General features: G+C 57.9%; 50 protein-coding genes (2 of these 50 running past the window's edge). 21 read left to right on the forward strand and 29 right to left on the reverse strand.

The window, feature by feature from the left end; genetic code table 11:
- Positions 1–208: the 3' end of an NAD(P)/FAD-dependent oxidoreductase gene (locus tag F0M18_RS10505; protein ID WP_149611383.1), read on the forward strand. 1,013 nt of this gene lie to the left of the window's left edge; only the last 208 of its 1,221 coding nucleotides appear in the window; its start codon lies off the left edge, out of view; its stop codon occupies positions 206–208.
- A gap of 109 nt (positions 209–317) precedes the next feature.
- Here F0M18_RS10505 and F0M18_RS10510 read toward each other — a convergent pair whose 3' ends face one another.
- From F0M18_RS10510 to amrS, 4 genes are all read right to left on the reverse strand, one after another.
- A complete protein-coding gene (locus F0M18_RS10510; protein WP_149611384.1) occupies positions 318–752 on the reverse strand; it encodes a CoA-binding protein in 435 nt (144 codons plus the stop codon).
- Positions 753–758: 6 nt separating this feature from the next.
- Entirely contained in the window at positions 759–1,574 is an 816-nt protein-coding gene (locus tag F0M18_RS10515; RefSeq protein ID WP_149611385.1) for an enoyl-CoA hydratase, read from the reverse strand.
- Positions 1,575–1,720: 146 nt separating this feature from the next.
- Complete coding sequence (locus F0M18_RS10520; protein ID WP_149611386.1) at positions 1,721–3,295, reverse strand: arylsulfatase; 1,575 nt, start codon at positions 3,293–3,295, stop codon at positions 1,721–1,723.
- Positions 3,296–3,430: 135 nt separating this feature from the next.
- The gene (gene amrS / locus F0M18_RS10525; RefSeq protein WP_149611387.1) at positions 3,431–4,504 is read right to left on the reverse strand and encodes an AmmeMemoRadiSam system radical SAM enzyme; all 1,074 of its coding nucleotides are present in this window, start codon (positions 4,502–4,504) and stop codon (positions 3,431–3,433) included.
- A gap of 79 nt (positions 4,505–4,583) precedes the next feature.
- Here amrS and amrB point away from each other — a divergent pair, with 79 nt between their 5' ends.
- The 3 genes from amrB to F0M18_RS10540 all read left to right on the forward strand — a co-directional run bounded on the left by amrB (position 4,584) and on the right by F0M18_RS10540 (position 7,268).
- Entirely contained in the window at positions 4,584–5,366 is a 783-nt protein-coding gene (amrB, locus tag F0M18_RS10530) for an AmmeMemoRadiSam system protein B (RefSeq protein WP_149611388.1), read from the forward strand.
- Positions 5,344–5,943: an AmmeMemoRadiSam system protein A gene (gene amrA / locus F0M18_RS10535; RefSeq protein WP_149611389.1), complete on the forward strand. Its 600-nt coding sequence runs from the start codon at positions 5,344–5,346 to the stop codon at positions 5,941–5,943. Before amrB ends, amrA begins: the two co-directional genes overlap by 23 nt.
- Before the next feature lie 188 nt (positions 5,944–6,131).
- The gene (locus F0M18_RS10540) at positions 6,132–7,268 is read left to right on the forward strand and encodes a PQQ-dependent sugar dehydrogenase (RefSeq protein WP_149611390.1); all 1,137 of its coding nucleotides are present in this window, start codon (positions 6,132–6,134) and stop codon (positions 7,266–7,268) included.
- A 146-nt stretch (positions 7,269–7,414) separates the two neighbouring features.
- On the opposite strand, the gene F0M18_RS10545 is transcribed toward F0M18_RS10540, so the two are convergent.
- Positions 7,415–8,299, reverse strand: coding sequence for a LysR substrate-binding domain-containing protein (locus F0M18_RS10545; RefSeq protein ID WP_149611391.1), 885 nt, complete (start codon positions 8,297–8,299; stop codon positions 7,415–7,417).
- A 122-nt stretch (positions 8,300–8,421) separates the two neighbouring features.
- Here F0M18_RS10545 and F0M18_RS10550 point away from each other — a divergent pair, with 122 nt between their 5' ends.
- The 6 genes from F0M18_RS10550 to dbpA all read left to right on the forward strand — a co-directional run bounded on the left by F0M18_RS10550 (position 8,422) and on the right by dbpA (position 14,592).
- Positions 8,422–8,874 carry a DoxX family protein gene (locus F0M18_RS10550; RefSeq protein ID WP_149611392.1) on the forward strand — a complete coding sequence of 151 codons (453 nt, stop codon included), beginning with the start codon at positions 8,422–8,424 and terminating at the stop codon, positions 8,872–8,874.
- A 147-nt stretch (positions 8,875–9,021) separates the two neighbouring features.
- The gene (locus F0M18_RS10555) at positions 9,022–9,924 is read left to right on the forward strand and encodes a pirin family protein (RefSeq protein ID WP_149611393.1); all 903 of its coding nucleotides are present in this window, start codon (positions 9,022–9,024) and stop codon (positions 9,922–9,924) included.
- Positions 9,925–9,934: 10 nt separating this feature from the next.
- Positions 9,935–10,519, forward strand: a complete 585-nt coding sequence (locus tag F0M18_RS10560) for a nitroreductase family protein (protein ID WP_149611394.1) — start codon at positions 9,935–9,937, stop codon at positions 10,517–10,519.
- 228 nt (positions 10,520–10,747) lie between these two features.
- On the forward strand, positions 10,748–12,154 hold the full coding sequence (locus tag F0M18_RS10565; protein WP_223177959.1) for a hypothetical protein: 1,407 nt from the start codon (positions 10,748–10,750) through the stop codon (positions 12,152–12,154).
- A gap of 207 nt (positions 12,155–12,361) precedes the next feature.
- Complete coding sequence (locus tag F0M18_RS10570; RefSeq protein ID WP_149611395.1) at positions 12,362–13,216, forward strand: PA4780 family RIO1-like protein kinase; 855 nt, start codon at positions 12,362–12,364, stop codon at positions 13,214–13,216.
- Complete coding sequence (gene dbpA / locus F0M18_RS10575; RefSeq protein WP_149611396.1) at positions 13,213–14,592, forward strand: ATP-dependent RNA helicase DbpA; 1,380 nt, start codon at positions 13,213–13,215, stop codon at positions 14,590–14,592. The genes F0M18_RS10570 and dbpA overlap by 4 nt, the downstream gene beginning before the upstream one ends.
- A gap of 80 nt (positions 14,593–14,672) precedes the next feature.
- Here dbpA and F0M18_RS10580 read toward each other — a convergent pair whose 3' ends face one another.
- Positions 14,673–15,506 carry a hypothetical protein gene (locus F0M18_RS10580; protein ID WP_149611397.1) on the reverse strand — a complete coding sequence of 278 codons (834 nt, stop codon included), beginning with the start codon at positions 15,504–15,506 and terminating at the stop codon, positions 14,673–14,675.
- A 206-nt stretch (positions 15,507–15,712) separates the two neighbouring features.
- On the opposite strand from F0M18_RS10580, the gene F0M18_RS10585 reads away from it, so the two are divergent.
- The 4 genes from F0M18_RS10585 (at position 15,713) to F0M18_RS10600 (ending at position 22,040) form a co-directional block, all read left to right on the forward strand.
- The gene (locus F0M18_RS10585; protein WP_149611398.1) at positions 15,713–16,264 is read left to right on the forward strand and encodes an HdeD family acid-resistance protein; all 552 of its coding nucleotides are present in this window, start codon (positions 15,713–15,715) and stop codon (positions 16,262–16,264) included.
- 200 nt (positions 16,265–16,464) lie between these two features.
- A complete protein-coding gene (locus F0M18_RS10590) occupies positions 16,465–18,909 on the forward strand; it encodes a TonB-dependent receptor (RefSeq protein WP_188109684.1) in 2,445 nt (814 codons plus the stop codon).
- Positions 18,910–19,599: 690 nt separating this feature from the next.
- Positions 19,600–20,751, forward strand: a complete 1,152-nt coding sequence (locus F0M18_RS10595; RefSeq protein WP_188109685.1) for a pectin acetylesterase-family hydrolase — start codon at positions 19,600–19,602, stop codon at positions 20,749–20,751.
- Between the two features lie 617 nt (positions 20,752–21,368).
- A complete protein-coding gene (locus tag F0M18_RS10600) occupies positions 21,369–22,040 on the forward strand; it encodes a glutathione S-transferase family protein (protein WP_149611401.1) in 672 nt (223 codons plus the stop codon).
- A gap of 167 nt (positions 22,041–22,207) precedes the next feature.
- Here F0M18_RS10600 and cls read toward each other — a convergent pair whose 3' ends face one another.
- The 4 genes from cls to F0M18_RS10620 all read right to left on the reverse strand — a co-directional run bounded on the left by cls (position 22,208) and on the right by F0M18_RS10620 (position 26,439).
- Entirely contained in the window at positions 22,208–23,635 is a 1,428-nt protein-coding gene (cls, locus tag F0M18_RS10605) for a cardiolipin synthase (protein ID WP_149611402.1), read from the reverse strand.
- 148 nt (positions 23,636–23,783) lie between these two features.
- Entirely contained in the window at positions 23,784–24,884 is a 1,101-nt protein-coding gene (locus F0M18_RS10610; protein ID WP_223177960.1) for an NAD(P)-dependent alcohol dehydrogenase, read from the reverse strand.
- 134 nt (positions 24,885–25,018) lie between these two features.
- Positions 25,019–25,783, reverse strand: coding sequence for an exodeoxyribonuclease III (locus F0M18_RS10615; RefSeq protein ID WP_149611403.1), 765 nt, complete (start codon positions 25,781–25,783; stop codon positions 25,019–25,021).
- A gap of 173 nt (positions 25,784–25,956) precedes the next feature.
- Positions 25,957–26,439: a pyridoxamine 5'-phosphate oxidase family protein gene (locus F0M18_RS10620; RefSeq protein ID WP_149611404.1), complete on the reverse strand. Its 483-nt coding sequence runs from the start codon at positions 26,437–26,439 to the stop codon at positions 25,957–25,959.
- Between the two features lie 263 nt (positions 26,440–26,702).
- On the opposite strand from F0M18_RS10620, the gene F0M18_RS10625 reads away from it, so the two are divergent.
- The 4 genes from F0M18_RS10625 to F0M18_RS10640 all read left to right on the forward strand — a co-directional run bounded on the left by F0M18_RS10625 (position 26,703) and on the right by F0M18_RS10640 (position 31,259).
- Positions 26,703–27,653: an SDR family oxidoreductase gene (locus tag F0M18_RS10625; protein WP_188109686.1), complete on the forward strand. Its 951-nt coding sequence runs from the start codon at positions 26,703–26,705 to the stop codon at positions 27,651–27,653.
- Positions 27,654–28,246: 593 nt separating this feature from the next.
- Positions 28,247–28,645: a hypothetical protein gene (locus tag F0M18_RS10630; RefSeq protein ID WP_149611406.1), complete on the forward strand. Its 399-nt coding sequence runs from the start codon at positions 28,247–28,249 to the stop codon at positions 28,643–28,645.
- A 384-nt stretch (positions 28,646–29,029) separates the two neighbouring features.
- Positions 29,030–29,992 carry a hypothetical protein gene (locus F0M18_RS10635; RefSeq protein ID WP_149611407.1) on the forward strand — a complete coding sequence of 321 codons (963 nt, stop codon included), beginning with the start codon at positions 29,030–29,032 and terminating at the stop codon, positions 29,990–29,992.
- A gap of 721 nt (positions 29,993–30,713) precedes the next feature.
- The gene (locus F0M18_RS10640; RefSeq protein ID WP_223177961.1) at positions 30,714–31,259 is read left to right on the forward strand and encodes an HD domain-containing protein; all 546 of its coding nucleotides are present in this window, start codon (positions 30,714–30,716) and stop codon (positions 31,257–31,259) included.
- 574 nt (positions 31,260–31,833) lie between these two features.
- Here the strand turns inward: F0M18_RS10640 and F0M18_RS10645 are convergent.
- The 5 genes from F0M18_RS10645 to F0M18_RS10665 all read right to left on the reverse strand — a co-directional run bounded on the left by F0M18_RS10645 (position 31,834) and on the right by F0M18_RS10665 (position 38,384).
- A complete protein-coding gene (locus tag F0M18_RS10645) occupies positions 31,834–33,468 on the reverse strand; it encodes an OprO/OprP family phosphate-selective porin (protein WP_149611408.1) in 1,635 nt (544 codons plus the stop codon).
- 65 nt (positions 33,469–33,533) lie between these two features.
- Positions 33,534–34,811: a carbohydrate porin gene (locus tag F0M18_RS10650; protein ID WP_149611409.1), complete on the reverse strand. Its 1,278-nt coding sequence runs from the start codon at positions 34,809–34,811 to the stop codon at positions 33,534–33,536.
- A gap of 128 nt (positions 34,812–34,939) precedes the next feature.
- Positions 34,940–36,031 carry a transporter gene (locus F0M18_RS10655; RefSeq protein WP_149611410.1) on the reverse strand — a complete coding sequence of 364 codons (1,092 nt, stop codon included), beginning with the start codon at positions 36,029–36,031 and terminating at the stop codon, positions 34,940–34,942.
- Between the two features lie 185 nt (positions 36,032–36,216).
- A complete protein-coding gene (locus tag F0M18_RS10660) occupies positions 36,217–36,831 on the reverse strand; it encodes a DUF3299 domain-containing protein (RefSeq protein ID WP_188109687.1) in 615 nt (204 codons plus the stop codon).
- Between the two features lie 173 nt (positions 36,832–37,004).
- Complete coding sequence (locus F0M18_RS10665) at positions 37,005–38,384, reverse strand: metal-dependent hydrolase family protein (RefSeq protein ID WP_223177962.1); 1,380 nt, start codon at positions 38,382–38,384, stop codon at positions 37,005–37,007.
- Between the two features lie 216 nt (positions 38,385–38,600).
- On the opposite strand from F0M18_RS10665, the gene F0M18_RS10670 reads away from it, so the two are divergent.
- The gene (locus F0M18_RS10670) at positions 38,601–39,623 is read left to right on the forward strand and encodes a helix-turn-helix transcriptional regulator (protein WP_149611412.1); all 1,023 of its coding nucleotides are present in this window, start codon (positions 38,601–38,603) and stop codon (positions 39,621–39,623) included.
- Positions 39,624–39,998: 375 nt separating this feature from the next.
- Here F0M18_RS10670 and F0M18_RS10675 read toward each other — a convergent pair whose 3' ends face one another.
- Together F0M18_RS10675 and F0M18_RS10680 are read right to left on the reverse strand one after the other, a co-directional pair.
- The gene (locus F0M18_RS10675; protein ID WP_149611413.1) at positions 39,999–40,319 is read right to left on the reverse strand and encodes a 2Fe-2S iron-sulfur cluster-binding protein; all 321 of its coding nucleotides are present in this window, start codon (positions 40,317–40,319) and stop codon (positions 39,999–40,001) included.
- Positions 40,316–41,620 carry a cytochrome P450 gene (locus F0M18_RS10680; RefSeq protein WP_149611414.1) on the reverse strand — a complete coding sequence of 435 codons (1,305 nt, stop codon included), beginning with the start codon at positions 41,618–41,620 and terminating at the stop codon, positions 40,316–40,318. Before F0M18_RS10680 ends, F0M18_RS10675 begins: the two co-directional genes overlap by 4 nt.
- A gap of 245 nt (positions 41,621–41,865) precedes the next feature.
- On the opposite strand from F0M18_RS10680, the gene F0M18_RS10685 reads away from it, so the two are divergent.
- Positions 41,866–43,410 carry an arylsulfatase gene (locus F0M18_RS10685; protein WP_394349400.1) on the forward strand — a complete coding sequence of 515 codons (1,545 nt, stop codon included), beginning with the start codon at positions 41,866–41,868 and terminating at the stop codon, positions 43,408–43,410.
- 118 nt (positions 43,411–43,528) lie between these two features.
- Here the strand turns inward: F0M18_RS10685 and F0M18_RS19965 are convergent, their stop codons facing one another.
- From F0M18_RS19965 to F0M18_RS10740, 12 genes are all read right to left on the reverse strand, one after another.
- Entirely contained in the window at positions 43,529–43,687 is a 159-nt protein-coding gene (locus F0M18_RS19965) for a hypothetical protein (RefSeq protein ID WP_188109688.1), read from the reverse strand.
- Positions 43,688–43,778: 91 nt separating this feature from the next.
- Complete coding sequence (locus tag F0M18_RS10690; RefSeq protein WP_149611415.1) at positions 43,779–44,315, reverse strand: DUF4252 domain-containing protein; 537 nt, start codon at positions 44,313–44,315, stop codon at positions 43,779–43,781.
- Between the two features lie 168 nt (positions 44,316–44,483).
- Entirely contained in the window at positions 44,484–45,734 is a 1,251-nt protein-coding gene (locus F0M18_RS10695) for a sulfotransferase family protein (protein ID WP_149611416.1), read from the reverse strand.
- 103 nt (positions 45,735–45,837) lie between these two features.
- Positions 45,838–46,635, reverse strand: coding sequence for a glucose 1-dehydrogenase (locus tag F0M18_RS10700; RefSeq protein WP_149611417.1), 798 nt, complete (start codon positions 46,633–46,635; stop codon positions 45,838–45,840).
- A 255-nt stretch (positions 46,636–46,890) separates the two neighbouring features.
- The gene (locus tag F0M18_RS10705) at positions 46,891–47,685 is read right to left on the reverse strand and encodes an SDR family oxidoreductase (protein ID WP_149611418.1); all 795 of its coding nucleotides are present in this window, start codon (positions 47,683–47,685) and stop codon (positions 46,891–46,893) included.
- Positions 47,686–47,713: 28 nt separating this feature from the next.
- Entirely contained in the window at positions 47,714–48,358 is a 645-nt protein-coding gene (locus tag F0M18_RS10710) for a 2-hydroxychromene-2-carboxylate isomerase (RefSeq protein ID WP_149611419.1), read from the reverse strand.
- Positions 48,359–48,476: 118 nt separating this feature from the next.
- The gene (locus tag F0M18_RS10715) at positions 48,477–49,499 is read right to left on the reverse strand and encodes an AraC family transcriptional regulator (protein ID WP_149611420.1); all 1,023 of its coding nucleotides are present in this window, start codon (positions 49,497–49,499) and stop codon (positions 48,477–48,479) included.
- Positions 49,500–50,181: 682 nt separating this feature from the next.
- A complete protein-coding gene (locus F0M18_RS10720) occupies positions 50,182–50,406 on the reverse strand; it encodes a hypothetical protein (protein WP_149611421.1) in 225 nt (74 codons plus the stop codon).
- A 204-nt stretch (positions 50,407–50,610) separates the two neighbouring features.
- Entirely contained in the window at positions 50,611–52,002 is a 1,392-nt protein-coding gene (locus F0M18_RS10725; RefSeq protein WP_149611422.1) for a nuclear transport factor 2 family protein, read from the reverse strand.
- Between the two features lie 55 nt (positions 52,003–52,057).
- Entirely contained in the window at positions 52,058–52,597 is a 540-nt protein-coding gene (locus F0M18_RS10730) for a hypothetical protein (protein WP_149611423.1), read from the reverse strand.
- Positions 52,598–52,943: 346 nt separating this feature from the next.
- Positions 52,944–54,644 carry a M14 family metallopeptidase gene (locus F0M18_RS10735; RefSeq protein ID WP_149611424.1) on the reverse strand — a complete coding sequence of 567 codons (1,701 nt, stop codon included), beginning with the start codon at positions 54,642–54,644 and terminating at the stop codon, positions 52,944–52,946.
- A gap of 978 nt (positions 54,645–55,622) precedes the next feature.
- A complete protein-coding gene (locus tag F0M18_RS10740; RefSeq protein ID WP_149611425.1) occupies positions 55,623–56,795 on the reverse strand; it encodes a DUF1570 domain-containing protein in 1,173 nt (390 codons plus the stop codon).
- A gap of 594 nt (positions 56,796–57,389) precedes the next feature.
- On the opposite strand from F0M18_RS10740, the gene F0M18_RS10745 reads away from it, so the two are divergent.
- On the forward strand, positions 57,390–57,671 hold the start of the coding sequence (locus F0M18_RS10745) for a hypothetical protein (RefSeq protein WP_149611426.1). Its footprint extends 342 nt past the window's final position; only the first 282 of its 624 coding nucleotides appear in the window; it begins with the start codon at positions 57,390–57,392; its stop codon lies beyond the right edge, outside the window.

Genomic DNA, 57,671 nt, shown 5'->3' on the forward strand with positions numbered 1-57,671 from the left:
TAAGCGAGTCATCGCCGGGCGCGCGCTGGCGCCGGCGAAGGAGCTGATTTTTCAGGCCAACATGGCCAGGCTGGACCCACCGCTGCGACTCGCCCCGGCATGGGATCTCCAGGCGCGTTACTGGCGCAGCATCCACGAGCTGGCAATTCCCACCCTGTGGCCACCATCCAGGCTGACGCGACTGGCTGATCTGCGCAAACTGGCCTGATCCGCAACGGGGGAGGCGTTCACTGATCCCCGGTGTCTGGCGCCATGCAATTGCCGGGTCCAGTGCCAGTGGAGGTATTCGCCAATGACCTGCCCCCCGCAACCCGGGATCACCGGCAGCACAGGCCCAGCTTCTCGAGGCGCGGCAGTTCGATGGCCGGGCAGCGATCCGCCACCACGCTCATGCCGGCGGTTTCAGCGGCCGCGATAGCCTCGGCGTGCATCACGCCCAGCTGCGTCCAGATCACGCCAATGCCTGCATTCACCGCCTCGCTGACGATCTGTGGCAGGAACTTTGACTGCCGGAAGACATCCACCATATCTATTTTGACGGGGATGGCCGCGAGGTCCGGGTACACTCTGCAGCCCAGCAGTTCCTGTCCTGCCAGGCCCGGGTTGACCGGGTACACCTGGTAACCCTGCGCCAGCAGGAATCGCATCACCCGGTGGCTCGGCCGCTGCGGCTTATGGCTGGCGCCCAGCAGGGCAATGGTTCGCGTGGTGGCGAGAATCCGCGCGATGTCGCGATCTTCTGTCAGCGGCATTGCGGTTCAGGCGTCTGCCCATACCGGCGCCCGCTTTTCGAAGAAGGCCCGGCTACCCTCTTCGGCATCACCGCACATCATCCCATCGAGCATGGCCTCATTGGCGTAGGCGAAGGCCTCTTCGATGGGCATTTCGACTTGACGGTAGAAAGCTTCCTTGCCCGAGCGAATACCCAGGGCGGATTTGGAGGCAATTTTCTGCGCCAGTTCCTCTGTCGCGGCGCGCACATCCGCTTCCGGCACGGCGCGGTTTACCAGGCCCATGCGCACGGCCTCCTCGGCGCTGAACATGTCGCCGGTGAGCGCGAGTTCCATGGCGTGCTTGCGCTGCAGGTTGCGGCCGATACCCACCAGCGGCGTGGTGCAGAAGGTGCCAATATTGACGCCCGGTGTGCAGAACTGTGCCCGCTCCGAGGCAATGGCCAGGTCACAGGCCGACACCAGCTGGCAACCGGCGGCTGTGGCAGTCGCCTGCACACAGGCGACAAGGGCCTTGGGGGAGTGAACGATGCCCAGCATCATTCGCGCGCAGGCCTCCAGTATCTGCCGCACCCGGGCCTCGCGCGCCGCGGCCTCCTCACCTTCCTGCGGCGCCATCTCCCGCAGGTCGTGGCCGGCGGAAAACACCGGGCCACTGCCGGTGATAACGATAACGCGCACGTCTGCGGACTTGTTGGCACGGTCTATCGCGTCAGTCAGCGCAGCGAGCATGCCACTCGACAGCGGGTTGCGCTGCTTCGGCCGGTTCAGGGTGAGCCAGAGCACATGCCCCGACATGTCTTCCAGCAGGTAGGGATCGCTATTGGGTTCAGCTGTAGTCATTCTGTTCTCCCACGGGTCAGGGTTGAGGTCCGATCGGCGCTATGCGGAAACCGGCTGGCATCCTCAAGACTAGCAGATGGTCAGACACTGGAAAATTACTGCGCCGTCGCGGGCAGACAACCGGTGAAGCGTCGGCCCGCCCGAACTCACTGGCCACCACCCTGGGCGCGACCGGGTGCGCCTGTGCCACGCCGGCCGGCCTGCAGCATTTGCTGCATCTGCTGCATCATTCTGTCGATAGTAAAGCTTGCCGTTGCCTGCCGGGGTGGGTAGTCGCGAAACGTCATCAGCCATTTGCCCACTTCCTGCTGTACCGGCACGAACAGCCACAGCTGGTCGGCAAAGAAACGGCTGTAGAGGCCGGAATCGATGGAGGTCTCGTAGGGGTCGCTGCGCAGATTGATGATCCGCGGGAAATTGAGCGCTTCCCGCGGACCTGACCAGCCGTCCATCTGGAAGGCGAAGTGAATCTTCCAATCGTTCCAGCGCAGGGCGTTGAACTGGGCATTGTCATCGAAATAAAAGATATTCTCGCGTTTTCCGGGACCCTTGCCGGCGAGCAATTCGGTCTGGTCGTAACCGTCGAGGTGCACCTTGTAAACCTGCTTGCCGGCGCGATGGCCGGCTAGCAGTTTCTGCTTGATATCCGGCTCTCCGGCAGCACTGAGCAGGGTGGGCAGCCAGTCCTGGTGCGAAAAGATGTCGTTTATCACTGTGCCGGGTTCGACCACACCGGGCCAGCGGATCAGCGCCGGTACGCGGAAGCCGCCTTCCCAGGTGGAGCCTTTCTCCCCGCGGAACGGCTCGGCGCCGCCGTCGGGGTAGGTATTGGTTTGCGAGCCGTTATCGGTTGAATACACCACGATGGTGTTGTCGGTGATGCCAAGTTCATCCAGCTTGTCGAGCAGCTGGCCCACATGATGGTCGTGCTCCATCAGGCCATCTGCGTACAGTCCGTGACCGGACGCACCCTGCCATTTCGGTGCCAGCCGTGTCCACACGTGCATGCGTGTGGAGTTGAACCACACAAAGAAGGGCTTGTCGTCGCTGTGGGCCTTGTCGATGAACTTCAGCGCGGCATCGGTGAATTCCTGGTCCACGTTTTCCATGCGCTTGCGGGTCAGCGGCCCCGTGTCCTCGATCTTGCCATCTGCGAAAGAGCGAATCACGCCGCGTGGCGCAAAGCGCTGGTGAAACGCGGGATCTTTCGGATAGTAATAGGTTTCCGGTTCTTCCTCGGCGTTGAGGTGATAGAGATTGCCGAAGAACTCATCGAAGCCATGATTGCTGGGCAGGAACTCATCCTTGTCGCCGAGGTGGTTCTTGCCAAACTGCCCCGTGGCATAGCCGTGGGGTTTCAGAAGTCCGGCAATTGTCGGGTCCTTGTCGCTGAGGCCGATATCGGCTCCCGGCATCCCCACCTTGAGCAAACCCGTGCGCAGGGGGTGTTGTCCGGTAATGAAAGCCGAGCGACCGGCCGTGCAACTCTGTTCGCCGTAGTAGTCTGTGAACAGCGCGCCCTCGTTGGCAATGCGGTCGATGTTCGGTGTGCGCGCGCCGAGCATACCGCGGTGATAGGCACTGAGATTGGACCAGCCGATATCGTCACCCCAGATCACCAGAATATTGGGTTTTTCGGCCGCTGCTACAGGGCCTGTCAGTAGGGCTGCGATGGTGGCGAACAAGGCCAGCCAGTGAGTCCTGCGGGAAATCGGTGACATCTTTCTTATCTCTTTATGGTTCTGGATTGTCGATTATGAGACACATCAACGTGGGCGGAAATGACCGCAACGGCAAATTTCCGTTGCTACAACCGCTCACGGGCGCGCGGTTTAAAAATACGCTGGCAGGCCGCGTCAGCTGACGCGGATGCGCACCGGCGTCGAGGCGGCATGCTCCGCGGCGGCGCCAAAGTGGCCGGCCAGCCTCGTGCCGCAGTTGGCGCAGCACCCTTTTGTGTCGAGGCCCCAGCCGCCGATACGGTGCCAGTCACGCTCGATCAGCAGTTCACCGCACTGGTGGCAGTAGGTGCTGCCGCCTTCCGGGTCGCGCACGTTACCGGTGTAGGCATGGCGCACGCCAGTGTCGAGGGCGATGCGGCGCGCCCGGCCCAGGGTCGCGGCGGGGGTGCGCTGGTGATCCCGCATCTTCCAGTCGGGGTGGAAGGCGGTGAAGTGCATGGGCACGTCGGGGCCGAGGCGTTCAACCACCCAGCGGGTCATCTGTTCCAGTTCCGCGTCGGAATCGTTCTCCCCGGGTATGAGCAGCGTGGTCAGCTCCAGCCAGGTATCCGTCTCGTGGTGGATGTACTCCAGTGTCTCCAGCACCGGGTTGAGGTGGGCACCGCAAATCTTGTAGTAAAAGCGGTCCGTGAACGCCTTCAGGTCCACGTTGGCCGCATCGATGGCGCTGAAGAAATCCGCGCGGGGCTCCGGGTCGATGTAACCGGCGGTGACGGCCACGGTGCGGATATCCAGCTCGCGGCAGGCGGCGGCGACATCCACCGCGTACTCCATGAAGATGATCGGGTCGTTGTAGGTGAAGGCCACGCTGCGGCAGCCCGCGTCGCGGGCCGCTCGTGCCAGCTGTTCCGGGCTGGCCGCATCCGCGAGGATGTCCATTTCCCGGGACTTCGTCGTGTCCCAGTTCTGGCAGAACTTGCAGGCCAGGTTACAGCCGGCGGTACCGAAGGAGAGCACGCCGCTGCCCGGATAGAAATGGTTGAGGGGTTTTTTCTCGATGGGATCCACACAGAAGCCGGTGGAGCGCCCGTAGCTCACCAGCTTGACCTGGCCGTCCAGGCGCTGGCGCACGTAACACAGGCCGCGCTGGCCCTCCTGCAGGTGGCAGTGGCGCGGGCAGAGGTCGCACTGGACCTGGCCGTCGTCGAGCTGGTGCCAGTAGCGTGTGGCGACTATGGTTTGGGACATGGATGGTATTTCATGGCATTATACCCATATATAATGTATGGAATTAGTCTACAGTACTCCACCACAGGATAGTAGTTCAATGCATGTTCGAGCGCCGGCCGTGGCCGGCTTGTTCTATGACGCCGACCCCGGCCTGCTGCAGCACCACGTTGAGGAACTGGTGTCTGCCGTGAGCGCGGAAGCACAGCCCTGTCCGCGAGCACTGGTGGTGCCCCATGCCGGTTATGCCTACTCCGGCGCGATCGCCGCGGCGGCTTACGCCCGTCTGCGGCAGCGGGAGCGCCCCATCAGGCGCGTGGCCCTGTTCGGGCCCGCGCACCGGGTCTACCTGGAGGGCATGGCCGTTCCCGCCGCCGATGCCTTCGCCACCCCGTTGGGAAATATCCCGCTGGATACGGCAGGCATGGCCCGATTGGCTGGCTTACCCCAGGTCCGTGTCTCTGATGCGGCGCACCGTGAGGAGCACAGCCTGGAAGTGCAGCTGCCGTTTCTGCAGGCAGTACTTGGCGACTTCTCCCTGGTGCCGGTGGTGGTAGGCCGCTGCGACCCTGACAGCGTCGCTGCCGCCATGGACTGTGTGTGGCAGGAACCGGATACCCTGCTGGTGGTGAGCACTGACCTGTCGCATTTCCACCGTTACGGGGTGGCATGCCGGCAGGATGCCCGCACCTGCCAGCGTCTGCTGGACCGGGAGCATAGTCTTGTGAGTGAAGACGCATGCGGTGCGCAGGCGCTCAACGGCCTGATGTGCACTGCCCGGGGCCGTACGCTGGAGATGGAGTTGATCGCGATGTGCAACTCCGGCGATACCGCGGGGGACCGTGGTCGTGTAGTGGGCTATGGCGCCTTCAGCCTGCATTGACCTGCGCCCCGGAGAGCGGGTGCACCTGCTGGGCGTCGCCCGGGCATCGATCGAGTCCGGGCTGCACCAGGGCCGCGCGCTGAGCATCGACGACGCGGACATCACCGCGACGCTGGCCGCCCGCCTTGGCGTGTTTGTGACCCTCACCCGCCAGTGTGCCCTACGCGGCTGTATCGGCTCCCTGGAGTCCGCCGAGCCACTGCCCCGTAGCGTGGCTGACTCCGCCTACGGCGCGGCCTTTCGGGACCCGCGTTTCCCGCGCCTGGAGGCGGCGGAACTGGGTGAGATCCGCATCGAGATTTCCGTGCTCTCGGCAATGGTGCCTGTGCGCGCCGCCAGCCGGGAGGCGCTGCTGGCGCAGCTCGCGCCAGCTGCGGACGGGCTGCTGTTGAAGGACGGGGCGCATCGCTCGACCTTCCTGCCCAAGGTCTGGGAGCAGTTGCCGGAGCCCGCGCATTTCCTGGAGCAGTTGATGATCAAAGCGGGGCTGCCGGCAAACCACTGGTCCTCCGGCCTGCGCTTCTATCGCTACGGGGCGACCTGCTTCTCGGAGACGTTTGCAGACACCCCGGCGTAGCAGCGGTTTTCAGCCCCCTGCATGTGGCCACGCTACCCACCTCGGCATGATTGTGACTTATGCCGACCTGCAGTACGCAGGATCGAAGCTGATGCCAGCTCAGGACCTTTTCGGCTATCGCGATCTTTTTGCCGGCACTCTGCGTAGCAACAGGGATATAAGCAACCCTAAGAGATGGAGGTTCAGCAATGAGCATACGTAACCTGGCGTTGATTGCGCTGCTCGCCGTAACGATTAATGCGCGCGCGCAGGAGAGTTTGCCCTTCAATGTCGAGCCGATTGTCGACTTCGATGAGCCCTGGGCGATCACCTTCCTGCCCGATGGGCGCATGCTGGTAACCGAAAAGAAGGGGGTGCTGAATATCGTCACCCGTGAGGGTGAAAAGACGCGTGTCGAAGGCGTGCCGGATGTCGATTACGGTGGTCAGGGCGGTCTGGGTGATGTGGTGCTGCATCCCGACTTCGGCGACAACGGCAGTGTGTACCTCAGCTACGTGGAAGCCGGCATTGGCGACACACGCGGCGCAGCGGTTGCCCGCGGCACCCTCGACCTGTCCGGCGACCGCCCGACGCTAAGCGATGTGCAGGTGTTGTGGCGGCAATACCCCAAAATGCTCGGTTACGGCCACTATGGGCATCGCCTGGTGGTCGATGACGACGGCTATCTTTGGATCAGTTCCGGGGACCGGCAGAAGTTCACGCCCGCGCAGGACATGCAGTCCAATGTCGGCAAGGTACTGCGGCTGAAAGACGATGGCACAATTCCCGGCGATAACCCCTTTGCAGATTATTTTTCAAAGGACCCGCTGGTGGATGACGTCGGTGTCTACCCGGAGATCTGGTCGCTGGGGCACCGCAATCCCCTGGGTATGGATCTCGACCTCGACGGACAGCTCTGGGTGCTGGAAATGGGCCCGCTGCACGGCGATGAGTTGAACCTGATTCGCCGCGGCGGTAACTACGGGTATCCGGAAGTGTCCGACGGTGATCACTATGACCGCCGCGAGATCCCGGATCACAGTACGCGGCCTGAGTTCCTGGCCCCGGCCATCAGCTGGGTGCCGGCGATTTCACCGGGTGACCTGACCTTCCTGCAAGGCAAATTGTTTCGTGCCTGGCGCGGTAATGCATTGGCGGCGGCGCTGGGCGAACAGGCGATCGTGCGCATTGAAGTTGATGGCGAATCCGCCCGCGAAGTCGAGCGCTATGCGATGGGCGCGCGCATTCGCGCGATAGCCGAGGGCCCCGAAGGCGCCATCTGGGTGCTGGAAGATGAGCGTCGCAACAGCCAGGGCAGACTGCTGAAACTCACGCCCAAGCCCTGAGGCTGGCGCCCGCGGCCAACCACTGCGGCCAGTCTGTTCACAGCCTCTTGAGTCCAGCGGGATCGGTTCTGTGTGAGGCGGTAGTTCATGAGAACGACTTGCAGAGGTTCGTTTGAACCTCTCGAGGAATTAATTGCGAGTGCGTTTTATGTGTCTGCAAGGCAACGCTCAATAAACCAGTTGAGTGCTTTCCCATTGTTGGCAGTGCGCCAGGCAATGTGTAATTGGGTGGCCGGAAACGGAACTTCCGTCTCCACAGTCACTAGTGCCCCCTGATCCAGCAAGTGCTCAATGCGCTGCCTGGGAAGAAAACCGGCGCCGAGGCCAGCCTGTTGCGCGCTGATCTTGTGGCTCATGGTCGGTACGACAATGCGCTGTTGCCTGTCGAATACGCGCAGGGTGCGGGCAGGGTGCTCGCGTGAGGAGTCCCTGGCCACGATAGCGCGGTGCTGCATGCGTTCGGCCTCGGAGAGCGGTCCACGGTGATGCGCCAGGGGATGACCCGGGGCGACGGCGAAAACCCATTGCACCTCCATCAGGGGGCGCTTGGTGATGCCCTTCTTGTCCACGATGCCGTCGGGGGCGCCAATGGCCAGATCGACGCGTCCCAGTTGGATCGCCTCCCAGGTGCCGCCCAATACCTCCTGGGAAAGCTCTATCTCTGTGTCCGGACGCATGTCCGCAAAGGCGGCGAGGTGGGGTGACAGGTAGTCTTCCTGGAGCACGGAATCCACCGCAATACGCAGCCGGGATTCCCAGCCCCGGTCTCTTTGTCGAGTGGCCTCGACCAGCCGACTGGTTGCCTCCAGTATCTCCCGGCCCTGCTCCAGCAGCAGGCGGCCTGCGGGCGTCAGCACCGAGCGCCTGCCTTCGCGCCGAAACAGGGTCACGCCGAGGTCTTCTTCCATGCGATTCACCGTATAGGTGACCTTCGAAGGCACGCGGTAGAGGCTGGCAGCGGCGGCAGCGAAGCTGCCCTTGCGGTCGATGGCGTCCAGAACTTCCAGTCCTTCCAGGGTGATTTCACTCATCGTCTTTTAATTCAAAAATATTGAATATTAATGTCATTATATTTCGATTTTTTTATTCCGGGCAATGCATATCATGGTCTCAACATTCAGCAAATATGAAACAAAACGAAAGGAGATAGACCATGAATACACGTTACGAGAACCGAATCAAGGCGGTACTGACAACTGATGCCGGCATAGGCGGTCTGGTGTTGCGGGTACCACTGGGTGTGGTGCTGGCCGCCCACGGTGCGCAGAAACTTTTCGGCTGGTTTGGCGGATACGGCCTGGAAGGCACAGCCGGATGGATGGAGTCCGTCGGTTTCGCCCCCGGTTTGCTGATGGCCCTGCTGGCAGGCAGTGCCGAGTTCTTTGGCGGTATTTTCCTGGCCCTCGGGCTGTTAACGCGGCCGGCCGCGCTTGTAGCAGCGTTTACCATGCTGATGGCGTTGACCGTGCACATCGGTAACGGCCTGTTCATCAGCAACAACGGTTATGAGTTCGCGCTGACCTTACTGGCTGCGAGCCTGGCCCTGGTGTTCCTTGGCGGCGGCTCACTGTCCGCCGATCGGCAAGTTGCGGCCAGGCTGTCATAGCGTGGCGGTGACTGGCAGTCATTTTGGGCAAGGGGCGATGCGGCATGGCGGGCAGGTGGGTGGCAGTAGCGGGACAGCAACGCAATGTGGCAGTCTGGTTGACCTGCACGGCCACTGTCGGCCAGGCCTTCAGTTGAGGAGAATGTGATGAGTCGTTTTGAAGCCAGGGAAGCATCCTGCAGCACCCACACCGGCAGTATTGCACTGCGCGCGAAAACCCGTGCGGCCGACCTCGGTGAGTTTACGGTGCGCAGGGCGTTGCCGAATCGGGAGCAGCGCATGGTGGGGCCTTTCGTGTTCCTCGATCACATGGGCCCGGCGGAGTTCCCGCCGGGAAAGGGGATTGCCGTGCGGCCTCACCCCCACATCGGCATTGCCACCATCACCTACCTGTTTGAGGGCGAGATCATGCATCGCGACAGCCTCGGCGTGGAGCAGCCGATCACTGCTGGGGCGGTCAACCTCATGGTGGCGGGCAGTGGCATCGTGCACTCGGAACGCGCCGGGGCTGACCTGGACCAGACTTCTATCCTGCATGGCATCCAGAGCTGGATTGCCCTGCCCGCTGAACAGGAGGAAATCGACGCGGCCTTCACCCACTATCCCGCATCAGCGTTGCCGGATGTCGCCGGCGAGGGCACTCGAGTGCGGATCATTATGGGCGAGGCCTACGGGCAGCGCTCGCCCGTCGAGACCTTCTCTCGCACGCTCTATCTCGATGTGCAATTGGAGTCCGGCGCCCGATTGGCCCTGCCCGAGGGTGAAGCGGAACTCGCCTTCTACGTCGCCGTCGGCGCTGTCGAGGTCGACAGCGAGGTGTTTACGGCCGGGACGCTGGCGGTAGCCGGGGAGGGCAAAAAGGTGGCGCTCCAGGCCAGGGAATCCAGCCGGGTCATGGTCGTTGGCGGCGATAATATCGGCCCGCGCCACATGTTCTGGAACTTCGTTTCCAGCAGCCGCGAGCGTATCGAACTGGCCAAAAAGGACTGGGGTGAACAGCGCTTTGCCCCTGTGCCCGGCGACGCAGAATTCATTCCATTACCAGATTAGGGAGTTAATCATGAACAGAGCAGCCAACACCGATATTGATATTCATCCGCTGTTGCAACAGCGGCACAGCCCTTACGCGTTTGATCCGGGGCGCGACGTCGCAGAGAATGACGTACGTGCCTTATTCGAGGCCGCGCGCTGGACCATGTCTTCCTATAATGCGCAGCCCTGGCGTTATATCGTGGGCGTCAAGGCACGGGACCGGGAGACCTGGGATAAAATTCACGGGACGCTGGTAGAGGGTAACCAGCCCTGGGCCGCGAATGCGCCGGTGCTTGCCCTGGGATTGACCGAGCACCAGTTCGAGCACAACGGTAAGCCCAACTCTGCGGCCCACCACGACCTGGGCGCTGCCTCTGCCATGTTGACGCTGGAGGCGACGGCACGCGGGTTGGTGGTGCACCAGATGATTGGTATCGAGCCCGACAAGGCCCGCGAGGTCTTTGGCATTACCGGTTCACTGGAGCCGGTCACGGCGCTGGCTATCGGCTACCAGGGGACCCCGGGCGACGTCGACGCGAAATACGCGGAGCGCGACAACAAACCCAGAGAGCGTAAGTCGCTGGAGGAACTGCTCATCTCCGGCGGGTTCTGATGTTCTCGGTATTTGCGTCGCTGCTGTCTTTTGATGGCGGCTTCCGCTGACACGACGTGCCCGGTACAAAGTTGGCGGCGCGATCCCCAAAAAGGCGCACTCTCGAGCTTACCGTGCCGCGCCTGCACCACTTTGTGGCGCCGCTACAGGGTGATCTGCACGGATAGCGGCAAACCTGGGCGGCCCGGAACTTGCATTGGTCCAGGATCGCTTATGGAGGGCGCGCAGATGGATCACTCAAAAAACTCACAGTCCGTCGAACGGCCTGAAGACCCCTCCCTGGAGAGTAGTGGCTGGCGCACTCGGCCGGGTATCCTGGGGCATCATGCGGCGAGCCCCCAGTCCATTCACGCCCTGCTTGGCTATTTTCTCAAAGACAGGAACTCCCCGACCCCTTTTCCCGGACGCGATATGTTGCTCGATGGCAGCCTCTTCGAGTGGGGGGTCGCGCCGCCGCTGGAGAAGGTCATCGGCGGACCGGGTGAACTGGACTTGCTGCTGCGTTTACCCGAAATCTACCGCCACAGTGTGTCCGTGGTTGAACCCTGGGAGAACGTCGGCATCAACCTGCAGGGCGAGGCAGTAAGGGCCTCAAAAAATATCGCCTACATCCTGCAACAACTGGCGGATGCCGACTCCATACTGTATCCACTTTGGCAGAGCGGCTGCGTCAATCCGCAGCGTCTCGCCAACGTGTTGAGTGCGGGTATCGCCACGGTGGTGCAGGGCGGAAACCCCTCTGTCTACGACGCTGCTTCGTTCGACGGTTCGAAGTCCGGCGTTGAGGACATCCTGGCCCTGGTGGATGAGCTGCTGCTGCGGCGATCGAGCAACAGCGGTCCCAGTATCTTTATCTGCCTGGGTCACCAGTTGGCTGCGGCCTCGCAGGTTCGCCTGTTGAAACGCGCCTGTCGCGAGGTGGCGAACCTGCAGCACCTTCCCCTCGACCCGGAGGGCATTGCGTTGCGCACCCTGCGCCGCGTTTGCAGCAGGATCAGCGACGTGGGTGAGAATCTGTCGGTTATCAAGAATGGGCAGCGTATCGCCGAAGGTTGGCACGATACTCGGTTCTCAGTAGCCCCCAATGAGGCTTTCGAAGTGGGTACGCGCAGGCTGTTGCCGTACCGGCGCCGGGGGGCGTCGGACCATGTTCCGGGTGAGCTGCATGACGCTCACGCCCTGGTTGCTGACGAACTGGAGGGTGTGATCGATACCATGCTGGTGATGGAGCGTGAGCTGAACATCGAAATGTTCCATGGCGACGAGGTTAACGAGGAGGCAGCACTTTTTGCCAACTGGGCCTTCAAGTTATTGCATGACACGCTTGTCCCCCTGCGCTACGAAGTAGCAGTGTCGCCATTATCGTGGCTGCTCAGCCTGCCCTACGCGGTGGAAATCCTGTCGCAGACAGAGGTGGATAGTGCTCATCTCACCGAGGTCTCCACGACCTGTATTTACTATAAAGACTGGGAGACTCACACTATTCGTCGCTCGTTCACCAGCCAGTTCCACCCCGAGCTGATGGCGGATATCCGTGATATCGGCAAGCGCGACGGGCCGCGTTACGCAGAACTGAAAGATAACGACGGTGTGCGTTTGTTGATTCGGCTGCTCTATCATGGCATGCAGGAATAGTGGGTGCTGCCTGCGGCGAGGGTACTGCGATGAGGGGATACGCCCCCCGTATGAATCATCAGGCATAGCCCTGTTCGCTGCTGCCCCGGTGAACTAAAACCGCATCGTTAATACGATTAGAACGTTTCGGCTTCACAGGAACCGAACGCTGCATACACAGACCTGCCGTCGTTGGCCTTAACCCGCTGACTCCTGTATAAGGGCGCAATGAAAACCCCCAAGAGAATTCAGCCACTGGTTGATGACGGTCTGGTGGACGAGGTTTTAAGCCAGCTGATGAGTGGCAAGGAAGCCACCGTCTACGTGGTGCGCTGTGGCGAAGAGGTTCGCTGCGCCAAGGTTTATAAAGAGGTCGCGAAGCGCAGCTTCAAACAGGCGGTGGAATACACCGAGGGCCGCAAGGTGCGCAACAGCCGGCGTGGCCGGGCAATGGAGCGCCGCTCGAAGTACGGCCGCAAGCAACAGGAAGAAGCCTGGCAAAATGCTGAAGTAGACGCGCTTTACAAACTGGCTGCGGCTGATGTGCGTGTGCCTACCCCTTATGGCTGCTTTGACGGCGTGTTGCTGATGGAGCTGGTCACGGACGACGAGGGCAATGTGGCGCCGCGCCTGAGCGAGGTCGAGCTCAGCGAAGCACAGGCACTGGAAGATCACGCCCTGATGATGACCTATGTCGTGCGCATGCTCTGCGCCGGCCTGGTGCATGGCGACCTGTCTGAATTCAACGTCCTGGTGGATGACTACGGCCCGGTCGTCATTGACCTGCCCCAGGCGGTGAATGCCGCTGCCAATCAGCACGCCAGGTCCATGCTGGAGCGCGATGTCAACAACATGACCAGCTACTACGGCCAGTTCGCGCCGCAGTTGCTGGGGCGGCTGTATGCCGATGAACTGTGGGAGTTGTATGAAGAGGGCAGTTTGCACCCGGACACACAGCTCAGCGGGGGGTACGAGGCCAGCACCGAGCAGGCTGACGTGGATGCAGTCATGATGGAGATCAGGGCGGCATTGGCGGAAGAGGAAAAACGCCTTGAGCGAGCGCGCGAGGCCGATGAGTTGTGAGTGATGCCAGTTTTTCCCAGCTGCCACTGGCCGCGGCTCAACTGGAGAACCTGGAAAGCCTCGGCTATACGCGGATGACCGACATCCAGGCCGCGGCCCTGCCGCCGGCCCTCGCCGGTAAAGACCTGATCGCACAGGCCAAGACCGGCAGTGGCAAAACCGCAACGTTTACGCTGCCACTGTTGAGCAAGCTCAACCCGAGAGATTTTGGTGCGCAGGCACTTATTTTGTGTCCCACCCGGGAGCTGGCAACCCAGGTGGCGGCGGAAACGCGGCGCCTGGCCCGGCACCAGCCCAACGTCAAAGTGGTCACGCTCTGTGGCGGACAGCCCATTGGCCCGCAGATTGGCTCGCTGGAACACGGTGCCCACATTGTCGTGGGCACGCCCGGGCGCATCAAGGATCACCTGCGCAAGGCAACGCTGGATATCTCCCGAATCAATACTCTCGTGCTGGACGAAGCGGACCGCATGCTGGAGATGGGATTCCTGGACGACATCAGCAGCATCATCGAAGCCACCCCGGAGAGCCGCCAGACCCTGCTGTTTTCCGCCACCTATCCCAGTGACATTCGCAAGATGAGCTCGCGTTTCCAGCGTGCTGCCCTTGAGGTAACAGTGGTGGCCACGCACGATGAACAGCATATCAGCCAGAAGTTTTATATCTGCTCCAGGGAGAAAAAGCTGGAGTCACTGAACAGGATCATTGCATACCACGCGCCAGAAGCGGCGGTTATCTTCTGCAATACCAAGGCAACCGTTCGAGACGTCACTGCCCACCTCAAAGATCATGGCAATCGTGCCCTGGCATTGCACGGAGATCTGGAGCAGCGCGACCGGGACCAGGTACTGGTGCAGTTCACACAGCAGAGCTGCCGCCTTCTGGTTGCCACCGATGTGGCCGCGCGCGGGCTCGACATTGACGATCTGCCGGCGGTAATCAACTACGATCTGCCTCGTGACCCGGACCAGTACACCCACCGCATTGGCCGTACCGGTCGCGCGGGTAAAACCGGTCTGGCCCTGAGCCTGTTTGCCGACAACGAGCGTTACAAGCTGGAAGGCATCGCCGCAGATCACGATCGCGAAGTGGAATTCGAAGCGGTTGAAACGCTGCCCGCCTCCGGCGAAGCCCTGCCTGCTCCCGGTTTCGTCACACTGTGCATTGCCGGTGGCCGCAAACAGAAAGTGCGCCCCGGAGACATTCTTGGTGCGCTCACCGGCGCCGGCGGAATCGATGGCAAGGCCGTGGGTAAAATCAATGTGATGGAGCACGTGGCTTTTGTTGCGGTGCAAAGAAAACTGGCAAAGCCGGCGCTACAGCAGCTCCAGGCCGGCAAGATCAAGGGCCGTAAATTCAAGGTCCGCAGGCTTTAACGCGCCGGCTGTTCTCTAGCGCCTGCTGTTTTTCCACGGCGAGTTCACCTGATCTGGACTGCTAGCGTTAAAGCCCGCATCTAGTAGAAGTTTTTACCGATGTCGAAATAGAGCCCGCTTTCAATGATTTCAACACCGTCGTTGGTGAACTCATCCCGACGCCAGCCGAGAGAGGCGAACCAACTTTCCCTGAATGAAATGGTATTAGTGACTTGCCAGCGGATGGAGTCATCCTGACCCCAGGAAACGGATGCTGCCGCAGTGTTGTTATTATGCCATTGGTAGGTCGCAGATAAGCCGACAATAAACTCGGTCCAGCTGGTTTCTTCCTTGCTGCGAAACGGCTCCGGCTCGAAGCAACCAAACAATCCGCAATCGCCGTTCCATGCCGGTATGGTGCCGAAGACTTTTATAGTCTGGTCGTAGTAGCGAAAGCCCGCGATTGGCCCGAGGCTTAGACGGTGCCAGTCCTCCAGTAGAAACACACCCCACTCGCCCTGGGCGATTCGCTGCTGCATGTCGACATTGACATCGAGGTACTCCTTCAGGACAGGCGGTGGTGCAATACCCGTCTCCGCCGTGATGTCGTCCATGTCCATATCATAGCCGCCGTGCCAGCCATTCAGGTCAAACCACATGGGGCGGTCCAGCGCCCGGAAGCGATAGCCCATGCCCAGTGCAAAAAAGCTGTTCGCGTGCTTTGCGAGATCGAGCATGTCCGCTTCAATATGTATATTCGCGCCACCTTCGACGGGCTGCTCAAGTTCAAGACCCGGCATATGTACAGGGAAATAGAGACTCCATCCTGTTGCGCTGTGTGCGGCGTCTGCGTCACTCACCTCTGCCATTATCGGAAGAGACGTCAGTGTTAAAACCAGTGCGAGGCGAATATGCAGTGGGTGCTCTTGCTTCATTATCTGCGACGGCTTGAGTGTAGCTGGGGTGACCGGCATTACTCTAGCAGACCATTTGCGGGAACGACATCAACGACTAATACTGAGTTCACCAGCACAAGCTCCGCGAACCCGGTATTGTGACTTCCTGTGCTAGTCTATATTTATTAGCGCTTGTTTCCGCATCGCGCGGGCAGGGTGCGTCCACGTAACCAGAGGGAATAAACATGAGCATAGTTGAAACCATCAGCAAGAGCGCGAAAACGGCAAAGTGGGTAGGCGTCGTCATGATTATCGCCGGCGTCTTGTCACTCAGTGCGCCTATGGCTGCCGGGCTTTCAATTTCAATGCTGATCGGCGGCCTGTTTATCGTCAGCGGTGTCTTTCAACTGCTCGTCGTTTTCAGAGCCGGCTCGTTTCCCCGCGAGCTGCTACTCGGTCTGTTGGGTGTGCTCGGCATCATGGCAGGTGTCTATATGATCGCTCAGCCAGGGTTGGCACTGGCCACCCTGACCCTGTTCCTCTCCGGCTACTTTATTGCCAGCGGTATCCTGCAGATTGTTGCTGCATTCCAGGCGCGGTCGCAGCAGGGCTGGGGTTGGTTATTGTTCGGTGGCCTGGTGTCGATGCTGCTGGGTGCCATGATCTGGAGTCAGTTCCCGCTGTCTGGTATCTGGGCGGTGGGCACGCTGGTTGGTATCCACCTGATTTTCAGCGGAATGACGCTCCTGGCCATCGCCGGTGCAGTCAAGGACGCGGCCAGTGCCATAGCGGATTGACCGGCCCGATAATGCTAATACTGCCCGGTGCCAGCGACAGCCTCGGGAACCAGGTAACAGTCAGCGACACCGTAGCTGCGGTATTGAACCGATGGGGAAATTGGCGTATATCTACGGGGGTAATAGTTGCCAGGCTTATGCCCTCGCAGGCCCGATTTCGGGTGCTATTCGCTTACACAATAATTAGAACGGAGAAAGACATGCCAAAGCTAGCACGCTACGCACTCACACCCGTTGCCGCCGCCGTGATGGGATTGGCCGCGCTGCCGCAGTCATCGATGGTCCATGCGCAGTCAATGACACTGGAAGAGGTGGTTGTCACCGCCCAGCGGCGAGAGACCAATCTGCAGGACACACCTATCGCCGTCACCGCTTTCACCCCGGACAAATTGGCCGACCTCGGCGTCTTCGATATCACTGACCTGGGTAGTCGAGCGCCCAACACCAATATCCAGAAACAGCCATCATCCAATTCCAACATGTCGATTGCCATTCGTGGCATCGGCAATGGCGAGACCTCGTTGATGGCTGATCCGAAGACGAGCTTTTATGTTGACGGCGTCTACATGAGCAAGACCGTCGGCGCGGTCTTCGATATCGTCGACCTGCAAAGCGTCGAGGTGCTGCGCGGTCCGCAGGGGACCCTGTTCGGGCGTAACAGCACCGGTGGCGCCCTGAACGTGACGACCATCAAACCCAGCGGCGAATGGGGGGTCAAGCTCGAGGGCAGTCTTGGTAACGACGGCTATCAGCGCGCGGCGGGTTCGGTAGATTTCCCGCAGGTATTCGGCATGCTGTCGGCAAAAGTCTCCGGCATGCTCATGGAGTACGACGGCTGGGCTGACAACGATTATCCAGGCAGCGAATCCGACCTGGGTTCGGAAGATAACAACGCCTACCGCATCGCGCTGCGACTCGAGCCCACTGAGGGTTTGACGATTGATTACGCCTACGACAAGACCGACAACGAGGGCGTGCCCACGCCGTTCCAGGTCACGGAAGTGAAGGACAGCATCTACAACGGCTTCACGGACACACCGTTCCCCTTCGAGTTTCTGGGGGGCGAGCTTTACCAGCAGATGGCGGCATTGGTCGGCGACCCCGACAAGCGCCGTGAAGACTATAATCTCGACGCCGTGTCCACGGAAACCCTGGAAGTAGAAGGGCATAACCTCACCGTTACCTGGGCTTTGGACAACCTTACGCTGAAGTACATATTTGGCGACCGCGAAACTGATTCCGGTTATGACAAGACCGACCTGGACGGTGGCGCGCTCACGGCGCGGGACCTTTTCTACGGTGGTGGCATGGAAATTCCGTCACCGGGCTTCGAGGCGACAATTGATGAGGGCTGGATCGACCTGCAGACCCATGAACTGCAGCTTTTCGGCAACGCATTCAATGATCGACTCCAGTACACGGTGGGCTACTACCAGTACGAGGAGGAAATCTACCAGAGCAATCCACAGACCTTTTCGATTCCCATTCAGTTCCTCGTCGGGAGCCCATTGGAAGGCGCTTACGTCGCCGCGGGCTACTGTAACGAGATACCCGGGGCCGGGGTGGTGTGTCAGGGCACGCAGCGCCAGCCACTGCCGTTCCCGTCCCCCGGGGCGGATCCTAACCTGAATGGCCAGGTCGACTTTATCTACGGGCAGACGACGGAGTCCTGGGCGGCTTACGGGCAGGCGACGTATGCACTGACCGACGCACTGGGTGTCACCGCTGGCCTGCGCTACACCGATGACGAGCGCGATGCCTTCCTGTTCAACGAGAACCTGGGCCAGACTTCGGTGGACGAGCGACTGAAGAACTCCGACTCCTGGGACAACATCAGTTACCTGCTGACGCTGAATTATGCAGTGAGCGATTACGTCAATGTCTACGGAACTTACTCGACCGGGTTCAACAGTGGTGGCTTCAACTCGCGCGCGGGCAGTCCCTCGTCCTGGGATACCCCGTTTGATGAAGAAGAAGTGGAAGCGTTTGAGCTGGGCCTGAAGTCAGACTGGATGGACGGTCGACTGCGCGTGAACGCTGCGCTGTTCTACAACGATTACACGGACATCCAGGTCACCCAGTTCGAGGCCGGTACCGGTGGTGCCTCCAGTCGCATTGTGAACGCCGGTGAAGCGACCTACCAGGGCCTGGAGCTGGAGATCACTGCGCTGATAACTGACGGGCTGCTGATGGACCTCACCTACGGCTATCTGGATGCCGAGTTCGACGAGTATGTAGCGCGCAACCCCGCGACCGACCTCGAAGAGGACATCTCGGGCGTGACCACGCCTGCGCGTGCGCCGGAGAACTCGGGTTCGCTTGGCCTGCAGTATGACTTCAACCCCTTCAGCTTCGGTACGCTGTCAGCGCGCGTCGACGTCATCTATACAGATGGCTACGTTTTCCACCCTTTCCAGAACCAGTTTGACTCGGCGGACGATCGTACCGTGGTCGATGCCCGGGTGACGCTACAGGATATCGGGCTGGGCCAGAACGGTAACTTGCGCCTGTCCGGGTGGGTCAAGAACGCGACCGACGAAGAGTACCGTGAGTGGGGTATCGACTTCGCCTCCCTCGGCTGGGCGGGCGCCACATACGGCAGGCCGCGCACCTACGGACTCGACCTGGTTTACGAATTCCGCTAGGAAAGCCTCTGTACGATCTATCGGGCCAGCCATGCTGGCCCGGTATCTTGAAGCCCTCATTACAGGTCGGACTTTGTCTATTGGCCCGAAGCTTCAATCGCCTTCGAGGGCGCTTGGAGCTTAATTTGGCCAGATTGCAGCACCAATGCCGCCGAGTCTCGAACAACGGCTCTGCTCCACTCAGCAGACTCGCTAAGCCTAATATCCCGATAATGCTGAGCTCTAACCATATGCCTACCCGAATTGAATAAGTAGTTTACAGCCGCATGCACTGTTTTTGGGCGATTGCTGCAGGCAGACGGAGATGAGCCGAACCAGATCATGACAGCCGGCCGCGGTGCTGTGGCGTCATACGTCGGCAGCCGATTGCCGAGCCTGTCTACGATATAGAACGTAGTGCCAGCAAGCGTTCAGAGCGGCCGCATGAGACTTAACCAAGAAAATTTGCTATCCGGCTCTGTTTATTTACCAAGGTCTGCAAGCGGTATGATCGACATGGTCAACTGTCCGAATACCGTCAAACTCTGCCCGCACCCGCTCAGGGCTCTACACATCTGCGAAACTTGCGCTGTTCAAAAGTCTGTACTAGCTTTCTGCGAAGACTCAGAACACGCCCCGGGCTGGTTCATCCAGGTACAGGCGTGTGCTGGCTTCAGCATTTGACCCAAAGCACACATGTCGGGAGAAACAATGAAAAACAAACTATTCAAGAGTCTCTGGGCAGTTTCCCTGCTCTCTTTCGCGGCCACTGCGGTAGACGCGCGGCCACCAGGATTGGACCCGCAGGCACGCAAGGAACTTCGCAATGCGGGCCTTGATCGCTACGTCGGGAAATTCAAACCGGGTGCCCCTGAAGTCATGGGCGATTGGGACAAGTACACTTTTGACACTGAGAATGGCGATGGTCCGATCTGCATTGCTGGTACGCCTTTGACAGTCTTCCACCAGCAACGCGAGGCGAAGAAGCTGCTGGTCGTCCTGGACGGCGGTGGCGCCTGTGTGCAGAATTCGTACGCCTGCTCGATACTGGCCGATGACACTCCGCCAGGAGACAGTGGCATATTTGCGGACGGTTTTGCGCCATTCGGCATCGACAATCCGCTGGCCGACTGGTCCAAGCTGTTCGTGAGTTACTGTGACGGTTCAGTTTTCAGCGGCGACAACGAACTTGAGGATCCCAACTTTCCGGTAGGTCCAGTACGCTATCACCGTGGGGTCCGCAACCTGACCGCAGCCCTCGACCTGGCGCGGGACCTGCACCCCAATGCGAAGCAGGTGATGCTCTCGGGGATCAGTGCCGGCGGCTATGGCGTGAATAACTTTGCGCCATCGATCTACCGCTTGATCTTTCCACCGTCAGCGGACCTCTTTGTGTTGAACGATTCCGGCCCGGGGCTTTCTAACCCTTTCCTCGGTGCCGTATTGCAAGACAACGACTGGAATTTCTCGCAGTTCTACCCCGAGAGCTGTGTGGATTGCAGCCCCTTACCTGGCGCGAACCAGGCCGCCTACCTGCTGTGGACTCTGGAGAACGATCGGGGCTACAAGGGAGCACTCTACTCCACGGATGGCGATTCGGTGATTCGCTCGTTCACCTTCATTCCCACCCAGCAGGGCTATCGTGACCTGCTTCTCGATACGACAGACCCGGTTGCCGCTGCGTATCCCGGTCGCTACAAGCGGTTTATCCGCAGTGGTTCCGAGGACCATACCGCCCTTAGTTTCTTCGGTTACTATCTGTTCGAGGCGAACACGGTGCCGCTCTACCAGTGGGTCGGTGAATTTATTGCCGGCGGGCCGGGATGGGTCGACATCGTGGAGGATTTCGTGCCAGCGCCTTAGTACAATACTGCCCAACGCAGCAGCAGCGAGCCCCGGCTAACCACGGGGCTCCATTCACCGGCGCCGCATAACCAACAGGGCGGAAACATGGATGCGATAGAAGGCCGCTACCTTTGCGGGGACGTAAAGTTTAGCCACGCTCCGGCCAGCCTCTGGTGCGGCCATTGTCACTGAAACCCTTGTCAACGCGCTCACGGTGCAACGCTGGCCACCTGGATCGGCGTGTCTGAGGGTCGGTGAGTTTACCCAGCAGCAGGCACTGCGCTGGTACGCGTCTTCGGACGACTCCGAACGTGGATTCTGTAGCTACTGCGGCACAACCCTGTTCTTTAAATCGAAACACTGGCCCGGTGAGATTCACTTGGTGCGCACGGCGTCTCCGGGCGAGATCGATCTCTGTCCGCAGGGGTACACACACAGGGATACGCGGGCGCCGTGGTTTGCGTTTCATGACGGACTGCCGCACGTCTTGCTCTGTCGGGGCTATTTTACCAATTTCATTGGACTAGCTCGTCAGGAGCGATACTTGAAGACCCGGATGCGCCACCGATACCCACTCGTCATGATCAGTTATGCAATCTGTTTCTTTGTGTTTGCCAAAACCGTCGGGAGCAATTTTGATTATTCAACGTATCAAACTCTATCACTTTCCCATGTCTCGCAGTGCCCGGGTGAAGTGGTTACTGCACGAACTGCTGGACGACGACTTCGATGTGGAAGTAATGGCCCTGTATGAAGGTGCGCAGTACCAGTCGGAATTTCTGCAGCGCAACCCCAATCATGCGGTACCGGTGCTGGAGATAACACAGGACGATGGCGATGTTTTCACCATGATAGAAAGTGGCGCCATGATCTCCTTGTTGGCCGACGCCTATCCAGCAAAAGCGCTGGCCCCGCCTGCTGTGGGCTATTCACCGGAACGGGCGGATTACCTGCAGATGCTGCACTTTGGTTCCTCCTGGATGGACATGATGCTATGGCAGCTACGCCTGCACCGCGATTTGTTGCCTCCGGACGAACGCGACCAGGCAACGATTAGTCGGTACCTGGATAAGTTCAGTACGGAAGTCGAGCCCCAGTTGATTGCCCGTTTAGAACGTCAGGCATTTATCTGCAGTGAGCAGTTCACCGCTGTCGACTGCGTAATCGGGCAGAACATCAACTGGGCCAGGGTGTACGATCTTTGCCAGGAGGATGTTTTTTCATGCTATCTGGCGGCCCTGCGTGAGCGGCCGGCGTATCGTGCTGCGTATGCAGATCGCGCCCTGGTTCGCGTCAGTCCGGCATGATGTTGGCCTCATAGGTAGTCGGGCGGCGAAGCCGCTGCACAAGCGCTTGCCCGGGAGCGGATTGCCCAGCTCGCCTGAGTCGTACAAAAATCCGCGCGACCTTCCTGACTGCTGCTTAGGCAGCAGCACACTCAATCTGTCACCTGGATGTACTTTCGCGTCGATCACTACAGCACAGGCCCCACGATCGCGAGTGCGTTATGCCAGAGCCGCTGGGGCAACGTCCATTGGGTGACCTGTGCCGCAGTAACCGGCAGGGAATCTGCGAGAAACGCCTGCTGCCGCTGTCGTATCGCGGCGGTCATATGCTCGTCACAGAGCAGGATGTTGTTCTCGTAGTTCAGGTCAAAGCTGCGGCGATCCATGTTGGCCGACCCGATAAGAGTAGTTCTGCCATCGACCGTGATGGTTTTTGCATGCAGGAGGCCGGGCTGGTACTCGTAGATATTCACACCGGCATCAAGCATATCCTGGTAGTAACTTTTGCTGGTGGCCCCTACGGCGAAATCATCATTGCGCGCCGGAAAAATGATTGTTGTGTCGACACCGCGATTGGCAGCGGCGCAGATCGCCGCCTGGAGCGAGTCCACCGGAACGTAATAGGGGGTAGTGATAAACAACTCGCGCCGGGCGCTGTAAATCAGCGTCTGGAACGTTTCGGGCACGGCAGAATAGCGGGCTGTTGGGCCGCTTGCTATGACTTGCGCCGGGAAGCCAGGCTCCGGCGCTTCCAGGGCTTGTAACAGCGTGTCGCGGATATCTTCGTTGGTGTAAGCCATCCAGTCACTGGCGAAAACATGCTGGTTCTGGCGTACGATTGGCCCTGTAAAACGCACCATCACGTCCACCCAGGGCGCATACCTGGCCTTGGTAAGGAATTCGGGGTCCGCACAATTCTGGCTGCCGCAGTAGGTCACGCGGTTGTCGATAACGAGAATCTTGCGATGATTGCGCAAGTCAATCCTGCCCTGGAGGATATGCAAAAGCGGATTCCCCACCTGCAATACCCGACACAACTTTATACCGGCGGTCTCCATCTCTTCCCAGAGTCCGGACTTGATCAGCAGTTTCGAACCGATGTCGTCAACCATCGCGCGGCAGCAGACACCCCGTGCGACAGCCCGCTGCAGGGCCCTGGCCATGCTGGTGCCGCTATTGTCGGGCATCCAGATGTAAAACAGCAGGTGTACATGATCAGTCGCGGCGTCAATATCGGCAATCATGGCGTTTATGGCGGCATTGGAATCCGCCATCAGTTGCCCCCGGTTGCCACCAACCGCCCGGTAACCGCTGATCGACTCACCGACACGAAACAGGGGCTCTTCCAGCTCATCGAGTCCGGGTGCCAGGTGTTCGGCGTCCCAGCCGGGAATGTCGCTGACATCGGGGATCGTCGCCATGGCCTTGTTCATACGCGCAACCCGCCTGCGACCAATACTGGTTTCGCCAAGAAGCAGGTAGGCAATGATGCCTGCTACGGGTACCGCCAGGATGACGACGAGCCAGGCGACTCGCGAGGCCGGATCCCGATGAGGGCGCAGCAATACACGGACGGCCAGGGCGAGCTGGAGTAAAACGAACAAGAATATGGCCATAAGCAGGATCCCCGGCTTTGCGACTCGCGACGCAAGCAATATATAGCGCCAGGGCGAAAGAATCGAACGGGGTGCTTCCCAACCTGCAGCACTTTGTTACCTGGGGCAGGTTCCCTATGCCGCGCCTATCCGCGTCCCCGATCCTGTTCTAGTCCATACCGATAATGATCTTGCCGCGAGCGCGGCCGGTTTCTGAATAGGCGACTGCCTGCGCCGTCTCCGCCAGGGAAAAGCGCCGATCGATTTGTGAGGTCACTTTTCCTGCCGACATCAGGCTTGCCAGGTTGGCGAGGTCATCACCGTTAAGCTGCGCCATTATGGAGCTTACTTCCTGCTCCATAAAAGGCGCTGTCAGTAGTGCTTCGATCATACCCCGAAAGGGCCCTACCCAATCCCCTGAGGGGCCACCTACCTGCACCAGGCGGCCAGTGGGTTTCATGACCTTGCTGTTATCCAGCAGCGAGTGGTTACCCACCATATCGAGAATCAGGTCGTAGCGCTCATCGCTCTCGGTATAGTTTTCTTTCTTGTAATCGAAAACACGGTCGGCTCCAAGGCCCAGCACCATCTCGACATTTCGGGTGCTGTTCACACCGTGCACCTCGGCGCCCATGGACTTGGCTATTTGTACCGCGTAGGTGCCCACGCCGCCCGAAGAACCATTGATGAGCACTTTCTGCCCGGCCTGTAACTGGCCGTTGTCACGCAGGGCCTGCAGCGCAGTAATTGCTGCCACGGGCACGGCGGCGGCCTGCTCGAAGCTGACGTTATCCGGCATGAGAGCAATGGAGCCCGTTTCCCTGCGCACAAGGTATTCGGCGAAAGCACCATTGGCACCACCAAATACCCGGTCACCGGGTTTAAAGCGGGTGACCTTTTCTCCGACGGCTTGCACCTCGCCGGCAAAGTCTCGGCCCATGGATGCGTCACTGGGGGCGCCGATGCCCGTCATCAGTCGCATCACGAATGGGGAGCCGCGCATAAAGTGCCAGTCCAGCGGGTTAACACCGGCGGCATGTACCTTTACCAGCACTTCGTCTGCCTTTGGTACAGGCATTGGCACATCAACATATGCCAACACTTCTGGTCCGCCGTAGCAGCCATAGGTGACTGCCTTCATGGTCGGCCCGGATGCAGCCTCGGCAGCGGGGGGGCAGTCGGCGGTGTAGCCGATTACAAGTGCCAGTGTGGCGATAAGCAGGAAAAACAGGGCCAGGATGCCGCTGGCAATTTTATAGCGAAGTTTCATGAGGCGTTTTCCCGGCTGCAAGTGCGATGAGAAAGTAATAATGGTAGATGGAGGCTCGAATGTATAGAGCCTGTATCGGTACCGCGGGCTGAGCAGCCACTGTATTTGAGTGCTGCCGCCCGCAATGCAAAAGGCTAACGCAGGTCCACGCTGACCGGGCAGTGATCGGAACCAGGGATGTCGTTGTGGATCGCCGCGTCGTCGATACGCGATGTGACCAGGTCTGAAGTACCCAGGAAGTAGTCAATGCGCCAGCCCACATTTTTCGCCCGTGCCCCGGCGCGGTAGCTCCACCAGCTGTACTTCACCGTGTCGGGATAAAAATGCCTGAAGGTGTCGACGAAACCCGCGGCGATGATATTGTCCATGCCGTCTATCTCTTTCTGGGTGAAGCCGGCGCTCTTGTTGTAGTTGGGTTTGGGGCGGGCAAGATCGATGTCCCGGTGGGCGACGTTGAAGTCCCCGCACATCAAAACCGGTTTGTGCTGTTCCAGATTGCGAATGAACGCGAGAAAGTCCCGGTCCCAGGTTTCCCGGTAGGGCAGGCGCACCAACGCATTCCCCGAGTTCGGGGTATAGACGGTGACCAGGTAATGGTCAGCGAACTCCGCGGTGAGTACCCGGCCTTCCTGGTCGTGCTCCTCGATACCGATATCGGCGCGTACCGCCAATGGCTGTTCCCGGGCCAGGATCGCCACCCCGGAATAGCCCTTGCGCACGGCCGAGTTACTGTAGACGTGGTAGCCGTCGACACCTTCCAGTGCGGCCACCACCTGGTCGTCCTGCGCCTTGGTCTCCTGCAGGCAGACTATGTCGCTCTGCAGCGCGTGCAAGGAGTCGGCGAAACCTTTTTTCATCACGGCACGCAGGCCGTTGACGTTCCATGAAGTAATTCTCATTGTGGCCGGGAGCCTTCATCAATTGGTGAGGTGCGTACTCTAACGCATGGGCGGGGCGCTTTTAAGTGTCTCGCTGAATCTGCCGGGTTCGCATACGCAGGGGGCTTTGCCGAATTCAGGCAGCGGCGGAAATGAGCGCTCCCGTCCCTTCACCCCCTAGTGCCTGCCGCTCGCTATTTGAGTGTGGGATAAAAAAACTCGGCCATATCCATGTCCGGGGTGAATAAGTTGTCACCCACTGCGGCCATATCCCAGGAAATCCATCTTGCCGGCACCAGTTTTACCACCAGATCGGACATGCCGATGAACGCGGGTCCGACGACCGGGTGCTCCATGGCTTTGGGGGTGAGGTACTTGCCGTTGATGAGCCTCGCCAATTGCGCTGCGCCATCGCCCGTCAGTAACTCCGCCCGGCCGGATGCACTAAGCCCTGCCTCACGACCGTCTTCCCGGGACTCGATGCACAGCGCCATGCGTGCATCCCGCGCCAGATTGCGCCCCTTCCCTGTGTGGCGGTTCGTGGCAATGTACAGGGCGTCCTCCTGCCACAGAAACCAGACCGCGGTGACATGGGGCATGTCGTCTTCGGCGAAGGTGGTCAGGGTAGCGATGCGCCGCTCCTGCAGCAGATGGGACAGGGATTCATTGAAAGCCATTACTTACTCCTCAACATGGGTTTGGGAATGGAGCTCACGCCCTACAGTTTGGCACGGATCTTCGATGCTGCCGCGATTGCCACTCCGGGTATCGGTCATGCCGGGTTAAGATCACTTCATAAATCGCGGAATCAACTTGAATAACACGTTCACCGGGCGGGGGAGGTTTAAACTGACGAACGAGAAGATCTCACTCAGCGTTTTCCACACACCTCTCCCGATAACTGCTAGAGTCAATGCAGTCGAATGTGAGGGAAATGGTCATGAAACTTGTTACCACTCTGGTTCTGCCGCTTGTGGCATTCCTGTTCTGCTCTACCACCGCTTCAGCGGAACAAGCCGACAAAAAGGCAGTTCTGGTCACCGGTGCTACCAGCGGTATAGGACGTAATATTGCCGAGTCGCTCGCCCGGAATGGCTTTTTTGTATACGCCGGGGCCAGGAAGAAGCAAGACATGGATGAACTCAACGCCCTGGAGAATATAGCGGCGGTTCGTCTCGACGTCACGGTGCAGGAAGACGTCGACAGCGCTGTCATGCAAATTCAGGCGGCCGGGCGCGGGTTGTACGGGGTGGTGAATAACGCCGGCGTGTTGGCAGCCGGACCGTTGACAGAAATGGATGTCGATCAGGTGCGCTGGCAGTTCGAAGTGAATGTTTTTGGTGTACACCGGGTCACCAACGCATTCCGCCCATTATTGGTGAAAAGCGCGGGACGAATCGTCAACATTGGTTCCATCGCGGGCAACATCGGCATCAAGTATCTGGGCGCCTACTCAATGACCAAACACGCGATGGAGGCATACACCGACAGTCTTGCATCTGAAATGGCATTGCTTGGCGTGGGCGTCAGTATTGTCCAGCCGGGTGACTTCTCTTCGAACATCTGGAATGAAGCTATCGCTCAGGGCGAAACCGGTGGCCTTGTTCAACAGAGTTCGCCGTTTAAAACAGATATTTCTCAATGGATAGCTCGAGTAGCAGCGATGAAAACCAAGCAGCCCGACGCAGTCTCAGTCGCGGTGAGGCACGCTTTGTCGGCCGAGGTACCGCGTCGCCGCTACCTGGTGGTTCCCGATGCTGCAGAAGCTGAGTGGGTGATTGGCAGCGCGGTGACTCGCCTCGCGGAAATGAATACCGACCAGGACCATGCCTTCACCGCATCGCAGTTAGCTGACATGCTGGAGGCTTCCATGAACGAGCTTGCAGACTGATAGAATAAAGCTGGCTTACCCCATGCACTGCCAGGTATTGAACGGAATGGCGGAATACCGAGGTTGTCGGTTTGGTCGAGTCGGTGCCCGACGCTACAGCATCAGTCGCTGTTTCGAGAGAAGCGGCACACAAAAATCTTTTTTCATTTACGGCCACTTGAGTTACACTGCGCGCATGCTTATCTAGCAATTCTCCAAGACAGCTTCTGGCCTCTGACCGAAAGGTTTGACGCGCCAGTGTGTCTAGATTTTGGAGGATTAAATCGTGAACCAATCGATAAAATACCACGCCTACTGCGTGGATTGCCGCGTGTTTCTGCGTGGCCAGCCGGAGATTCACCGGCACCTGCTGTCCCGCTGCTGTATCAACCTCTGGCCGGACAGGCCCCGAAACCCCGACTTCCGGGCGGGAGAGTCTCCCGGAAAGTCCAGGAGAGCGGATCAGCGCTCTCACCCGCGGCAGTAAGCGCTGCCAATACCTTGCCCGGTTCTCATGCCGGGCGGGGTGATCACGAACCAAAATGCCATTTCAAGTAAGGAGCTGTCCCCGGTTCAACCGGGCGAGCTTCGTGTGCCTGTGCGGGAGAAAAAGTATGAGCAACTGTAAAGAGGGTGATATCGCTGTCATTACCTGGGACGAAGAACCGGTATTCAGCAATATTGGACTTCTGGTTAACGTCAGCGGTCCCTGCAGAGAAGATTCAAAATTGGGTCTTCTCTGGCAAATTACGCCAGTCAATTATGAGGCTGGACACCTGTTTATAGACGGCAGGGCCGGCAATGCCGTGAAGGCTAATCGTCCCGGAGAAGACGATATTTGGCATCCCGATGCGTGGATGCGACCCATCACAGATCCGGACAAAAGCGATCAAATTCAAAATGGTGAATTTTACGGCGAGGCGAGGCAGCACGAAGTCGTAAAGAGCGCCTCTGAGGCAATCTTGAAGGAGAACGAGAGTTGTTCTCTTCAGGTGACCGCGACTCATCGTTAGTGGCACTGCATTCTCGATGATGCGTACAAGGCGACCGGCCACGTCCGCGTCCGCGGCCGCGCTGTTGCGGTCACGGGAACGTTCGGCGCCATCACCCGGATCTGAAGACCAGCGCGTTGGGGGCATGGAGAAGGGCAGTTGCCTGGCGTCGAGAGCCAAAATTCCCCAGCCTGAAGGCGTTCAGCAGTCGGTCCCATGGAAGGGCTACAGGCCAAATGTATATTAAAACAATGAGTTAGCTACTCTGCACCTCTCCATTTGATACACGTCAATATACCCGCTTTTTGAGTATGGTTAATTGGTAATTAGAGATAGCGCTCTAAGGGTTTGGGTAAGTACGGGAGTGCCATCGGCAGAGTTGAGCTGTTAAGGAGAGGGGACGATATGTGTCGAAGTATCTTGCTGATGTTGGGCGCTGGCCTGCTGAGCAGCTGCTTTTTTGTCGAAGTCAGGGGGCCCGTGGTAGGCGCAATCGTTACCGTAGAAGAATGGAACTACCGCTTCGAGGAGATGGAGACCCTGGGCTTTTCCGAAAAGACCTTGGGCCCGGTGCAACTGGAGGCCGAACTCGGTTCTGATACCTGGCAGAGTTGGCGGGCGAAGACACAGCTTGCGTTTATGGGGGGGACTGAACTCCCCGAGGATGTCGTGATCAGGCCGAAGAAGCTTTATGTTATCAGGAGCGGCCCCACGTGCCTGCAAGATGAGTGCCTGGTCAAAGGCATGGATTACGATCCCTACGGCAATAAGACCCTGGCGGATACGCCTATCACTGTCGATGGCCAGATGTTTGCGTTTGCCACCGGTGAACAGATTCTACAGCAGTCTGTCAGGGTCTCGCCGCTTACCACCGCGCTGTATCACTACGCAGAGCATTTCACTGCGAACAACTTCATCATCGATGAACTCAACGCCATCGCCCCAAAATTCGTTTCCGATATGGATAAAAATGGGCTGGTCGATTACGCCGATGTGCTCAAGTGGTCCAGGCAGCGCCACGAAAAACAATACCGTGGAGACATACGCAAGCTCGATGTCCTGGCCGAAAAAATCAGGGATAAAGATGACTATTTTTATCGCGAGAGCTGGACAGAGATCGTTGGCTCCGAGGGTGCTAGGCAGCTAATGGGCCAGGACTATGTCGGCAGTCTCGATGGCTTCGATGGTTATCGCCTGGCGGATGGGAAAATTAACAGGTCGGATGGTGTCCCCAATCCCCAGGCCAGGTCAAGGCGCTTTGGCTGGGCGAGGCATCAACGGGCCGGAAAATATACAGTATCGAGTGGTGGGGTTATTACAAGCTGGAGGATCTCCCGGAAGCCAAAAAAAGCGCGCTCTTTTGGCTGAGTCTGTACACGGGGCACGATTCCGGTGTGCCAGATTCGAAAATACTGCAGAGAAAAGTTAAGGCCAACCTCGCTCCCAACCCGGACGACCCCTACAGTGAGCTGCGTCTCACCTCGGAGTATTCCGACTATGATGGCAGGTTGGTTTACAGATATAACGCGGTGTTGAGAGAACCCTTGTTGGTGCCGCCCGATGCCAGGTGGCTCTCGATCGCGCAGATCGATCCGGAGACGAATCGACCCGACCCGGGATTTGTCCTTCTCGCGTCACGGGGGGGAGATGCCAAACTCTCATTTTCGACCCAGTACGGGTGGATGACCCCTTCGTACAATAATCCCCGGCGACCTGAGCTCAGGGGGTATATTCGCGTCAAAGGTATCGAGGTCGAATGATCTGCAAATAATGATCTCAGGAATATCTGCAGGTGCTGCTCTTATATCCACGTGACTTGGATACGATCTTCATGAAGGAGCTCAGTTTTTAGGTATAAGCGACCTTAATCTTCGAAGTCCATAGTGATGACGCAGTCATAAATAGAGACGTCTTCATCCAGCAGCCTGACGCTGGAGTACTCCGTCAACGGCTGCCATCTTCGATGGTTGGCGTTATTGCCGTTTGGATTGATCGAGAGCATATTTGCTTTTCCGTATTATTGGATGCCTGCACTTCGAGGCCCGCCTGTTTACGCGTAATGGAAATTGGAACAATAGGAGGATAGCAATTGGAGAACATATCACTGCTTCTGAAAGCCCTGCATTTCGCTGCAGATAAACACCGCGACCAAAGGAGAAAGGATTCAAATGCATCCCCTTACATAAATCACCCGATATATGTCGCACAGATCCTTGCTGAAGTTGGTGGCATAGATGATCTAGAAGTATTGGCTGCAGCGATCCTTCATGACACGGTGGAGGACACAGAGACAGAGGCTGCTGACATTGAGCGTGAATTTGGCCAAAGGGTTGCGAGCATTGTCGCTGAGGTAACTGATGACAAGGCTTTGGATAAGTCGGAGCGAAAGCGTCTTCAGGTTGAACACGCAAGCCATATGTCTGCGGAAGGCGCATTGGTAAAGATCGCCGACAAAATAGCCAATATTCGGGATGTGTCCGGTAATCCGCCTGCTAACTGGGATCATGCGAGGAGGGTGGAGTACATCGATTGGGCAGAGCAGGTAGTGTGTAATTGCCCTAAGGTTAATTCTGCGCTGGAGCGCTGCTTCTCCGATTCACTGACTTCCGCCCGCGAGGTGTTCAGGAGTGCATAGTGCGCTCCAGGCACCCAGCGACTCCGGCCTATGAATCTGACCTGCCCACGCGACCTGTGCCAGCATTAACTTGAAAGCGTCATCGATTCTGGCTCTGCTACGTTCTCCGCGTTGATCCAGTTGGTTTCCGACTTTCCTGTCTGTGGAATCGGTTGGCCGACAAACTTCGCAGCTGTGGCGTTGCTTGCCGGGAACTGTTTCCTGATTCCATCCATGTCACAGAGCAATCTGCGAATTTCGTGGCGCAGCAATCGCACGAGGCAACCAAGGTCCGGGAATGAGGGATGCGTAAGCTCAAGTCGATCAGGCATGCTCAGACATTCGTGACTGCACACGCTGCCGTATCGAATCTGTTCCAATCAGGAAGGCACCTGGTTCGTGCTTAGCACTAACGTGATCTGAGCGTAAGTGCGTTCGCTGAATGGAGTAAGGCAGGTGCTTGAAACCCGGATGTTGGATTTTCTCCATCTGCCCCAGTCAACTTGACGATCTCGGTCGAGATATTGCGCGCGTATGAGGGCCCATAGGAGCGGGTTCAGTGCCAGACTATTGAATAAGGCCGCCCCTCGTCCCGTCATTCTAGAACCAGCATGAGTCGCGCATTCATACCCTGGCTGATACCCTCGTCGCCGAAACGGTCCAGACTGATGTAGCGGTAATTGAGGTTGACGTTGAAGTAGGGGCTTAGCCACCAGTTCACGCCCAGCGACCAGATGTCCATCTCCCCCGCATCGCCCACCTCCGGGCCCGGCACTTCGCTCAGGTCGAGGTGGCTGAAACGGGCGCCAATTTCCCAGGCTCCCCAGCCGTTCTGGTCCACGGTCGCTGCAATCGGGATGCCCTTGAACAGGCCGGTGCGCCAGTTGTAGGGCCGGACTTCCCCGGTCAATATCCACGAGGCAGTGACGTGGTAGCCGTCCAGAGTCGGGTCGCCATAGGCATCGGATTCCAGGTCCATTTGCAGGTATTCGCTGTGTAACCAGAACGGCCCGGAACGCATTGACGCCTCCAGCGACCAGGTATCGATTCCCTCGACATCCAGCAGGCCGGTCTCCACGAAGTTCGGCGCGTTGTTGAACTCCGGTACAGTACGCAGGAACCCGGGCTCCCTGGCACTGGAGTGGCGCGCACCGGCACCCAGGTGCAACAGGGAGTTTTCGTTTTTGGACACCAGGGGGACCCAGGTCAACCGGCCTACGAGCTGTGAACTGTTGTCGCCGGGTGAACTGGGCTGATCCTTGTCCAGCCAGTTGTTGAACACGCCGCCTGCGAAGGTCGCACGATCACCAGGGAGCGTGCCCGAGAAGACGGCTCCGATGTTGCGCGAAGGCAGCAGTGCATCAGAAACGGCCGCGCGCTCTTGCATGGGTAGGTTGGTCATCGGCATCAGTCTTTCCATAGAGATCGGTTCCTTCTGCTTGCCGATACTGAACCCGGCGCTCTGCCAAAGGGGAATATCGAGCCTCAGGTCGAACAGGGTGAAATCATCCGAGTCGACCTGGTCGAAGCCCTTGTCAAACGCGTGGGTGGCTCCCGCGATCACCCAGACCCAGGGCTGTTCGAAGTTGAACGTGCCTACGGCGCCGAAGCGCAATGCGCGAATCTCACCGCCTTCAAACGCGGTCAGATCACCCACCTGGTCCATGCTGTTCCGGTCCTGGTCCAGCCAGCGCTGCCGGTCCAGCACCACCGCACCTGAAAAAAGCCCCGACACGTACTTGCCGTCGTAGCGGTTCCAGCGGCTCTTGTCCTGGTAGTTCAACGGCACTGCCAGTGGCGGGGGCGTATAGGCGAGCCAGCCCTGCTGCTTGCCCTCGTCGACACTTCCCCGACTGGTCGGAGAGTAGTTGTTCTTGAGCACTTCGCCCTGATGGATGGCAAACCTGGCATGGGTCCTGGTGTCGAGCAGAAGTTCGACGTTTTCCCGAGGGTCTCCGTCCAGGATCAGGAAGCTCGCGGGCTCACCCAGTGAGAGCGTACCCAGTACAACGCCTCCGGCGATGTCGTAGCTTGAATCGATTTTCTGGCTCGAGACCGCGTCCTGGGTAACGAGCTCCAGTTTGCCGTCTTCAATCAAAAGGTTGACCGTGACCGTAGCGCCAGCGTCGGCTGGTTCGATGAGACCGACGTTTCTCAGCAGAATCCTCTGTGCCTCCGCGGCATGGATCGGCAATGGCGCAAAGGCCTGTGCGCTCAGCGCGAAAGCCATGGCCAGCCTCAGTAGTCGGCTCGCCCGCCACCAACAAACCCCATGGTCATCTATGCCGCCAGCCTTCACAGGGCGAACCGGGCGCGCAGTGACCAGACCGATATGCTGCTTTCGTCTGGATTGAGGGCCGGATCCTTGAGGTACTGGTAGTCCAGCGTCAGGGCGACCTGCTGGGTGAGTTGCCAGCGATAGAACAGTTCCAGCGTGTACTGGTCGTCCAGTCCGGGGCCGAAAGAATTCTCGTTGACTTCACCCCAGTTGAAGGCAGCACCAATCAAATCTCCGGGTGCCTGAGTGGTAGGGTCCGGCCGATAGCCCAAGCCGACACTGACGCTCTTCTCAAGCAGAGACCCGCTGTCGTCCGTATAGCCGGCGCGCACAAAAGGCATGAACCGGTCGTCGTAATAGCGCGACCAGGAGAAGTTGGCGCCCCAACCGCTGGGGGCTCCCACCTCTTCTCGTGCATCGACATGCCACAAGGTCAGGTGCACGTTGTCCAAGGCAATCTTTGAGTGAGTTGAGGTGTGCCCGATCTCGATACTGCTGAAGTATTCGTTGTCGCCAAAAAAGGTGTCGAAGCCGTCGCTTATCTCGGTGGGATCGCCGTTACGATCAACCACGCTGCCAACCAGGTAGACGTTGTTGTCGAAGATATGCCCGGCCGCAACACCGAGGCTGGCATCGTTCGGCAGGTCGGTAGCGGCAGAGCCGGTGGAGAACGCCAGGTTCATAAAGTGCAGCCAGGGGCTGGCGAGCCCATAGACATCTACAAAGTCGGTCGCGTCCAGGAAGCCACCCAGCAGGACCGTGCGGCCGTTGTTCAGGCTCTGGCGCCAGTAAAGGTTGGTCCAGCGCGTGCCCTGGTCGCTGAAAGGCGGCTCGGTCAGCCCGGCGTAGCCCACGTTCCCCAGGTAGAAGTCGCTGGGCGCCGGCTCACCATAGGCATGGCGGTGCTCGATCTTGTACACCAGGGCGCCGGAGTTGCCCTGCCCGTCACCGGTCAGGTTCCAACGCCCGTACACGCGCACCATCCCACCACTGGCGGCATCATCCGCACCATTCAGCACATCGCTGGCGTGGACGGTGACGGCGGAGTAGTCGCCACCAATGCTGAACCCGTAGTCCTCTTCCAACCCGGCCTGCCAGCTCTGCACGGGTGCGAAGATCTCGGTTTCCAGGAGGCCGCCACGGTCGGTGCGATCCGTTTCAATAACTCGCTCTACCGAATCGGGACCGCCAAACTGTGGCGAGGGCTGAGCCTCCTCGTCCTGGGCATAGGCCCCAAAGGAAAGTCCCAGGATTAAGGGAAACGCGGCCAGGCGCTGCTCAAACTGCTGCATCATTTTCGAATATCTCCGCGGGTGCTCACGGCACCATTAGTTCAAAAGCACGACTGTCATCCGATGCAGCCTGCAAAACCGTCAGTCCAAAGAACACAAACAAGAAACAACGGAAGTAAAACCAGGGACAGTTACCTGAGCATCCTTGCAAAGATATTTTCTACCACCGGCGCCACATTGATACCGAACATCCACTTGGGCCCGAAGGCGTCTGCCTGGTCGACGAAGTAATTCACCTCGACGCCCAGCTTCCAAGGACGACCGTTCCAGATGACTGTCTTGCCCACAGTCAGGTTTAGCGGCAAGGTCCATTGGCTGTTCTCGTGGTCGTAGCTCATGATTGGGGCGCTGGCCACGTTCCAACCGCCACCCGGAAGATAAGTGGCAAAGGCATTAACCGTGGTGAGGCTGACATCGGCATCGCCGGAGCCTGCGACGTCGGTCTGATAAGTGACCAGCGCGCCCAGCACGTACTTACTGGTAAGCTTGCCAATCAGGAACTCCGGCCCGAGGCTCCAGCGGTCCGGGCCGAGTTCGTCCTCGGTTGCGGTGGGCAGGGTAGCGACGACACCCGCAGCCCACAAAAGTCCGCTTTCCGTGGTGCGGCCATAGGCAAGATCAAACGCAATGTCACCGAGACCGCTGGTGGAATCGAACTCGCCCTCGAGCGGATCGAAATAGGGCTGGTCGAGAATAATGGGCACGGCAGGTCGGAAAAACACCGTGGCCCCGTTGTCCAGCGGAAACGGAAATGCCGGCTGGTACAGGAGCAGGCTGCTGCTTTCGTCGTCCCCGCCGGGCAGGTCGCCGTCAAAGGTCCGGTACTGAAACTTGAAGGTCTGGCTGGCGAGCGGCGTGTTGGGATTGGCCAGCGACTTGGCCAGCTCCTCCGCCGAAGGCTCGGCAGCGCCGCCGGCGCCAGTGTTCCGGGCCGCGACTGCCATGGTTTGACCCGTTATTACCGTAAATTCCGCCGACTCCCCGGTGGCTTCATTGAAAGCCCGGAAGAGATTCGGCTGATCGGCAGCCTTCTCGATGCGGACGCACTGTTCCGCTTTGCCGACCGTGATGCAGATTCGATCGTTGCGAATTACCCAGGTTCGCTTGAAGGTATCACCCCAGGCCTCCAGCGTGCCGGTGCCGTCTGCGTTGTAATGGCCGGTGGCCTTCACGTTACCTCGTAACGTGCCCTGGAGTACGGTATCCGACACGAGGCTACGCAAGTTCTCCTCTCCGGTATAGGGCTGCCAATCCTGGGCACGCACACCGGTCGAAAAACCCGATGCCAGCGCAACCGCGACGATCAGTAATATTTTGCATACTCGGTATTGCAGTATCGATAACAAAGAATGCGCCTCTTGTTCTTTTATCTCTGAGATCAGGTCTGTTGAATTTATGAATCGGGTAATTAACGATGTTCGCTGTCTACTGTTGGCGTTTGAGCCGGCAGATTTCCCGTTGTTGTGACCTCGGAAACGTCCATCTTCCAGCGGCTCCACATCGGTGTCGATCCATCGGCAGAGGGGATGGTGTGCTGCGCCTCTTCAACAGATAGTCGCCCGCGCAGTGCGGCGGCAATGCACGGCCCTATTGGATCGGGCATCTTTTCTATCACTAGAAGAACGACCTGGTTGGGTGGCGGCGCCGGCAAATGCATGCAGACGCCTCTGCTGGGCACCAAGTAGGTAACCGACTCGCCGGTATCCAGAGATGTCGCGTTGAGAAGGTAGCCGGTAATTTCCACCTGATGGCCCTCGAGCTCGCTATTGGTGGCCAATGCCGCGTGCCGCCGCCTCGCTGCAACCACGGCTCGCTGCGCGAGGATCCAGTTTGCGTCAAGTCCTTCCGATCGAAGATCTTCTGCAATTGCAGCCGCCCTTTGTTGCAGATTCTCTTCTTCCTCGGCAGTCATTTCACCGGAAATCAGTGATTGCTGTATTCTGGCGAGCGTCATCAACTTCAGCATTTGAGGCTGGGTCAGGTCACGATAAGGGTCCTCGTAAACCTGTGCTTCAGTGTCCATCAGCATCTGCCAGGACACTGGAGTAGCGGGCTGCACAGCAGAGGAAGCCGCCAGCAGCAATGTAACTACAGTGGCGCGAGCGAGCAGATCTACCAGGGGACTTGACATACCGAATGCTTGCTACTGTTCGCCAGTGTATGAGCCCCGGAAGTGGGGCTCACTCTTGCATTCACTCAGTTCAGCGTGTTCTTGTAGATCACGCCGTCTTTCATGATTAAACGGATTGTTTCAGGGCTCTCCGGTCGGGGTTCTGCGTCGAACCACTTGTCCCCGGTTCCCACCACGGAGAAATCCTCCAGCGGGTTGCCGTCGATCAACAGAATATCCGCATAGGCGCCTTCCTCGATCACGCCTAGCTTTCCTTCCCGGTAGGGGTTCATGAAATCGCCAGACAGTGCCACAAGCTCTCCGCCTACTGAAGTCATGGTAACCAGCGAGGCATAGGGGCCGAAGAACTCATTATTCAGGTGTTTTTCGTAGGCGATCTGAATATTGCAGGCTCCTACCGAGCCGACACAATCAGTCTGGAATGCACGCTTGACCGGGCATTTTTTCATGTTTGGAATGTAGTCGGCGAAGGTCTTGGATGCCGACTTGGCCTTCTCCAAACTTGCTGGCACATTGGCAACCGCGGGGATGTCGAGAAGGCCAGGATCGAATGCGGTCAGGTTGGTGGTGATGAACGCGCCTTTCTTGTTCATCAATTTGGCCACTTCACAATCGAAGGAAAAACCATGCTCGATTGACTTCACCCCGGCATTCAGTGCTTTCATCATGGCCTCTTTTCTATAGGAGTGAGCCATCACATAACTGCCGTATTCATTGGCAACCTGTACAGCTGCCTCGATTTCCGATTGAGAGCCGGCGATTAATTGCCAGGGGTCAAAGGCAGATACGACGCCGCCGGACTGCATATATTTCAGCTGGGTGGCACCCATGCGGAAATTGTTCCTGCCGTACTTTTGAACATCCGCAACGCTGTCGACTTCCTGTGCCATGTTCAGACGACCGAAATTCGTCGACTCGCCCACCGGTGCAGTGTAGTTTGCAAAGTCGGCGTGGCCACCGCGAGTACTAAGGAACGCCGCTGAAGGATAGTAGCGGGGTCCTACGACATCTCCCGCATCAATTGCCCGCCGCAGGCCGCCGTTGCCACCTCCGGCATCTCGTACCGTGGTGAAGCCCTGCATCAGGTACATCTCGGCCATTCGCGTACCGTGAATGGCGAAGTCTTCCCAGGTGGTTCCCGATTCCATCGCAGGAAGGCTCGGCCCCATCAGCATCAAATGAGCATGGGCTTCAATAAAACCCGGAAGCAGGGTACGGCCGCCGCCATTGATAACAGTAGCGCCCGGCGCTTCTATCGAACCTCTGGCGATGGTCTTGATCTTGTTGCCGTCAACAAGGACGCTGGCGTTTTCCATGCGTTTGTTGCTAACGCCATCGAATATGTGAACGTTGGTGAATAACACCTGTTCCGCAGCGGCCGGCAATACAAGCGTCATGCCCATGGCAAAACACGCCAGGATCTTGGTAATCAGTTTATGAAACATAGCACTTCCCCATTAGCAGCGGGCCTGTCGACAGTCCCGGCGTTGCATATTTGTGACTCGCGCCGAGTGCTCCAAAGTACCCGGCAAGATCGCCATTAAGCCAGATTCACCGACGCAAGCCCAAGGCTGTTCATGCCAAACGGCTAAGGATGTGGCACATATAGTCAATTTATCGGTTACACTTAGAAGATGTTCTCAGCACCATTTGCCTAAGCCGTGCCCCACTTCGCCAAGGACAAGTTTCAGCTGCCGATGGTCCGCCTTGACCTCGCCACCCTTTTCCTGGAGGCGGCACTCGCCGCCGGCAACGATGTCCGCAACGTACTGGCCCCCTTCGGCCTCACGCCGGCCCAATTCCGCGATCACAATCAGTTCGTCACGGCGCCCACCATGTACGACGTGGTCGAAGGCCTGGCTGAACTGACGGATGATCCCCATTGCGGCGTTCACCTGGGGGAAGCGCTGGACCCACTGTCATGGTCGCCGCTGGCGGAAGCTACCCGCATGGCGCACTCCGTCGGCGACCTGCTACTGCGTTTTTCCATCGGCGCCCACAAAGATGCCAGCTCCGTAGAGTTTCGGCTCGAAACCCGAGGCAGCCGCACCACCTTCGCTGAACATCGGCTCACCGATGGCGGGCGCTTGCCAAGGCATAATGACGGATTCGGGGCGGCTTACTTGATCGGGATCCTGAGGGCTGCACTCGGGCGTAACTGGGTGGGTAATCAAGTCATCGCCGGTGTCTGTGACCCAGCGGTATTCCCGCCGGATTATCATGGCATCAAGCTGGCGCAAACGGATACCCGCGGCTTCAGCGTTTCCTTCCCCAGCGCCTGGCTACTGCTGGAGCCGCAGTTGTATCAGCCCGCGGGCAAATCAGCCCCGGCACTGCCCCACAGCCAGGCACCGGAGGACACCCTGCTGGCCCTGCACTATATCCTGGAGGCTCACCTGCACGAGCCGCGGTTGGATACGGCGCGGGTGGCCCAACTGGCCGGCGTCAGCAAGCGCACCCTGGTACGCCGCCTGTCCGAACTGGATACCTCTTTCAAGTCCGAGTTGGACCAGTTACGCCTTATCCGGGCCAAGACCATGCTGCGCGAGGGCGCCCAGAGTATTACCCAGGTGGCTGCGAACCTGGGTTATACCGACGCATCGGTTTTCACACGCGCGTTCAAACGCTGGACTGGCCAAACGCCGCGCGCCTTCCAGGGGGATTTCAACCGGGATGAGATTTAACCGCGAGGGTATTCCCAGGTTAACTCGCCGCAATTGGTAGAATCGGTGGACGGGTGCTTAAAAGCACCACAGATATCACCAGCTACGCAGTCTGGCTCCACTATCGCTTTAATATCAGCCACCGCGATATTAAGTTCACTAAACGCTAGCCAGTTCTTTTACAGTGTGAATAAGGTCGATACCTACTCAAACACTCACCGGCATACGCCTACTGACTTCAGTCTATGCGTCAGGATCCATAGTCGGACGTTCTTTTCAGTTATAACGTTCTGAAACACATAGAAAACGGTAGCACCATAGGGACTTGAACGGCAGCGGCCGTCCGTCCGGACGCGGCCAGTGTCCTCGAACGGAACGCTGCCGCGATACGGAGGTTTATGCGTTCTCAGCGACCGTCACCTTCAGGCCTTCCAGCGCTTCGGTAACGTCGATCTGGCAGGACAGGCGGCTGTTGTCGCGTCGCTCCGCAGCGGCGGAATCCAGCATGAGATTCTCCAGCGAATTCGCTTCACCCACCCGGTCCATGCCATCGCCCTCTATGTAGCAGTGGCAGGTGGCGCAGGCACAGCCGCCGCCACAGTCGGCCAGGATCCCGTCGATACCTGCATTCAACAGGGCACTCATCAGGGATTCGCCGTTGGGCGCCTCCACCACGTGGCTCGCTCCGCTGGCGTCGGTGACGTGAATCCTGGTCATGGCTTGTTTCCTTTAGGGTGCGCAATCACCTGCAGTGCCTTGATGCCGTGCACGAAACTGTGCTCGACGCGCTCGGGCTCAGCGACCACTTCCAGCCGCTCGAAGCGCTTGAGGATCTCCTCCCACACGATGCGCAGCTGGGCTTCGGCCACGCGATTGCCCATGCAGCGGTGGATGCCGAAACCGAAGGCCATGTGGCGACGGACATTGGGGCGGTCGATAATAAACTTGTCCGCGTCCGGGAAGAAAGACTCATCGCGATTGCCGGAGGCATACCACATCGCGATCTTGTCGCCTTTCTTGATCTGCTTGCCGCGGATCTCAACGTCCTCCTTCGCGGTTCTGCGCATATAGGACAGCGGCGTCTGGTAGCGGATGATCTCCGCCACTGCGGAGGGAATCAGTGACTGGTCATCCTTGATTTTCTGGAACTCCGCGGGGTTCTCGTGCATGAACAGCACGCCGGCCGACATGGAGTTGCGGGTGGTGTCATTGCCGCCGACTATCAGCAGCATCAGGTTGCCCAGCAGTTCCACGCCCTCCAGGTCGGCGGTAGCCGGATTATTGGCCAGCAGGGAAATGAAGTCCTGGCTCTCGTTGCCCTCGAACTGGCGCTCCTTGAACAGCGCGGTGAAGGTCTGCAGGCACTCGCCCAGGTGGTTCAGGCGATCCTCGATGGTCAGGCCCATGAGGATGGGTGGGGTGGTGATGATTTCGGACCAGAAGGTAAGTTTGCGGCGCTCCTCGAAAGGGAAGTCAAACAGGGTCGCCAACATGCGGGTGGTCAGTTCGATAGAGACCTTTTCGACCCAGTTGAAGGGCGTGCCCGTGGGCAGCTCGTCCAGCACTTCCACCGTGCGTTTGCGAATGAGTTGATCGAGATCCTTCAGTCGCACCGGGCCGACGGCCGGCAGCACCGCGCCGCGTTGTTCGTCGTGCCTGGGCGGGTCCATGGCAATGAACATGGGGGCCCGCTCCTCGCCCAGTAGCTCATCGAACAGGGCGATGGACGGTTCAGAGGAGAACCGCTCGAAATCAGTGTCCACCGCCATGATGTCTTCATAGCGCGTCAGCGACCAGTAGGGGCCGATTTCCGGGTTCTTGTCGTGGTAGTGCACCGGATTTTCCTGGCGCAGGCGCTTGAAGTACTCATGGTGTTTCTGTGCCTGGAAAATGGCCCCCGTGGCGAGGTCGATGTCTTCCAGTGGCAGCGCCCAGGGGTCCGCCTCGGGGGTGGTGGTGGGGGATCGGTAGAATTCTTCCGGGTTCTGATCCGCGTTCGTTTCCGGAGCATTTTCCATGACTGCCAACCTCTCTTGTTGCCACTGTTAACATTGTGATCCCGGTACTATACAACAGCGCAGTATTTTGGTGCAGGTTTACGCGAAAGTTGGCGGGATGAGGTGTTATAGGCCTCGAGTGTTGTCAACTTTTGCTGCTACCGGCTTGCGCGGTTCTTGTAGGTTTGTAACCCGAGAACCGGGCACATCCCTGGATTAGGTCTATGCTTACGAACACGACCCTAATCGACACCGGAGAAGTGTAAATGATGTTATCTGTAGACCGTGTTCTACTGCGGGTGATCCTGGTTATAGCCTGCTGTTTCGTGTCCCTCACAGGGCGCGCGGCAGAGAAGCCAAATATCCTTGTGATCTGGGGGGATGACATAGGCTGGTTCAATATCAGTGCCTACAACCACGGCATGATGGGATATAAGACGCCGAATATTGATCGTATTGCAAATGAGGGGGCCATGTTTACGGACTGGTACGGGCAGCAGAGCTGTACCGCAGGGCGAGCCGCTTTTATCACTGGCCAGTCGCCTATCCGAACGGGACTAACCAAAGTGGGCCTGCCCGGTGCCAAGGAGGGTATGAGTGAAAAAGACCCTACTATCGCTGGGCTTTTAAAAAACCATGGTTACGTGACAGGGCAGTTCGGCAAGAACCATTTAGGTGATCGTGATGAGCACCTGCCGACCAATCACGGTTTCGACGAGTTTTTTGGCAACCTTTACCACTTGAATGCAGAAGATGAACCAGAAAACGTCGACTACCCGAAAGATCCAGAGTTCCGCAAAGAGTTTGGCCCCCGTGGTGTGATTAAATCCAGCGCCGACGGAAAGATAGAAGATACGGGGCCACTCACGATGAAGCGCATGGAGACTGTTGATGACGAAGCCACCGCGGCTGCACTCAAGTTTATTGACAAGGCGAACAAGGATGGAAAGCCCTTCTTCGTGTGGTGGAACTCTACACGTATGCACGTGTGGACTCGGCTCAAGCCTGAATCTGAGGGCGTAACGGGTCTTGGCATTTATCCTGATGGAATGGTTGAGCATGACGGTCATGTCGGACAGCTATTGGATAAGTTGGACGAACTGGGCATCGCAGACAACACCATCGTGATGTACTCCACAGATAATGGCGCGGAGGCGATGACCTGGCCAGACGGCGGTACGATTCCTTTCAGGGGTGAGAAAAACACAAACTGGGAGGGAGGTTACCGGGTGCCAATGGCCATGAGGTGGCCAGGCGTCATTCAGCCGGGCACGGTTTCCAATGAGGTTGGCGCCCACGAGGACATGTTGCCGACGTTCATGGCTGCGGTAGGCGAACCCGAGATGAAATCCAAGTTGCTCAAGGGCCACCGTGCCATGGGTCGCCGCTACAAAGTGCACCTCGATGGTTACAACATGATGCCCTATCTGAGCGGTGATGAGGCGGAAAGCCCTCGTTCGGATTTCCTGTACTGGACGGATGACGGCGATATAGCGGCTCTGCGCTATAACAATTGGAAGATTGTTTTCATGGAGCAGCGCGGCCATGGCTTTGATGTTTGGCAGGAACCTTTTGTGCCGCTCCGTTTTCCGAAGCTCTTCAACCTGCGCACCGATCCATTCGAGCGCGCAGATCATGAAGGCATGGGTTACCAGCGCTGGCGGGCAGAGCGCATGTTCGCACTGGCTCCTGCACAGGCCTACGTCGCAAAGTGGCTGAAGTCATTCCAGGATTTTCCGCCGCGACAGAAACCCGGTTCCTTCAGTCTGCAGAATGCGATGGATGAAATCTCATCCGGGAGCCCGCAGTAGTCAGCTGGCGAATCGACTGCTGTACATCGCCCGGCCAGGATGTATGGCGACTTTGCCAAGGTATTCATTGCTGACGTGGGACACCGACATTCATTAAACCGATATTGCGGAGAGGGTTTCAGTAAGAGGATGTCGATACACCGTCCAGTGCTGCGAGCAACACTTTTGCTCCAGGGTCGTCATCCTCATGCTGCGCAGCGACGCTCAGCAAGGCAGGACCTACGGAAATGGAGGTGTCGCGGCGCAGGCCGCTGTAATGTGCTTCATCGAAGTTCACGTAGCCGGGTTTCGCGATGAAGCGGTGATGCCACAGGCGCTGGTGATCACCAGCTGCATCGCCACATGCACGAACTTATGCAGACAACGCATCACGGTGTGTGCAGGGCCATGTCAACGTCGAGATCAACGTCCACGTGTTTTACGACCCCGGCAAGTTGCTCGGGATCGACATCACCAAGGATATTGATGAACACAGCTTCCTCTTCATCTACTGCCATCACCGTGAGACCGTGCACGATGTTGTCGCCGTACTTGATATAAATATCGACCTGCTGGTCAGTCTCGCGAACGCGTACGATCTGCTCCCATTCCAGCGCCTGCAGCGATTCGTTAATCGCTGTCATGCGCGCGTTCGCCGGTGTTGTGTCACCTGCCGTGTTATACACGTGGACGCGGATAGACTCCAGATTGCGTAGCGCTTCCTGGGCCATGGGATCGTCGTGCTTAAAGTGGCTGATCAAGGTCAGCAGCGAGCTGCCGAGATCGATCATAACCCGCGGCTGGCCATAGTCCCCGGAAAGGCTACTGAAGTCCACGTAACCGGGCCGGTCTGCAAGGGGTTCTTCGGCCGCAAACGCGGGTGCGCTGATGAGCGTTAGTGTTAACAGGAGCGTTGATATTTTCATCACAGGGGTTCCAGTCTGGTTGTTGAGACTGAAGCATGACGCGTCTTGCGCGTACTTGCCTGCGTTACACGACAGATAGAGTGGCTGGTGCGGTGAACTGCGAAATAGCGACCTATGCAGAGCCGCCGCCTTCGGCCTGCCTTGCTCAAGAACGCTCCACCGCGACCGTTACAGATCAAATGCGTCTACATAAGACTGCATGCGCTCTCGAATCTCGCCTGCTTCAAGCCCGAAACCATCCGGACTGTGCTCGTGGCGATGACGCGGCGCGCTTGACGACTGTTCCAGGTAATTTGCTAGGGCATTTTGCGCAGTCTCATCAAACTCCATGTCAAAGGCCGCGTAGACACCGCGGATCGCATCCACAGGGCTCTCCCGCATGTCAGTCTGCAGCACATCGCAGTAGCGGTCGGCTGGCAGGGTGTCGCGCACACGCATCGCATCTTCCCACCCCGGTGGCCAGAACCCGTTGAGGACTTCCCTGCCTATATCGTGAGCATCAACGGCATCACTGAAGATGGCGCGCGTGTAGGAGTACAAACTGCAAAGAGACGACAGGGATTTGGCGGGATCACGATGCGTGAAAACAAACTTCGCATTCGGGAATACCTTGAGAATGGTTCTTATATTCAGGGTATGCGCCGGGTCCTTGAGCACAAAGTGCTCTCCGGCAGGCCTGTAGTGCTGGATAATCTTTAGCTGTTGCAAATAGCCCTGGTAGGCAATAGTTGCGTCCTGCTTCTGCAACCAGGCAACGTACTCAGGCACGCGATACTGAATATCAAACTGCAGCGTCCGAAATTCATTCATAAACAGGGCCACGCACTCTTCCGGCGACTCCGCCGTCATCGGGTGTATCGCCTGGTAATTCGGCGATATCTGGTCCATTTGGCGCAGCATTTTATCGAGCCGCGCAATTCTTGTGTCTGGGCCCGCCGCCGGCGGAATCGGTTCATAACTTTCCCAGTAGGGAATCGTGCGATGGCGCGGGTCCTGTGCGAGTAGGGTGTGCAGGTAGGTTGTGCCTGTGCGCGGCATGCCGATGATGAAAATAGGCGGCGGCAGTACCGTGTCTAGGATGGACGGCTGGGACTTGATAAGCGATTGAATGCGCAGGTGATTGCGAGCCAAACGCGTGGAATCATCAGACGCGGAGAAGCGGCCAACCAGGTTCAATCGGGCACTGCTGTTGATGGAATCAACCAGCTGCTGTAACGCCGCCACCGCGTCGCTGTGCGGCTCTACTAACGCCGCACCCGTGCCAGATGCAATAGCCTCACTGGCCGCTGCCCACCAGCGGGTCGCATTGGGCCGCGCATAAGCAGGCGCTAATATGCCGGCCATGTTCAAAGCTCGCATGGAGAAACTGCGTGTTTGCCTGGCGGTAGAAAACTGCTGCAAATGTAGGGTTTTACTCATGACAGGCTCTGCCGCATTCAAGGTAGCCCATGATCACCCATTGTAGGCCGCTGGCACTAGCTTAAATTCTTTAGGTCGACCGGCTCTGCACTGGTTTGACGTCCTAACCCATGCCACCCCATGCCCGCGGCATTTGCATATTGAGGCGCTCCATGCCGCCGTTAACGCCAAGGATCTCGCCGGTAACATAAGAGGCCGCTGGTGAGCACAGGTACAGGGCACCCAGGGCGATATCCTCCACCTCTCCCAGGCGTCCCATGGGCGTGAGTTCTTCCATGGTTTTTTCCACGTCGCCGGTCAATACGGTATTAAGGGCGTCGGTTCGGGTCGAACCCACGGCGATAGCATTGACCCGCACGCGCGGCGCGAATTCCTGCGCCAGTTCCCGGGTGAGCAGGGAAAGCGCACCCTTGGCCGTGCCATAAGCAGCAAAGCAGGGCGTGGGCTTGTGGCCTGCAATGGAAGAGATATTAAGAATACAGCCATCGGCACGCTCAGCGAGCTGCGGTGCACACAGGCGCGACAGTTCATAGGCGGTGGTGACATTGAAACGCATGGCCGCCTCGAATTCACGTGCACTGGTTTGCAGCATGGGTTTGGGCGGAAAGCCGCCGGCGTTGTTGACCAGGATATCGATGCGGCCAAAACGCGCCATGGTTGCCGTCACCAGCGCTTGCAATTGATCAAAATCCAGTACGTCGGTGGGCACGCACAGTGTCTCGCTGCCCAGTTCCGCGAGTTCTGCTGCCAACGCCTCCAGGTCGCTCGCGGTCCTGGCGGCCAGCACCACGTTGGCGCCGGCCTCGGCGAAGCCTCGGGCAATCGCCGCCCCGATCCCTTTGCCGGCGCCGGTAATGATCGCCACCCTGCCATCCAGGCTGAACTTGTCTAATAACGCCATCCTATATCCTCCAACTGGCATTGCGTTGCCTGAAAATCAGCGTGTTTCACCAGTGCTTATCATCGCCAGTCGTACCGGTATTGCCAAGTAAAGTCTCAGATATCGATAGCATAGTCGGATGCTTAAGGCCGTTATAAGTGGCTGAGATATAGGAAAACGACTGGCCCGGAAGGACTTGAACGCCTCTGCACAGTTTGTGAAGAATGCAAGAGGCGGTGAGGTTTAAGCCACCACCACCGCCGTCCTGACGCTGACCTAGAACAAGGAGTGATGCTGCCCGCCATCAATCACAATATTCTGACCCACTATAAAGCGTGACAATGGACTGCACAGCAGGGCCGCCATCGGCGCCATGTCGGCTGCGTCGGCGACGAAGCCGGCAGGGATTTTGTTGTTTTCCAGGAAGTGGTTCATGGCCACGTCTTCCTTTGGCTCAAGGCCGAAAGCGTCCGCATAGGTCAGCAGCAGTTCACTGGCACCTTCAGTGGCGAACATGCCGGGAAGAATATTGTTAATACACACGCCGTACTGGGCGACCTCGCGCGAGACGCTGGCGGTGTAGTTGATCAGTGCGGAGCGCGCGGGGCCTGACATCAAGCGCCAGATCATGGGGTTCTTGGCAGAGAACGTGGCGATGTTGACGATACGGCCGAAGCCACGCTCCTTCATGCCAGGAATGTAGTGACGCATGATCTCGATCGGTGCGATCAGGGCTGTTTCCACCGAGTCGCGCCACATTTCCGGCGTGACCTTGAGGAAGTCGCCATTGGGAGCGGGGGGTTTGATGGTAATGGCCAGGATATCCGGGTCGGGGCAGGCCTTGAACAGGGCCTGGCGACCTTCTTCTTTGGAAGAGTCGGCGACCACGGGTGTGACGCTGGTGCCGTATTGCTCGCTGATCTCTTTCGCCGCATTGAGCAGGCGCTCTTCGCGGCGCGCTGTGATCACCAAATCGGCGCCGGCTTCCGCCAACCGCTCGGCGGTAGCGCGGCCCATACCGGCGCTGCCGCCAGCCATAATTGCTTTCTTGCCCTTGATTTGAAGGTCCATGTGGTCGCTCCTCTAGCGGTTCCTGTGATTATTTCCTCAACCCATACTGGTCCAGGCGCCATCGCAGGGTGCTGATGCGGTCCTGGCCGAAGAAGGGTTCATTGCGCACCACCATGGTGGGTACCCCCCAGTGGCCTGCCGCATCCAGCGCTTGCTGGTTCTGTTCGATTTCCGCCAGGTGATCACCCTCGGCAATAGCGGCATCCAGTTCCACCAGGTCCAGGCCAGCGGAGGCAGCTGCCCTGTCGAGGTGGTCCCCCTGGTCCCAATCGTCCGTGCCGCCCATGATCAGTTGAGAAATGGCGGCGGCCAGGTCCAGTCCTTTGCCGCGGCGCTGCGCCTCCACACCGAGCTTGCACAAGCGGTAGATATAGGGTTGCTCCTCGGGCACGCTCAGGGTCTCCATATCCTGCACCACCGGGTCGGGTTTGGGCGGGAAACGGTAGGGAATATCCAGGTACTGAGCCCGGCGCTGCGCATCCATCATGATGTACAGCACGGGTTTGAGGTTTTCAGGGTCAAAGACTTTCTCCGGTGCCCGTACCGCAATGGGTAAGACCACTCGCAGGGCGATATCTACATCGTAGTCTTGCCGTAGTTGCAGCAGCTCCGGAATCGCCAGGTAGGAATAGGGGCTGCGAAAGGACCAGTAGGTGTCGATAACTTCACTCATTGGATGCTCCTGTTGTTATATAGGTCTATCAGCGATAGCCATAACTGTAGCGGGTCAACACCACTAGTGACGAGAGCGGAGTTGGCCAATCACTATGCCAATCTGGCCAAACAGTCTGCTAGCTGCGCTGGCGATAGGCCGACGGTGGCTGACCAGTCCATTTCTTGAATGCGCGGCCAAAATCCGATGGATGCACGAACCCCAACTCGTAGCCGATGGCGGCAATGGGCGTGTCGGTCTCCCGGATCAGGCGACTGGCTACTGCCATTCGTACAGAGTCGAGTACGCCCTGGTAGGTGGTTCCCGACTCGGACAACTTCCGGCGCAGGCTTCGGGGAGACAGGTTCAGTAAACGGGCCGCGTCATCGAGCCTGGGGGGCGCGGACAGGTGGTCCAGCAACAGCGCCCTGAGCGCTCCTTCGAGGCTGGTTTCCGCATCGGCCTCACGTAACTGCTGCTCTGCCATCTCTGTCAGTAGCCGCAGGGTCTGTGGGTCGGCTCGGCCTATGGGGGTATCCAGGGCATGGCCGTCCAGGTGAAGGCTGCACTGTGTCTGGTGGAAGCGTACTGCAAAGGGAAAGTTCGAAGCCACTGTTTCGAAGTCCGCCGGCGGGGTGATGGGCATGTCCATGCGTTGCACCAGGTTGTCCCCGTCGAGTGCATCCGTGAAAAACCTGTTGAGGAAGAGGGCGAGTGAAGAGACAGCGAAGTAGGCCACCTGCTCGTGCTCCACGTGCAGGGTTATGTCGATGCGAGGTTGCCCCTCCTCGTCCATCATCTGCACAGTAAACACGCGGGTGATGATCTTGCTGTAGCGCGCAATCACCTGCAGTGCCCTGGCGATGTGGCCACTGTTGGCAGCCGCCAGCATGGGCAGGTTGGTTGCTGACCGGTCGCGCACTTCGACCAACTGCAGTGCAAAGTGAGGGTCCCCGGTTAACTGGAGCATACGCAGGATAAACTGCTCGTGCTGCTCGATACTCAGGCGGTACCCCTCGTTGTTCAATTGCTCCACGCCAAAGTCCATGCCAGCGAATATCTGCTGGTCCGCAAACCCTTGCTCACGCAGGGCAAGATAAAACAGCCGGGGGAAATACGGCAGCAGAAGCGGCTCGGTGCGAGTGTAGAGAGGGTGGGCCATGGCAATTCCGTTGAGTACCCGGGTAGAGTTTAACCCAAACGACGGTGCTGCCAAGTTGACTGCCCAAATCGGTAGAATTGGCCTACGAGCGCGTATAAATGGCGCTGATTTCTACCAGTTATCACCTCTTACGCAGTATGGCTCTACTATTGATTCAACCTCAGCCACGGGGATATTGAAGATCTGATCGCAGAAAGACGCACGCCAACTAACCATACCCATCGACTCCAGTCTCTGAGTCAGGGCCCGGCTCTACATCATTAACGGTGAACTCCGGCATTCATTAAACTGGTTTTTGAAGAGCGTTTAATGGAGAGAACACGTGTTTTCCCACGCAGGAATAGTCATAGGCATACCCTTGTGGGAGCTGGCTCGCGCTCAGCTTCGTAGGAGTCTCAGGATGAGTGCGTTCAATGGGTGGAGCAGGGCGTTTGCTTGATTTTGGGAGGCCAGATTTCCTTGGCCTGAATAAGTCAAGTTGTCAGCTCCATAGATAACGCTGACGGGCCTGTTTTCATTCGCGGCAGCTTTTCTGTTCGCCACTGTGTTCTATCGCGAGTGAGAGTATCGTTGCTCGCCCACCATCAAAGCGATGGATAATTAGCCTGGGCATTGCCGGCACTGGCCGGATGCGGGCGCTGGGATAACCGGCCATACGGAATCAGCGCAGCCTGACCGCGTTTTACCGACCAAGCCTGGCGGCATCACGACGCGCCCTTTTGGTCAGCGGCCTGCCATTTTCATCCACGGTGGGTTTGGGCTTTTCGCCCTTTGCGGTTTTGGATGCGCGGCTGACGGCAATCAGCTTCAGGGTTTCCCTGTCGCCCAGTTTGGTCGCGTTCTTTTCCAGGGTATTCAGCTCTTCAAAGCTGTACACGTCGTTCTTCAGTTTCTCTATTCTGTCCATATGATGCTCGCTCCAGCGCCGGGGCATAGACCTGTGTGCTCGCTATGCCCAGGTGATTCAAATTTTTGGGAAATGGTGGGCCCAGAAGGGCTTGATCGGCGCCGCCTTCGGCCTTCGATCTGTCGATTATGAGTAGAATCGGCCCCCATGAACACATATATCGGAATTACTTCAGCTCTGAGGACTAACTTGGCAGAACCCCGATCATAACTGGGGTGGCGGGACAGGCATGTCTAACTGGCGTAGTGCCACACCATCAAGCAGCAAGCCGCGATACTGAAAGCGCCAGGCGCCATCTGCTTTTACAAAACGATCCTGATAGCGAATATGCCATGTCAGCACCCGGTCCGGCTGTCCGTCTTCGTGAAGCAGGATGTGATGAGCGGTGCAGTAGGTTTCGGCGCTGGCGGTTTTGCCGCTGACGTCGGCCAGCAGCTGGTGAACGACATGATGCGTGCGCTGGTAAAACGCCTGCAATCTGGCCGGCACATCACACACGGCATCCAGACCTTCAATTTTGAACCCGGGTCCCTGTATGACAATATCGTCAGTCATAATGGCGCGCAAAATCTCCGGGCTATTGGCGTCATTAGCGCGGGCATAGCGATATGCCAGCTCGGCAAGCTCCGGCATGCTTGCCGCGTCAGGGCCGAGGCTCACCGGCTTCACAGTGCCGATGCGCTTGTCAAAGTCGATGACCATAGCCTGTATCGCGCGGGCAATATCCCCGCGCCGAAAGCCAAGCAATTCGGCTTCTTCGGTACCGGGCTCATAGCAGATAACATTGCCCCGCCCTTGCAAAATCGCGCTGTCGGGCAGCATCGGGTGTTCTTCATCCAGCGCAGGAAGTTGTTGCGGATTACCGGCAGCGGCGAAAAAAAGCTGGAAGAATTCTGCGAAATCGAGATTTTCGTCTCCCAGCAGGTAAGACGTGCCGCCTGTGCCGCGCTCCAATGCTCCGGCAATCGCTTCCGACAGCGAAAGCACCGATATGAAATTCGTGCCGCCTGCCGGGCCGAAGGGTTTGATATTGGGATACAGGTTGCGCGCATAATTGATATAGGCATCGAACATGTCGCTCGCCATACCCTCATGCAGCCCCACAACGAAAGAGGCATTTAGGCTCATGGCGCGAAAGCCGTTATCCGATAACGCGCACACGGCCTTGTCAGAGATATCACGCGAGCGGACATAGGCATCGCTGTCGATCTTCTCCGGCAATATTTGGGGATAGAAACTACCGATATTGATGAAGGTTTTTACACCTGCAGTCTTCGCCAGTGCCGCAAATTCCGGAATTTTTTCTGCATTGGCTTGCAAATAATACGCATCGGCATCCTTGCCCGGTTCGATGCCTTCAGGCAGATGGCGGCTATCATTACCGGCCGCAAACACGATCCCCTCAAAACCTTCAAGGTCCGACTGAGCAAACGTGCCATCCAGATAATTGCCCTGCAACCATTCCAGTTTTTCCAGCCCTGCTCCCTTCGCTGGAGGATTGCGCGAAGAAATAGCAACGTCATGGCCCCGTGATTGCAGGTACAACGCTGCGTGACCACCGATCGCGCCTGTACCGCCCACTACCAAAATTTTCATAAATCAATTCTGCGCTGATTCATATTGATCCCCCGTAAGGGGCATCCCGTCACACTTATGACACCTCGGCAATACTTCCCGGCTCCGTATCGGCGCCCATCTCCCTCAATGCACGGCGCAATTCGTACTGCTGGCTGACATCGTGAATCTCTACTACCAGCACGACCTCGTCGTCATCTTTGGGCTTGGTTCGCGCTCTCACATTCGCCGGGCGCCAGGACAGCATGCCGCTCACGCTGATAACAATGGCGGCAACCACGGGTATCGCCAGTAGTGTGGTGGCCGTGTCTCTGGAGACCAGGCCACTGGTGTGCAGCAAGTGCATGGAAATTATGCCGATTATGATAAGTGCAAAGGCGATCAAGGTGCGCTTGATCTGTGTTTTTTGCAGGGTCCAACCGCTGGCGTTGTGTTTGAAACGATTGCGGTGCCGGTTCGGTGGGGCTGAATGCAGGTTATAGTAGCTGATTTGTGAAGCTTCGATACCAAATCGGATACAAAGCGACATGGCAGCAGAGCGAGCGCTGCGGGCGTCGGCAAACACGGCCTCCACACGAGAGGGAAAGTTTTCATCCAGAAGGGTGCCTTGTTGCATCACTCTCCTCTGCAGGTATTGCTTCTTACACGAGGTTCAGGCTACTCCCAATCTGCCCCATAGGGAAGCGCTGTGGACCGGGCCTGTGAACCAGCCTGCCTGGCACTGTTCCAATCCGGTTGTTGACCTGGCAATACCAGCTAGCGAGTAGGGTAAGCCGGTCATTTCTCCTCTGCGTGTAGATTTGCATCGAATTCTGATCCATTTTTGCCCGATATTTGCAAATTGCGATGACCCATAGCTGCGTTATTTCACAGACGGATATCAGTCAGTTCGCGACTTGGCTGCGGGTCAATGTTCAATGCACTTGCCGGGTCAGATCTGAATGCAAATCAACACTGCTTCATCAAAGTTTGACACTTGCCCTTACTGTCCCGGAGCGCTCCTGTCGGGCGCTGAGCTCAATCTCGGTGCCCGGTGCCGCCTTTACCAGCCACTCTGCACGGGCCCTGCTGTCCTTGCCGTCCGTGGCATCGAAACCGGTGCCGAGAAATACCGGAGATGCCATCATGCCCACCCTGCCCTCAAGGTGGCCGATCTCTTCCCGGCTTTTGCCGCGCAACAGCTCGGCCGATGCTGGCAGGCCTATTTCTGCAACGATCTCGCGTGAGACCTTGTTCTCTATCGCTTTGTCGCTGCCGGCTGTTGAAAGATAGCCGCTGTTTTCTACCACCAGTCGCAGCAGGAATGTGTCCTCGCCCAGTTTTGTCGCGCTAGCCTCTACCAGTTCCAGTTTTGCTGTCATCAAGGCCTGGTAGACAAACCATTCAGGGAAGGGGGCTACCTCCTTTTCCAGAAGATGTAATGGTGGGTTGTGGAAAGAGTTCATGATATCCCAGCCGCCGATCTCCAGTTTCCCCAGCTGGGGATGGTCAAATTCATACCAGTCGACATAGGCCGTGCCTGGGGACTCGCGATCAAAGAATCGAAACAGGGTCAGGTCATCTGCTGAATCGTGGTCGAACAGCCAATCGGAGTATTTGACGCCACTCATATCCACGCCGGCGGTTCGATGAGGAGCCCAGTATTCTACTGTCCAGAAGTATATACCCAGGTGCTCGTACACCCAGTCAGAACCGCCGGTAATGTTCTGCTTTGGATGGTAACGAAAGTCGTGGTAAATGCTGATAGCAGGATAGCCGGTGAGTTCCTCCCCCTTCGCACCAACGGACTTGTAAGCTCGCAGGTCGTTGATGGGAAGGTCATCATCGGGAGCGTTGCTGGAGGCGCGCAACAGCACACCGGAGAACGTGTGACCAGAGACCGCCGAGACGATGTTGCCGTGTGTGGTAATGAAATCACCGAGGGCGCGCGTCTCGGGTTCTGAGAAAGGTGCCGGTCCGGCGCCCATCTGCTTGCCTTCCGGTGCCCAGTTGGCCGGGAAATTGCGGTTCAGGTCAAGGCCTTCACGCGGCGCGGTGTGCGTGACCATCACGCCGTCGTATTCGCTTAACTCACCCTCGCGATAAAGACGATAGAAATTTCCCTCGAAGTCATCGGGCGCCCGGCGCACCAGCAATTTGGGCTCTTCAGGGTGGCATTTCCATGGACCGTGGGGGTCAGCCTGTCGCATGTAGAGCACACGTCCATCGCCGTCCACATCCCTGACATCCAGGCCTTCAACCTGCGCTTCGGCATGGGGATAGGGCCGCACCGACGAACGCACCTTGCGGTTGATCTCACTCAGAGCCCACTCCGCGCCATCCGGATTCACTCGCGGACAGACGTAGAAAGTACGCGTGTTAAGGCAATGCGTGATGGCCTTGTCCGTGCCGAAGCCGGACACCATTTTCTCAATGTGGTACAGGCATGCCGTAGAGGCGGTGACCTCTACCGAGTGAATATTGCCATCTATCCAGACAGCGGGCTTCTCTGCCGCGGGTCCTGTTTTTGTGTTAGTCAGGGTAATCACCCAGATATCCCGCCCTTCGAAGGACTTTCCAATGGACTCCAGGGCTACAAGATCGGGGTAAGCCTGCGCATAGTCATGCAACAGTTCAGACATCTCCTGGTGGCGATAGAAACGATCGAAAGCGACATCGGGCATGGGCAGGATCCTGTGTAGTTGGGCAAAACGGTGCGAAAGCGCTGGCTGCATTCTAGCCGATTCGAAGGTGCTGCCAACCTAATCGGAGCAGGTTGATAGAATCGGCTCATGAGTACTGCCAGGTTAATCGCCCAAAATTGCTAACCTCGGCCTATGAATACCTACAAGCGGCATCGAATCCCGCCGTAGATCATCAGCTAGGTCGTCTGGCTTTCCGGTGGCTTTAATCTTAATCACCGTGTTACAGAGGTTCTGAGAGCCACACACCCACCGACTCCAGTCTATGAGTCAGTACTGCAGATTTGTATCGAATTCTGGTCCATTTTTGCGCGATATTTGCAACTTTTGATGACCCATACCTGAGTTATTTCACAGGCGGATATCAGGCAGTTGGCGATCTGGCTTCGGGTCAATGTTCAATGCAATTGCCGGGTCAGATCTGAATGCAAATCAACAGGTACACCTTATCTAGCACCGCCCTCTCAATAGGCTGGATTCGCATTCGCCATCGGAATTACAGTTGCAAGAACGCCCACTGTAGCCACGAGGAGGGCTAGCCAGAGGATGTAGCCTCGTCGCCGCAAACGTTGCCCCGCTTGCTGTAGAGAGGTATCCAACCGTGCGTAAGTGTCAGGTTTCCGTCGCTTAAAGCTGTCGTTAACAGCTCTCGATTCGTGCGCTTTGCTGGTTTGGTCGTAACCTGAATGTGTGGGCATAGCTCCGGCTCCCAAGTTTGACTGCAAGAATAAATTGCCATCGTGGTTGTGGTGCGGATATGGCTGACTAAGCTAATGTTTTGGCCGATATCGACAGCACGATGGGCTTTAATCCGCTATTAGGTGTAAAAGCGGACCTGCTAAATCTGACGCTGCTTGTCAGATAACATTCAAGCTATTACACGTAAGACCTTTGTATGTAGGTGCCAGGGTGTCCCACTAACTCAGTCTGCGTCTTTCCATCTAGCTCTGGACGCAGTACTCAAGTCTGTTGGCTGGTGAAATCTCCCTGTGACAGCCATGCCCGCCAGTCTGACTCTAGTTGCCGCAGTCCACCCGGATAGGCCTTATGCAGGGCGTCAGTCCATGAGAAAGGTTTGCAAAAGTGCCGGTGAGCCTGCTCAACAACCTCCTTAACTGCATAGATGCCTGGTGATCCCTGCATCAAGAAGTACATCAATGACCAGGCGACGGCGTAATTCTGCTCGCGCATTTCATCGTTCCACTGCTCGCGGTCGATAGCCAGGAAGTGCTCGAGTGCAGGCAGGCGGCTGCGTTGCAAAAGTCTGATGTGTCGGTGATTCGGGTGGATCGTGGCCCCCTGATGCTCTGGTTCCATGGTCTCAAAGTACTCCGCGAGACCCTCCGTCAGCCACGGCGGCGTGTGCCCCAGATGACTAGCGGTGATGAGGTGGGACACTTCGTGGAATGAAGTCCTGATTGCCTGCCCCGTCTGTTTGGGATCGAACATGACATAGGCTTCGTTCTTGACGGGGCTGTAGAAGCCGCCGCTCGGTTTGCTGTTTGGCCAGGCGCGCTGGCGAAACGCGTTGTAGCGATCAACGCCACCGATCAACCGGAGGGTAATCAGTGACTGCCTTAGCTTCTCCTCGCCAAGGAAAAAGTGCCAGGTATCGTAGATGCGCTTGCTGCCCGCAGCGATCTTCCCCTGAAAGTCGAGCGGCAAGCTTACCCCGTCTGCCTGGATCGAATAGCGAAAGTCACGCCTGGTGCCGGCCATATCGACGACTGATGCGATCTGGTTTATCGGTCGCTTGTCAGAAAGATGTGTTTGGCCATTTTCGTCGATCCATCGATAAACGAGACGACTGCCGGTGTCTGTGCGGGCCTTGGTGGGTGGTAGCTTGCAAACCTGCGCATCACGAGCGGTATGGCCCAGGCTGAGAAATTGAACGTGTTCACTTGCGGGAGGATGACGAAGATTAGCAGCATCAATGTGTGCTGAATCGGTATGCGGCGGAATCAACGATCCGATTGTGGCCGTGGTTCTCTCGCGAAATCTGCCAAACTTCTCTGTCAGTGTATGAAGCATTGCCAAGGGCTTTGCATCTGTACCGTCCCGCAAAATGACCGCTGCCCAAAAACTGAGCAGGGCTAGTAGGGTGAAGATCATCCATGATCGTAACGCTTTCATACAAGTAGGCTGATATCTCGTGCTGGCTGGGTTATTGATTCACGTTGACCGTATTTGACTTTCGCAGGAAGGCTACCCTAGCTGGCGTTGGCGCGTAAAAGGATGGTTTAAGAAAAATCGAGATTTACGGTGGCGTCTTGCCCGTAATGTCATTTAGGCGTGTTTGCGTGTGGATTTGCATCGAAATCTGAGCCGTTTCTGCGCGATACTGGTATCTTGCGATGAGCGATGCCGCGAGAAGAAACTGGACGGCAATTCAGGCAGCCAGCTGCCCCGCTACAGACCCGTTATCTGTAGTACCGCTACTGGGTCATAACAGCGTGTAATCAAACAGACTAACAACTGCATGCTTGCTCACCGAACGCCCTCGCAGCATTTCGCAGGATGATGAAAGTTTTGCAGTGGCGAGATCGACTAAAGTTATAAAGGAACGTGCACGGCAAGTATTGTGTCTACGGCAATCAGGTATATAAAGCCTTCATCCATAGTGGTTTAGTTGCACAGGTACACAGAATTGCGCTAAAGATAAGGAGGCAGGGACGGCAGAAACCGAATGCGAGAGCATAGGCTATGAGATGAAAACAGGTGTTGCCCATGATTGAGCGCTGGGGTTGGTTGCGCGGCTCCTACTATTACCTGATGAGAGCCTTGGGCAAGTACTGTGGCCTGGTGGTCTGTCACCTGTTCGCTCGCCCGATTCTGTTACCCGACTCGGGCACCGATCTCGGTCCAGGTCGGGAGATAAGGATACTGACGAAAGAGCAGCTATTGGCTTTCAGCGATGATCCGGCATTGCAAATGGATAAGGCGTTTATCGAGACGGCTGACAGCAGGGGGGATGCCTGCTGCGGAGTGTTGGAGGAAGGGCGCCTGGTG

This window comes from Pseudohalioglobus sediminis (assembly GCF_008370495.1).
GTDB lineage: Bacteria > Pseudomonadota > Gammaproteobacteria > Pseudomonadales > Halieaceae > Halioglobus.

Bases quoted from the DNA above. Each gene is read 5' to 3' on its own strand.
- F0M18_RS10730 (WP_149611423.1), bottom strand. From the start codon at position 52,597: ATGCAACAAGGCACCCTTCTGGATGAAAACTTTCCCTCTCGTGTGGAG.
- F0M18_RS10665 (WP_223177962.1), bottom strand. From the start codon at position 38,384: ATGTTTCATAAACTGATTACCAAGATCCTGGCGTGTTTTGCCATGGGC.
- F0M18_RS10565 (WP_223177959.1), top strand. From the start codon at position 10,748: ATGGATCACTCAAAAAACTCACAGTCCGTCGAACGGCCTGAAGACCCC.
- F0M18_RS10645 (WP_149611408.1), bottom strand. From the start codon at position 33,468: ATGGCTTTCGCGCTGAGCGCACAGGCCTTTGCGCCATTGCCGATCCAT.
- cls (WP_149611402.1), bottom strand. From the start codon at position 23,635: ATGGCCATATTCTTGTTCGTTTTACTCCAGCTCGCCCTGGCCGTCCGT.
- F0M18_RS10520 (WP_149611386.1), bottom strand. From the start codon at position 3,295: ATGTCACCGATTTCCCGCAGGACTCACTGGCTGGCCTTGTTCGCCACC.
- F0M18_RS10680 (WP_149611414.1), bottom strand. From the start codon at position 41,620: ATGGAAAATGCTCCGGAAACGAACGCGGATCAGAACCCGGAAGAATTC.
- F0M18_RS10695 (WP_149611416.1), bottom strand. From the start codon at position 45,734: ATGAGTAAAACCCTACATTTGCAGCAGTTTTCTACCGCCAGGCAAACA.
- F0M18_RS10660 (WP_188109687.1), bottom strand. From the start codon at position 36,831: ATGGACACTGAAGCACAGGTTTACGAGGACCCTTATCGTGACCTGACC.
- F0M18_RS10635 (WP_149611407.1), top strand. From the start codon at position 29,030: ATGTGTCGAAGTATCTTGCTGATGTTGGGCGCTGGCCTGCTGAGCAGC.
- F0M18_RS10630 (WP_149611406.1), top strand. From the start codon at position 28,247: ATGAGCAACTGTAAAGAGGGTGATATCGCTGTCATTACCTGGGACGAA.
- F0M18_RS10705 (WP_149611418.1), bottom strand. From the start codon at position 47,685: ATGGACCTTCAAATCAAGGGCAAGAAAGCAATTATGGCTGGCGGCAGC.
- F0M18_RS10570 (WP_149611395.1), top strand. From the start codon at position 12,362: ATGAAAACCCCCAAGAGAATTCAGCCACTGGTTGATGACGGTCTGGTG.
- F0M18_RS10515 (WP_149611385.1), bottom strand. From the start codon at position 1,574: ATGACTACAGCTGAACCCAATAGCGATCCCTACCTGCTGGAAGACATG.
- F0M18_RS10725 (WP_149611422.1), bottom strand. From the start codon at position 52,002: ATGAAAATTTTGGTAGTGGGCGGTACAGGCGCGATCGGTGGTCACGCA.
- amrA (WP_149611389.1), top strand. From the start codon at position 5,344: ATGGCGCCTTCAGCCTGCATTGACCTGCGCCCCGGAGAGCGGGTGCAC.
- F0M18_RS10615 (WP_149611403.1), bottom strand. From the start codon at position 25,783: ATGAGAATTACTTCATGGAACGTCAACGGCCTGCGTGCCGTGATGAAA.
- F0M18_RS10585 (WP_149611398.1), top strand. From the start codon at position 15,713: ATGAGCATAGTTGAAACCATCAGCAAGAGCGCGAAAACGGCAAAGTGG.
- F0M18_RS10555 (WP_149611393.1), top strand. From the start codon at position 9,022: ATGAGTCGTTTTGAAGCCAGGGAAGCATCCTGCAGCACCCACACCGGC.
- F0M18_RS10715 (WP_149611420.1), bottom strand. From the start codon at position 49,499: ATGGCCCACCCTCTCTACACTCGCACCGAGCCGCTTCTGCTGCCGTAT.
- F0M18_RS10735 (WP_149611424.1), bottom strand. From the start codon at position 54,644: ATGCCCGATGTCGCTTTCGATCGTTTCTATCGCCACCAGGAGATGTCT.
- F0M18_RS10740 (WP_149611425.1), bottom strand. From the start codon at position 56,795: ATGAAAGCGTTACGATCATGGATGATCTTCACCCTACTAGCCCTGCTC.
- amrB (WP_149611388.1), top strand. From the start codon at position 4,584: ATGCATGTTCGAGCGCCGGCCGTGGCCGGCTTGTTCTATGACGCCGAC.
- F0M18_RS10700 (WP_149611417.1), bottom strand. From the start codon at position 46,635: ATGGCGTTATTAGACAAGTTCAGCCTGGATGGCAGGGTGGCGATCATT.
- F0M18_RS10620 (WP_149611404.1), bottom strand. From the start codon at position 26,439: ATGGCTTTCAATGAATCCCTGTCCCATCTGCTGCAGGAGCGGCGCATC.
- F0M18_RS10550 (WP_149611392.1), top strand. From the start codon at position 8,422: ATGAATACACGTTACGAGAACCGAATCAAGGCGGTACTGACAACTGAT.
- F0M18_RS10595 (WP_188109685.1), top strand. From the start codon at position 19,600: ATGAAAAACAAACTATTCAAGAGTCTCTGGGCAGTTTCCCTGCTCTCT.
- F0M18_RS10610 (WP_223177960.1), bottom strand. From the start codon at position 24,884: ATGAAACTTCGCTATAAAATTGCCAGCGGCATCCTGGCCCTGTTTTTC.
- amrS (WP_149611387.1), bottom strand. From the start codon at position 4,504: ATGTCCCAAACCATAGTCGCCACACGCTACTGGCACCAGCTCGACGAC.
- F0M18_RS10720 (WP_149611421.1), bottom strand. From the start codon at position 50,406: ATGGACAGAATAGAGAAACTGAAGAACGACGTGTACAGCTTTGAAGAG.
- F0M18_RS10710 (WP_149611419.1), bottom strand. From the start codon at position 48,358: ATGAGTGAAGTTATCGACACCTACTGGTCCTTTCGCAGCCCCTATTCC.
- F0M18_RS10650 (WP_149611409.1), bottom strand. From the start codon at position 34,811: ATGATGCAGCAGTTTGAGCAGCGCCTGGCCGCGTTTCCCTTAATCCTG.
- F0M18_RS10560 (WP_149611394.1), top strand. From the start codon at position 9,935: ATGAACAGAGCAGCCAACACCGATATTGATATTCATCCGCTGTTGCAA.
- F0M18_RS10685 (WP_394349400.1), top strand. From the start codon at position 41,866: ATGATGTTATCTGTAGACCGTGTTCTACTGCGGGTGATCCTGGTTATA.
- F0M18_RS10540 (WP_149611390.1), top strand. From the start codon at position 6,132: ATGAGCATACGTAACCTGGCGTTGATTGCGCTGCTCGCCGTAACGATT.
- F0M18_RS10690 (WP_149611415.1), bottom strand. From the start codon at position 44,315: ATGAAAATATCAACGCTCCTGTTAACACTAACGCTCATCAGCGCACCC.
- F0M18_RS10625 (WP_188109686.1), top strand. From the start codon at position 26,703: ATGAAACTTGTTACCACTCTGGTTCTGCCGCTTGTGGCATTCCTGTTC.
- F0M18_RS10590 (WP_188109684.1), top strand. From the start codon at position 16,465: ATGCCAAAGCTAGCACGCTACGCACTCACACCCGTTGCCGCCGCCGTG.
- F0M18_RS10580 (WP_149611397.1), bottom strand. From the start codon at position 15,506: ATGAAGCAAGAGCACCCACTGCATATTCGCCTCGCACTGGTTTTAACA.
- F0M18_RS10510 (WP_149611384.1), bottom strand. From the start codon at position 752: ATGCCGCTGACAGAAGATCGCGACATCGCGCGGATTCTCGCCACCACG.
- F0M18_RS10545 (WP_149611391.1), bottom strand. From the start codon at position 8,299: ATGAGTGAAATCACCCTGGAAGGACTGGAAGTTCTGGACGCCATCGAC.
- F0M18_RS10675 (WP_149611413.1), bottom strand. From the start codon at position 40,319: ATGACCAGGATTCACGTCACCGACGCCAGCGGAGCGAGCCACGTGGTG.